The organism is Parashewanella sp. 2304DJ23-3 (assembly GCF_056591695.1).
The window spans coordinates 57,672-115,342 of record NZ_JBWQOH010000013.1 but is presented as its reverse complement, the minus strand read 5'-3'; the positions used below and the strand labels follow the sequence as shown (position 1 = coordinate 115,342).

Annotated in this window: 45 protein-coding genes (1 of these 45 only partly in view); 26 read left to right on the top strand and 19 right to left on the bottom strand. The window is 41.8% G+C overall.

What is annotated here, in order from left to right; translation table 11 throughout:
• Positions 1 to 56: 56 nt before the first annotated feature.
• The 4 genes from AC1EU2_RS17770 to AC1EU2_RS17755 all read right to left on the bottom strand — a co-directional run bounded on the left by AC1EU2_RS17770 (position 57) and on the right by AC1EU2_RS17755 (position 2,017).
• A complete protein-coding gene (locus AC1EU2_RS17770) occupies positions 57 to 392 on the bottom strand; it encodes a DUF1801 domain-containing protein (protein ID WP_480299617.1) in 336 nt (111 codons plus the stop codon).
• Complete coding sequence (locus tag AC1EU2_RS17765) at positions 389 to 940, bottom strand: DUF4199 domain-containing protein (protein ID WP_480299616.1); 552 nt, start codon at positions 938 to 940, stop codon at positions 389 to 391. The genes AC1EU2_RS17770 and AC1EU2_RS17765 overlap by 4 nt, the downstream gene beginning before the upstream one ends.
• 80 nt (positions 941 to 1,020) lie before the next feature.
• The gene (locus AC1EU2_RS17760) at positions 1,021 to 1,449 is read right to left on the bottom strand and encodes a response regulator transcription factor (protein WP_480299615.1); all 429 of its coding nucleotides are present in this window, start codon (positions 1,447 to 1,449) and stop codon (positions 1,021 to 1,023) included.
• Between the two features lie 67 nt (positions 1,450 to 1,516).
• Positions 1,517 to 2,017, bottom strand: coding sequence for a VOC family protein (locus tag AC1EU2_RS17755; protein ID WP_480299614.1), 501 nt, complete (start codon positions 2,015 to 2,017; stop codon positions 1,517 to 1,519).
• A gap of 167 nt (positions 2,018 to 2,184) precedes the next feature.
• Here AC1EU2_RS17755 and AC1EU2_RS17750 point away from each other — a divergent pair, with 167 nt between their 5' ends.
• Entirely contained in the window at positions 2,185 to 2,649 is a 465-nt protein-coding gene (locus tag AC1EU2_RS17750) for a cupin domain-containing protein (RefSeq protein WP_480299613.1), read from the top strand.
• Between the two features lie 9 nt (positions 2,650 to 2,658).
• On the opposite strand, the gene AC1EU2_RS17745 is transcribed toward AC1EU2_RS17750, so the two are convergent.
• The gene (locus AC1EU2_RS17745; RefSeq protein ID WP_480299612.1) at positions 2,659 to 3,240 is read right to left on the bottom strand and encodes a TetR/AcrR family transcriptional regulator; all 582 of its coding nucleotides are present in this window, start codon (positions 3,238 to 3,240) and stop codon (positions 2,659 to 2,661) included.
• A 338-nt stretch (positions 3,241 to 3,578) separates the two neighbouring features.
• On the opposite strand from AC1EU2_RS17745, the gene AC1EU2_RS17740 reads away from it, so the two are divergent.
• Positions 3,579 to 4,622 (top strand): alkene reductase, encoded by a 1,044-nt coding sequence (locus AC1EU2_RS17740; protein WP_480299611.1) that lies wholly within the window; start codon positions 3,579 to 3,581, stop codon positions 4,620 to 4,622.
• Positions 4,623 to 4,702: 80 nt separating this feature from the next.
• On the opposite strand, the gene AC1EU2_RS17735 is transcribed toward AC1EU2_RS17740, so the two are convergent.
• Positions 4,703 to 5,332 (bottom strand): LysE family translocator, encoded by a 630-nt coding sequence (locus AC1EU2_RS17735; protein WP_480299610.1) that lies wholly within the window; start codon positions 5,330 to 5,332, stop codon positions 4,703 to 4,705.
• Positions 5,333 to 5,425: 93 nt separating this feature from the next.
• On the opposite strand from AC1EU2_RS17735, the gene AC1EU2_RS17730 reads away from it, so the two are divergent.
• Positions 5,426 to 5,614 carry a hypothetical protein gene (locus AC1EU2_RS17730; protein ID WP_480299609.1) on the top strand — a complete coding sequence of 63 codons (189 nt, stop codon included), beginning with the start codon at positions 5,426 to 5,428 and terminating at the stop codon, positions 5,612 to 5,614.
• 42 nt (positions 5,615 to 5,656) lie between these two features.
• On the opposite strand, the gene AC1EU2_RS17725 is transcribed toward AC1EU2_RS17730, so the two are convergent.
• Entirely contained in the window at positions 5,657 to 6,499 is an 843-nt protein-coding gene (locus AC1EU2_RS17725; RefSeq protein ID WP_480299608.1) for an alpha/beta hydrolase, read from the bottom strand.
• A gap of 132 nt (positions 6,500 to 6,631) precedes the next feature.
• On the opposite strand from AC1EU2_RS17725, the gene AC1EU2_RS17720 reads away from it, so the two are divergent.
• The 8 genes from AC1EU2_RS17720 (at position 6,632) to AC1EU2_RS17685 (ending at position 21,863) form a co-directional block, all read left to right on the top strand.
• On the top strand, positions 6,632 to 7,999 hold the full coding sequence (locus AC1EU2_RS17720; RefSeq protein ID WP_480299607.1) for a TolC family protein: 1,368 nt from the start codon (positions 6,632 to 6,634) through the stop codon (positions 7,997 to 7,999).
• Positions 7,996 to 9,189, top strand: a complete 1,194-nt coding sequence (locus tag AC1EU2_RS17715) for an efflux RND transporter periplasmic adaptor subunit (protein WP_480299606.1) — start codon at positions 7,996 to 7,998, stop codon at positions 9,187 to 9,189. The genes AC1EU2_RS17720 and AC1EU2_RS17715 overlap by 4 nt, the downstream gene beginning before the upstream one ends.
• A 4-nt stretch (positions 9,190 to 9,193) precedes the next feature.
• Entirely contained in the window at positions 9,194 to 12,340 is a 3,147-nt protein-coding gene (locus tag AC1EU2_RS17710; RefSeq protein WP_480299605.1) for an efflux RND transporter permease subunit, read from the top strand.
• A 12-nt stretch (positions 12,341 to 12,352) separates the two neighbouring features.
• Entirely contained in the window at positions 12,353 to 13,030 is a 678-nt protein-coding gene (locus AC1EU2_RS17705; protein ID WP_480299604.1) for a response regulator transcription factor, read from the top strand.
• Between the two features lie 3 nt (positions 13,031 to 13,033).
• Positions 13,034 to 14,314 (top strand): sensor histidine kinase, encoded by a 1,281-nt coding sequence (locus AC1EU2_RS17700; RefSeq protein WP_480299603.1) that lies wholly within the window; start codon positions 13,034 to 13,036, stop codon positions 14,312 to 14,314.
• A gap of 42 nt (positions 14,315 to 14,356) precedes the next feature.
• Positions 14,357 to 14,650, top strand: coding sequence for a DUF6482 family protein (locus tag AC1EU2_RS17695; RefSeq protein ID WP_480299602.1), 294 nt, complete (start codon positions 14,357 to 14,359; stop codon positions 14,648 to 14,650).
• Positions 14,651 to 14,708: 58 nt separating this feature from the next.
• The gene (locus AC1EU2_RS17690; protein ID WP_480299601.1) at positions 14,709 to 14,963 is read left to right on the top strand and encodes a DUF3081 family protein; all 255 of its coding nucleotides are present in this window, start codon (positions 14,709 to 14,711) and stop codon (positions 14,961 to 14,963) included.
• A gap of 213 nt (positions 14,964 to 15,176) precedes the next feature.
• The gene (locus AC1EU2_RS17685) at positions 15,177 to 21,863 is read left to right on the top strand and encodes a hypothetical protein (RefSeq protein ID WP_480299600.1); all 6,687 of its coding nucleotides are present in this window, start codon (positions 15,177 to 15,179) and stop codon (positions 21,861 to 21,863) included.
• Positions 21,864 to 21,910: 47 nt separating this feature from the next.
• On the opposite strand, the gene AC1EU2_RS17680 is transcribed toward AC1EU2_RS17685, so the two are convergent.
• Both AC1EU2_RS17680 and AC1EU2_RS17675 read right to left on the bottom strand, forming a co-directional pair.
• On the bottom strand, positions 21,911 to 23,140 hold the full coding sequence (locus tag AC1EU2_RS17680) for an aminotransferase class I/II-fold pyridoxal phosphate-dependent enzyme (RefSeq protein ID WP_480299599.1): 1,230 nt from the start codon (positions 23,138 to 23,140) through the stop codon (positions 21,911 to 21,913).
• Complete coding sequence (locus tag AC1EU2_RS17675) at positions 23,137 to 23,916, bottom strand: SDR family NAD(P)-dependent oxidoreductase (protein WP_480299598.1); 780 nt, start codon at positions 23,914 to 23,916, stop codon at positions 23,137 to 23,139. Before AC1EU2_RS17675 ends, AC1EU2_RS17680 begins: the two co-directional genes overlap by 4 nt.
• Before the next feature lie 160 nt (positions 23,917 to 24,076).
• On the opposite strand from AC1EU2_RS17675, the gene rlmF reads away from it, so the two are divergent.
• Both rlmF and AC1EU2_RS17665 read left to right on the top strand, forming a co-directional pair.
• A complete protein-coding gene (gene rlmF / locus AC1EU2_RS17670; RefSeq protein WP_480299597.1) occupies positions 24,077 to 25,045 on the top strand; it encodes a 23S rRNA (adenine(1618)-N(6))-methyltransferase RlmF in 969 nt (322 codons plus the stop codon).
• A gap of 96 nt (positions 25,046 to 25,141) precedes the next feature.
• Positions 25,142 to 27,307, top strand: a complete 2,166-nt coding sequence (locus AC1EU2_RS17665) for a hypothetical protein (protein WP_480299596.1) — start codon at positions 25,142 to 25,144, stop codon at positions 27,305 to 27,307.
• A gap of 261 nt (positions 27,308 to 27,568) precedes the next feature.
• On the opposite strand, the gene AC1EU2_RS17660 is transcribed toward AC1EU2_RS17665, so the two are convergent.
• Positions 27,569 to 29,242, bottom strand: coding sequence for an amidohydrolase (locus tag AC1EU2_RS17660; RefSeq protein ID WP_480299595.1), 1,674 nt, complete (start codon positions 29,240 to 29,242; stop codon positions 27,569 to 27,571).
• Between the two features lie 224 nt (positions 29,243 to 29,466).
• On the opposite strand from AC1EU2_RS17660, the gene AC1EU2_RS17655 reads away from it, so the two are divergent.
• The 6 genes from AC1EU2_RS17655 (at position 29,467) to AC1EU2_RS17630 (ending at position 37,037) form a co-directional block, all read left to right on the top strand.
• Positions 29,467 to 32,550 (top strand): hypothetical protein, encoded by a 3,084-nt coding sequence (locus AC1EU2_RS17655; RefSeq protein ID WP_480299594.1) that lies wholly within the window; start codon positions 29,467 to 29,469, stop codon positions 32,548 to 32,550.
• 37 nt (positions 32,551 to 32,587) lie between these two features.
• Positions 32,588 to 33,610, top strand: coding sequence for an HlyD family secretion protein (locus AC1EU2_RS17650; protein ID WP_480299593.1), 1,023 nt, complete (start codon positions 32,588 to 32,590; stop codon positions 33,608 to 33,610).
• Positions 33,604 to 34,536, top strand: a complete 933-nt coding sequence (locus tag AC1EU2_RS17645; protein ID WP_480299634.1) for an ABC transporter ATP-binding protein — start codon at positions 33,604 to 33,606, stop codon at positions 34,534 to 34,536. Before AC1EU2_RS17650 ends, AC1EU2_RS17645 begins: the two co-directional genes overlap by 7 nt.
• Complete coding sequence (locus tag AC1EU2_RS17640) at positions 34,533 to 35,633, top strand: ABC transporter permease (RefSeq protein WP_480299592.1); 1,101 nt, start codon at positions 34,533 to 34,535, stop codon at positions 35,631 to 35,633. Before AC1EU2_RS17645 ends, AC1EU2_RS17640 begins: the two co-directional genes overlap by 4 nt.
• A 164-nt stretch (positions 35,634 to 35,797) precedes the next feature.
• Entirely contained in the window at positions 35,798 to 36,628 is an 831-nt protein-coding gene (locus AC1EU2_RS17635) for a hypothetical protein (RefSeq protein WP_480299591.1), read from the top strand.
• 73 nt (positions 36,629 to 36,701) lie between these two features.
• Positions 36,702 to 37,037: a hypothetical protein gene (locus AC1EU2_RS17630; protein ID WP_480299590.1), complete on the top strand. Its 336-nt coding sequence runs from the start codon at positions 36,702 to 36,704 to the stop codon at positions 37,035 to 37,037.
• Positions 37,038 to 37,096: 59 nt separating this feature from the next.
• Here the strand turns inward: AC1EU2_RS17630 and gcvT are convergent, their stop codons facing one another.
• The 3 genes from gcvT to AC1EU2_RS17615 all read right to left on the bottom strand — a co-directional run bounded on the left by gcvT (position 37,097) and on the right by AC1EU2_RS17615 (position 41,030).
• Complete coding sequence (gene gcvT, locus AC1EU2_RS17625; protein WP_480299589.1) at positions 37,097 to 38,215, bottom strand: glycine cleavage system aminomethyltransferase GcvT; 1,119 nt, start codon at positions 38,213 to 38,215, stop codon at positions 37,097 to 37,099.
• A 68-nt stretch (positions 38,216 to 38,283) separates the two neighbouring features.
• Positions 38,284 to 39,648, bottom strand: coding sequence for an alanine/glycine:cation symporter family protein (locus tag AC1EU2_RS17620; protein ID WP_480299588.1), 1,365 nt, complete (start codon positions 39,646 to 39,648; stop codon positions 38,284 to 38,286).
• A 725-nt stretch (positions 39,649 to 40,373) separates the two neighbouring features.
• Positions 40,374 to 41,030 carry a helix-turn-helix domain-containing protein gene (locus AC1EU2_RS17615; protein ID WP_480299587.1) on the bottom strand — a complete coding sequence of 219 codons (657 nt, stop codon included), beginning with the start codon at positions 41,028 to 41,030 and terminating at the stop codon, positions 40,374 to 40,376.
• 389 nt (positions 41,031 to 41,419) lie between these two features.
• On the opposite strand from AC1EU2_RS17615, the gene AC1EU2_RS17610 reads away from it, so the two are divergent.
• From AC1EU2_RS17610 to AC1EU2_RS17590, 5 genes are all read left to right on the top strand, one after another.
• Positions 41,420 to 42,727 carry a serine hydroxymethyltransferase gene (locus AC1EU2_RS17610; protein ID WP_480299586.1) on the top strand — a complete coding sequence of 436 codons (1,308 nt, stop codon included), beginning with the start codon at positions 41,420 to 41,422 and terminating at the stop codon, positions 42,725 to 42,727.
• A gap of 73 nt (positions 42,728 to 42,800) precedes the next feature.
• Positions 42,801 to 43,190 carry a glycine cleavage system protein GcvH gene (gcvH, locus tag AC1EU2_RS17605; protein ID WP_198677715.1) on the top strand — a complete coding sequence of 130 codons (390 nt, stop codon included), beginning with the start codon at positions 42,801 to 42,803 and terminating at the stop codon, positions 43,188 to 43,190.
• Positions 43,191 to 43,317: 127 nt separating this feature from the next.
• On the top strand, positions 43,318 to 46,173 hold the full coding sequence (gene gcvP, locus AC1EU2_RS17600) for an aminomethyl-transferring glycine dehydrogenase (RefSeq protein WP_480299585.1): 2,856 nt from the start codon (positions 43,318 to 43,320) through the stop codon (positions 46,171 to 46,173).
• A gap of 219 nt (positions 46,174 to 46,392) precedes the next feature.
• A complete protein-coding gene (locus AC1EU2_RS17595; RefSeq protein WP_480299584.1) occupies positions 46,393 to 47,508 on the top strand; it encodes a porin in 1,116 nt (371 codons plus the stop codon).
• A gap of 257 nt (positions 47,509 to 47,765) precedes the next feature.
• Positions 47,766 to 50,087, top strand: coding sequence for a hypothetical protein (locus tag AC1EU2_RS17590; RefSeq protein WP_480299583.1), 2,322 nt, complete (start codon positions 47,766 to 47,768; stop codon positions 50,085 to 50,087).
• On the opposite strand, the gene trmH is transcribed toward AC1EU2_RS17590, so the two are convergent.
• From trmH to gmk, 5 genes are all read right to left on the bottom strand, one after another.
• A complete protein-coding gene (trmH, locus tag AC1EU2_RS17585; protein ID WP_480299582.1) occupies positions 50,053 to 50,760 on the bottom strand; it encodes a tRNA (guanosine(18)-2'-O)-methyltransferase TrmH in 708 nt (235 codons plus the stop codon). The genes AC1EU2_RS17590 and trmH overlap by 35 nt on opposite strands.
• A gap of 66 nt (positions 50,761 to 50,826) precedes the next feature.
• Positions 50,827 to 51,210, bottom strand: coding sequence for a RidA family protein (locus AC1EU2_RS17580; RefSeq protein ID WP_129944728.1), 384 nt, complete (start codon positions 51,208 to 51,210; stop codon positions 50,827 to 50,829).
• A 229-nt stretch (positions 51,211 to 51,439) separates the two neighbouring features.
• On the bottom strand, positions 51,440 to 53,557 hold the full coding sequence (gene spoT, locus AC1EU2_RS17575) for a bifunctional GTP diphosphokinase/guanosine-3',5'-bis pyrophosphate 3'-pyrophosphohydrolase (protein ID WP_480299581.1): 2,118 nt from the start codon (positions 53,555 to 53,557) through the stop codon (positions 51,440 to 51,442).
• 86 nt (positions 53,558 to 53,643) lie between these two features.
• Positions 53,644 to 53,925, bottom strand: a complete 282-nt coding sequence (gene rpoZ / locus AC1EU2_RS17570; protein WP_129944730.1) for a DNA-directed RNA polymerase subunit omega — start codon at positions 53,923 to 53,925, stop codon at positions 53,644 to 53,646.
• Between the two features lie 64 nt (positions 53,926 to 53,989).
• Positions 53,990 to 54,613 (bottom strand): guanylate kinase, encoded by a 624-nt coding sequence (gmk, locus tag AC1EU2_RS17565; protein WP_480299580.1) that lies wholly within the window; start codon positions 54,611 to 54,613, stop codon positions 53,990 to 53,992.
• Between the two features lie 146 nt (positions 54,614 to 54,759).
• Here gmk and AC1EU2_RS17560 point away from each other — a divergent pair, with 146 nt between their 5' ends.
• On the top strand, positions 54,760 to 55,803 hold the full coding sequence (locus AC1EU2_RS17560) for a hypothetical protein (protein WP_480299579.1): 1,044 nt from the start codon (positions 54,760 to 54,762) through the stop codon (positions 55,801 to 55,803).
• Positions 55,800 to 56,891: an aminoglycoside phosphotransferase family protein gene (locus AC1EU2_RS17555; protein WP_480299578.1), complete on the top strand. Its 1,092-nt coding sequence runs from the start codon at positions 55,800 to 55,802 to the stop codon at positions 56,889 to 56,891. The genes AC1EU2_RS17560 and AC1EU2_RS17555 overlap by 4 nt, the downstream gene beginning before the upstream one ends.
• Positions 56,892 to 56,911: 20 nt before the next feature.
• Here AC1EU2_RS17555 and AC1EU2_RS17550 read toward each other — a convergent pair whose 3' ends face one another.
• Positions 56,912 to 57,671, bottom strand: partial view of a hypothetical protein gene (locus AC1EU2_RS17550; protein WP_480299577.1) — the end only. The gene runs 1,655 nt beyond the window's last position; the window shows 760 of its 2,415 coding nt (coding positions 1,656-2,415); its start codon lies beyond the right edge, outside the window; the stop codon is at positions 56,912 to 56,914.

Genomic DNA, 57,671 nt, shown 5'->3' with positions numbered 1-57,671 from the left:
GAATACTCACAAAGATAAGGCCGATTTTTATTGATCGACCTTTTTAGATATTTGATTTATAAGGCTTGTTTCAACATTTCTGCAATGGGTAGAGCACTGATGTGCTCTAGTGATTTCAATTTAACATGACGCATGCTTTTACCTGTGCCTTCTAAGTGCTCAGCGCCAACGGTTATTTTATCAAAATTGAAGAAGCCAAGGTTCACATGGGCCTTGTTGGGCTGTAGATAGAAGCAATCACCTTCAACACTATAAACAGGACGGCTCCATTTAATGTTTTCAGTCACCTCTGGGGTCACCTCGAAAATCAGAGCTCTGAGCTCATCCATTACTTGCTGAATATGGTCGCTAGAAATGTCTGCAATAAGCTGAGTAACGTCGTTATTTTTCATTTTTTTACCCTTTTAGATTTGCTTAATAATGACAGTAACAGTGTGTATGCCGCACCTGTGATCAGATTGCCTGTAAAAGCAAACTTAGCTTGAAGGCTGGTGGAGTAGTACTTGGTTTGCTCAGCCAGCTTAGACTCTAACGCTTCGCCACTGACGCCGTTGTTTATCATGCTTTGTTTCATGGACGCTATCATATCGTGGGTATAACTTGGATATATCACCTCGTAAAACAGGTAGGTCAATACAACTGACACGAGCGCACAACTGATACTGACTAAGACCCCGCTTTTCATTTTATCGCCGAAAGTGACGATGTCTTTGTGTTTTTGCAGTCCTTTTAGGCTGATAAATACGCCAACAAGTAAATAAAAGTACAAGCTCACAAATAGTACGGTGCCACCGACGACATGGTTATGGCTTTGAATCGCTTTGGGCCCTAATAATCCAAATGCGAGCAGTATTCCCATGGTAATAGAGCCGAGAATGGCGATGCATGTACCAATGATTAGAGGCTGGTAGGTGATTGGTTTTTTTAGAAATGAAAGCATGTATTTCTCCTGTAATTCAGGCAAATAAATTAGCGGAAAGTGGGGTTAAAGACTAGGTGGAGAAAGGGTGGATATTAACTTTATTGCTTAAATTCAGTATGTTGCTTGGCTATGTCTTTAAGTTGTTGGCGATTGCTAATATTCAGTTTTTTATAGATGTTGTTGATGTGAGTCTTAACGGTAGACAGTTCGATAAACATTTTTTGGGCGATTTCTGTGTTTTTGTTGTTCGCTAGAATGAGCTCAACCACAGTGAGTTCTTTATGAGTCAATTGAGCAAATATATTTTCTTCAACAGTAGGAGTATCGTCCTTTTCATGACGAGCGAGCAAGACACCAAGGCTTAACACCAACATGACAAACGGGATCAATAGTAGTGAATTAATATAATTGACTTGTGCGATGCCGTAATAACTTGAGAAGTGAAATACATTAAAAAAAATGGCAGAAAGAACGGTAAGAACCGATAACGTGATCACAATGGCGTTGGGTCGTTTCAGTTTGAACATAAATCAGGTTATCGAAAAGCATCATAGATATTCTTGCTATTTTATACGATAACCTGACGTAAAAGAATCACTTTGGTCGATAGGCGAACTCAATGCGGTTGCCACTTGGCTCTCGAATCATCATATGAATCGTGGGGCCACCATTGTTAGACTCAGGCGCAAATTCAATAACGACATCTTTGGTTCGTAAAAACATATCATGCAGTTGATGTAGATCTTCTAACGAAGCCACCGTTAGCGCTAAATGATGCAAGCCGACATTGTGTTTGCGATCAAAGTTGACCGTTGGTTTATCGGTTTTGGTTTGCCATAAGGTTAAAAATAGCTTGCCGTCAGTAACGAAAGCCGATGGATAGTCAGGGTAACCGCCGACTTTTTTCCAACCTAAGGTATTCACAAAAAAGTGGGTGCTGGCATCAAGATTTTTTACAGTTAACCCTAAGTGGTTAAGACCTTGTGTCATCACCTTATTGGCTTTTACTGGGAATGAAGGTGTCATTGCAAAAGATGTTGATGCAGTCATCAGCGTTAAAGCTGCGAACATCAGTGTGAATTTTGAATTCGGCATTTGATGAGAGACTTATTTTTAAGGGTTTTTAATACGACCTGTTAAGTGAATATTTTTGTTCATCTGTTTTGCGATTATTGGAATAGGTTAGTTAACTTTGTGCTTTGCTTATTACTGACTTATTAGCTAAAAATAAAATATGGCTTCAGTAACTTAATGGTGTATTCATGCTTTCAAAAGCTCAGTTATTATTGCTTAGTGTGTTTTCTCTTGCGTCATTAACTGCATTTGCGAGAGAGTGCCCAGTAAGTGCTCAAGGCAAACTGGTGTCCCCTAAGCCGCCAACAACAGGGCATTTAATATCAACAGAAGAGCTTGCTAGCTTTAGTTTGAAAAATGAAGCCCCACATTTGGATGGTCGCCGATTAAGACTGCGTAATATTATTTTTCAGCCCGGTGGCTATGTACCTGTCCATGACCATGATCACCGCCCAGCCATCGCCCAAGTGACCAAAGGCGAGCTTGTGGAATACCAATTAAATTGCACTAAACCTATCATTCATAAAACTAATGATATTCTTTTAGAAAAGAAGGGCGTTACGCATTGGGTCGTGAATCGAAGTGATAAACCTGCGGTTTTAACTGTGTCAGATATCGTTGACGACAGGATCATGCAGGCTCGCTTTAAGTAATTAGTATTATTATCGAGTGGCGTCATCAAAAAGCTGTTGCGCTAATTCTGTTAACACATCAGATGATGACTCCATTTGTGAATAAGTTCTTAAACCATAAATACCCAGCACGATACAGCGAGCACGCTGTTCAGGTGTACGTTCAGTGCTGATTTCACCATTTTTCAATGCTTGTTCAAATAAATCGACAAAACCTTGTTGCCATTGTTTCATATTATTGAGCAAGGTTGCTTCAATTAAAGGATCTTGCTCTGCAAGCTCATTTAAAGCTTTTTGTGAGAGGCAGAGTTTTTGGCTGCAATCACTGGCACATTGTTTCACAGTGTTATCGAGGTAAGCTTTGATACCGGAGAGAACTGACGATTCATCTTGGAAATACTGTTTAAATTCAGCGTCTTTGTCGAGGCGGTATTGCTCAAGTGCTGCGAGCAATAATCCTTGCTTACTTTCAAACGCGCAATAAATTGATCCAGGATGAAGACCTGTCGCTTTTTTCAAATCTTGCATGCTGGTTTTGGCATAGCCTTTAATTAAAAAAGCTTCAATAGCAGAGCGAAGTACTTGCTCTCGATTAAATTCTGCAATGCGCATTGGTTGTCCTCAATAATCCTAAAAGCATCAGCTGGACGTTAGCTGAGTTAATAATTTCGTCAAAATATCCATCTAATGAATTAAACACTCTACGTCCACAAGCTTGCTAAAACGACTACTAACTGTGTTGTAACTCTTGCAAGTAGAGAAACTGCTTGCTGCAAGCTACGCCTTACTATCAGCCATTTTTTCTACGTATGAAAACGTAGTCAGCTCATGTTTCTAGGATGATGAATATGTGCATTGTAGTTAATTTTGAACATTCATTCAAAAATAATTCTTGAATGATCGTTCAAGTTGCTTTATCTTGAACGCACATTCAAAAAAGAGATTGCCCTATGACGACCAACTTATTTGAAACTTATAAGCTGAATGACAGCATTGAGTTACAAAATCGAATTTTGATGGCTCCGCTCACACGCTGCATGGCTGACGATGACTTAGTGCCGACGCAGCAAATGGTTGATTACTACGCTAAGCGAGCAGAGACGGGTTTAATTATTTCGGAAGCGACGATCATTCGTCCTGATGCTCAAGGCTACCCAAATACCCCGGGTATTTTCACTCAAGCTCAAATTCAAGGTTGGCGTAACGTCACAGATGCTGTGCATCAAGCGGGTGGCAAAATCTTCTTACAACTGTGGCACACAGGTCGTGTTGCACATACGCACTTTTTTGGTGGTGAGCATGTACTTGCTCCTTCAGCAAGACAGTTAGAAGGCAATCTATCAAGAATGCGAGAGCTGACCTATCAATTGCCAAAGGCTGCCTCAAAAGATGAAATCGCACAGTTGGTACTTGATTACACGAAAGCGGCTGAAAATGCGATTGCAGCGGGGTTTGACGGTGTAGAACTCCATGGTGCTAATGGTTACCTCATCGATCAATTTTTACATCATGATTCAAATATACGTGATGACGAGTACGGCGGTAGCCCAGAAAATATGGCTCGGTTCCCATTACAAGTGGTTGATGCCGTAATCGATGCCATTGGCTCAGACCGAACGGGTTTAAGAGTGTCCCCAGCGGCGTACTTTAATATAGCGCCAGATTCACGGGATAAAGCTGTGTTCGAATATTTATTGCCAGAATTAAATGAACGGAACTTAGCTTATCTTCACTTAGGGCTGTTTGACGACAGCATGAGTTTTGATGACTTAGGTGGCAATGCGACTGACTTTGTACGTCAACACTACACAAAAACCTTAGTTGGCGTTGGTGGTTATAGTGCTGAAACAGGCAGTGAAGCTATTGCAAAAGATCGTTTTGATTTATTAGCAATCGGGCGTCCATTAATTGCCAATCCTGATTATGTTGCCCGTGTGAAGCAAGGGCTTGAATTGACTTCATATACTGAGGAGATGCTAACAAGTTTAAATTAACCCTGTTTTCTTTTCATCAATATCTCCCCCCCCCTCTTTCGGCCATCATTTTGATGGTCTTTTTTTTGTCGAATTGAGAGTTAAAAATAATGACTAATAAGATTCGAAAGTAATAGTTCGATACCAAGGAGTCCTACCAGGACTGAACACAGTCTATTAAACCGTTTTCGATTTTTAGGTACGGTAAGTAACTTACGCAATACTGCACCTGTTGATGCGTAAATACTGCAAGCAATGACTTCAAAGCTGACAAAAAAGATCCCTAAAATAACAAACTGTAGCGCAATGTTTTGTTCTGTGTTGATGTACTGGGGGAAAAAAGCAATAAAGATTAATAGAGCTTTGGGGTTACTGACAGCAAGTAAAAACTCTTGACGAGCGCGTTGAGTAAAAGCATTTGTGGTGGTATCTGCTTTTACGATTTTGGTTTCGCTATTCCAGAGCTGAAAGCTAATCCAAAATAAATATAATGCGCCAGCCAGTTTGACTAAGTTGAACAATAGTGGGGACGTATAAATTAAGGCTGAAAGTCCCACTGCAGTTAATATAATTAAAATTGTGAAGCCAAGCACTCGGCCTGCACTTGCTGTCACGGCATACCTTACACCAAATTGATTACCGTTACTCATCGCCAAGAGATTGTTTGCACCCGGCAATAAGTTCAAAGCAAAGCACGCCGGAATAAAGAGCAATAAGGTATGTATATTCATTCGTAAATTAATTATCAAAGATGACTTAATTATTGGGATAAGCAAGGCAAAATTGCAATTGATAACAGGATTAATCTTTATTCATTTCAAGGGATGAAGGAACACAATTTCTTCGCAACGGCCCTCGACTTTAACAGTGAAAATAAGTCGTTAACCACTCATTTGAGTGGCGTTAAAGTTACGATTTCTGCTCAAGGGGCAGTGATATCGAGAGAGGCGCAAGCGAAGAGCTCGGAAAACGAGAAAGCTGAAGCCCCTGAGATAACACTACTGCGTGAGTAAATTAAACGTATTCAAGAGTAAATAGAAAAAGTCTGGTTAATTTCAATTTTTTAGCATCCGATATAAGCCTTGTATCGCTGTTGTTGGAAATGCCGTTTCATGATTGGCTTTGGGGATAATATACAGCGTACTATCGATGTCTGGCGCTTGTTGTAAAACTTCCTTATAGAAACGTTGCGCATCAGTAACCATATTTTCATTTGTATCCATACCTTTCATTTCACGTTCACCTACGGCAATAAAGACGTTTGATTTTATGCGTTTGAGTTGTGATTGTTTAGATTGTGCGAGCTTGAATATTTTGTGATCAGAAAACCAGTAAGATGGGCTCCCAATAACATAACTGGCGAACATCTCAGGTTTGGTCAACAGGATATAACTGCCAAAGAGGCCGCCCAAAGAGTTACCAACAAAAATACGATTATTTTTATTGGTGCGGTATTTTGTGTCGATATAGCCAAACACATCACGTTCAATAAACTCCATGTGTTTGTGAGCTCCACCCGTAAGCTTTCGCCAGCGCTTATTCAACCATGGCGTGTAGTCTCTTACCCGGCTGCGATCGCCTTTCGCTTCTTTTGAATAACCAATACCGACCAAAATGGCCTGCTGCATTTTATTGGCGTTCATTGGGTAACGGGTCGCACCAGAAATGATTTGAAATGCGTAATTTGAATCCGTGATGTAAACCACGGGATAACGTTTGTCTGGGTGTGTTGAGTAATCTTTCGGTAATTTAATGTGGAGTGAGTAATTTAGCCCTTGTTGGGTATCTTTTATCGACGTCACTTCACTTCTGGGTATCGAAAAAGGTTTAGCTACAGCAAATTGCGGCGATAAAACCCAAAAGGACAATAAAGCCCATAGATAGCACTTAATACTCATTCTTAAATCCCTGAATAATAAATCGACAAAATGTGACATTACAGCAATCTTAACATTTTTCTTAACGCAGAATTAACAGCCGGTTTTTTATCCTACGGCAAAATCGCTGACATTCTCATAGGGGGAGGTGATATGTCGATACGGGGTTCAAACAAATTTTCTATTATCGCTATGGTCATTACGCCAATGATCTTGGCTGGTTGTGCGGTGAGTGATACTGAAAAATACAGTATTAAAGCCGCAGAACAACAGCAGCGCATGGAAGCTTGGCAGCAAACACAACAAGATGCACAAAAAGTCAGTTTACTGACCGACATGATTTCTGCACCTGAGCTTACAAACTTGATTGAAACGGGTATTAAGTATAACCCTGATGTGCAACAAGCACAGTTGGCTGTGCAGATCTCACGAAAATCGCAAACGTCAGTTAATTCCGTATTCTGGCCGCAAGCCAATGTTTCTCTGCAAGGCAACAAAGCGGAATCCAGCGATGAACGTTATAACGCCAATTTATCCGTGAGTTGGGAAGCGGATATTTGGGGTAAAAATTGGGACAGTTCGAGTAAAGCAGAGCTAAACACGCAAAATCAAATCTTTGCTGAGCAATATTCAAAAGACTTACTCGCCGCTTCAATCATGCGCAGCTGGCTACAACTGATCCAACAAAACCAGCTGATTGAAATAGAAGCTCACAACGTAAGCATACTTCAGCAAAACGAAGCGACCATTCTTGAACGTTATCGAAAAGGGTTGGGCTCATTAGAAGACTTAGATACGGCACGCAGTTCGACGCAAAGTGCCCAAGCTACATTGGCTCAATATCAAGAAAGCTATCAACAAGTATTGCGTAGTCTGAATAGCACGTTAGGCGGAAAAACAATAACAACCACGCCGACGACCAACTTCCCTGAAGTGTTGATCCCTCTAGCCGCATTACCACAACAAGATCTTGCTCGTCGCCCCGATTTGCGTCAAGCCTTCATTAATGTGCAAACGGCTGAGCTGGATGTTGATATTGCGTATAAGTCTATGTTGCCGTCTTTTTCGTTAGAAGCAAGCTTAGCGGATGCAGGTTCGAGTGTATCAGATGCGTTGTTCAACAGTGACGTTTGGAGTGTGCTTGGTCGATTGAGCGCACCGTTATTTCAAGGTGGCAAGCTAAAAGCACAAGCTGACATCAATGAGCTGGTGGCCGAGCAACAGTATTGGGCTTATCAACAAACCTTATTAACGGCGGTGCAAGAAGTGGAAGATGCGTTAGGGCAAGAAGCCTCGTTAACAAAACAGCAGCAGTATATTGAAGCGTCACTAGCCAGTGCTCGTCGCAGTACGCAATCTTATCAAGAAAAATATCGCCAAGGATTACTGAGCTTCATCGATTTAATGACGGTGCAACGTCAAGAGTTCTCCCTTGAAACTCAACTTACCAATCTTACTTATCAACGTTTGAATAATCGAATCACATTGGGACTGGCATTAGGACTAGGAGTATCAAAATGAAAAAATTATCGTCACAAATTGTGATCACTGGTTCTGCGGCAGTAGTGTTGTTATTGGCGTTTTGGCTGTCTGGCCCCGGTGAGAAAAGCTCTGGGTCATCTAATCAAAATAAAAAGCCCGTTGTCTTGCCCAAAGTGAGTGTTGTTTCAGTTAAGCCGCACGCTTACTCGGCCAGTGTGACCGGTTATGGTGAAGCGCTGCCTACCTACAATTTAGAATTATCAGCCGATGTATCGGGGCGAGTGTTGAGCTTATCACCGAAGTTAAAAACTGGCTTAAAAGTCAAAAAAGGCGAAGTGTTGTTGACGATTGATGATACGAGTTATCAACAATCGGTGGCGAGTGCGGAGTCTGATGTTGCCGCTGCGGAGGTTGAACTTCTGCAACAACAGCTCAATCGTAAACAAGCGATTGCAGAGTGGAAACGCTCAGGACTAACAGGGCAACCAGATTCTGAGTTGGTACTGTATGCCCCGCAAGTCAAAGCAGCTCAGGCAAAGTTAGTATTCAGCAAGCGCAGCTTGGCAAAGGCCAAATTAGATTTATTCCGTACTCAAGTGAAAGCACCATTTGATGCACAGATCATCAGCCGTAATATTGAACTCGGCAGCTATGTACAAGCAGGCAGTCAAGTCGCCACCTTATACAATACCGATGTGATTGAAGTGTCTTTACCGCTTTCAGAAAAACAATGGCGAAATTTACCTGATCTTTCAGCAAGCAAGGGTCATTCAGCGGTTACCTTATACAGCATGGATGGCCGTCAGCAATGGCAAGGCCATGTTGCTCGGGTTGAGCAATTCTTAAATAACGAAAGCCGCCAACGATCGCTGGTGGTTGCCGTTAATCAACCGTTAAAACAAAAGCCTGCCTTGTACTCAGGGACGTTTGTTCGTGCTCAAATTCAAGGAAAAACCCTCGATAATTTGTGGCGAGTACCAGCATCGGCCATCACTGAAGATCAAAGTGTTTGGTATTTATCAGCAAACAACAGCTTGCAGCAAGCGGCAGCGAATGTGCAGTTTTCGATTGGTGATTGGTCTTATGTCACGCCAGTTGCTGGACATAATGCGGTACAGGTCGTGGCGAAACCGTTGAGCAGTTATCTGCCAGACATGCAGGTTGATGCGATTAACATCAACGCAAAAACACAGCTTGCCTCATCTGCGGCCGTGACGACACAGGAGTAAGAGTATGAAACCAGCACATGAACAACGTGGCGTCATCGCTTGGTTTGCTTCTAACCCTGTAGCGGCTAATTTGTTGATGATCAGTGTCATCTTATTGGGTGTTTTTTCTTTAAGTAATTTGCGCAAAGAAGCGTTCCCTGCTCGAGAGTCTGACACGGTTACCGTGAAGATGACCTACAACAGTGGCGATGCGAGTCTGTCCGAGGAAGGCATTGCAGTAAAAATTGAAGAGGCAGTGTCATCGGTTCAAGGCGTTAAACGTATTACTTCAACATCAACGTCCAGTGGCACTACGGTCAGTATTGAAAAGCAAAGTGGCTATGACTTAGATATCCTCCTGCGTGATGTGAAAAACAAAGTGGATGGCATATACAGTTTTCCGGCCGATGCCGAAAAACCGGTTGTCGAAAAACAGCAGCGATTAAATCACGCCTACTCGTTAAAATTGTATGGCGATACTGATAGGCATACATTGCAGTTGTTGGCAGAGCGGATTAAAGCAGATTTGTTGGCTAAACCGGGGATCAGCAATATTACCCTTACCGGTAAACAAGAGCCGTTGCTGTCGATTGAGATTAATGAAGAGAAATTGCAAGCGTTTGGTTTGACCTTAAGTGATGTCGCCACTGCGATTAACAATGAGTCGAACGTGGCGCTATCAACCAGCTTACGAAATGCCAGTAAGACCATTATTCTAAAAGCGTCAGAGCAAGCGCATTACCAGCAAGAGTTTGCTGAAATACCGTTAAAAACGACAGCTCAAGGCGCCATCATCCGCATTGGTGATGTCGCAAAAGTTGAACGCACCTTTTCAGACCAAAATCTTGCACTGACTCGTTTTAATGGTGAGCAAGGAATTGGCATTGAAATGCAAGTTGATGAAACTGGAGATGTCATTAGCATTGTCCGTCAAGCGGATAAAGTGGTTAAGGCATGGCAACAACCGGGAAAGCTGCCACAGAATGTCACCTTAGGTACGTGGGATGATGGCAGCTTGATGATTAAAGACAGGTTATCACTGCTGATCAAAAATGCATTATCGGGGATTGCGCTGGTATTCCTGATGTTAGCGTTATTCTTGAATTTGCGAGTCGCCTTATGGGTCACCGCAGGGTTACCGTTTATTTTCACGGGTACCTTATTTTTCATGAGTGATGGCGTGTTGGGCATGACCATTAATGAGATGACCACTTTTGGTTTCATTTTGGCACTGGGTATTGTGGTCGATGATGCCATTGTGGTGGGCGAGAGTATTTACGATACACGTCGCAAAGAAGGCGATAGCCTTGCAAGCACCATCAAAGGCACATTAAAGGTCGCTACGCCTACGATTTTTGGGGTGTTAACGACCGTTGTGACCTTTTTTGCTTTGAGTAATATCGAAGGCGGTATGGGCCATGTCTACTCTCAGTTTGCAGTAGTGGTAGCGATTTGTCTTGGCTTATCGATTGTGGAATCAAAACTGATTTTGCCTTCACATTTAGCTCACATTAATACTCGTAAGAATGAGAAACCTGGGCGGTTTAGTTGGGCACGATTACAGCAAGGGTGTGATGCGGGATTAACATGGGTCAACCGCAAACTGTATGTACCGTTAATTCAAACGGCAATTCAATTTCGTTATGCGGCCGTACTCATTTTTATTGCGATATTCATAACCGTGATCAATATGCCGTTCAATGGTGCTGTGCGTACGACGTTCTTCCCTCATATTCCAGGCAGTACGATTTATGCGGGCTTGAATATGCAAAATGATGCCAGTTTTGGTCAAACTCGTTCAAATCTCAGCGAGATAGAGCAAGCCGCAATTGAGGCTGATAAGCAATTAATCAAAGAAAAAGGCGATGACGAGTCTGGCATTGGTACGTTAGAAGTGATTGCCAGCAGTGATTTAGCGGGCAGTGTCAAAGTTGAGTTGAATGATGATGCGCCATATAGCGATCTTGAGTTCGAACATAAATGGAAGCAATTAGCGGGATCGCTGGAAGGTGTGCGTAAGCTCGATATCCGTTCTGGTTGGGGCGGTGGTGATAACTTTAGAGTTAACCTGAAGGCGTGGGATAACAAAGCGTTAATCTCAGCGGGTAAAGAGTTTCGCCAAGCATTATCGGAAATCAAAGGTGTTAATGGTATCGATGACAATTTTAACTCAGGCCAATCACAGCTTAAGTTTGAACTCACAGAGCAAGGTTATGCCTTAGGCATGACAACAGCCAGCTTATCACGTCAATTATTACAAGCGTTTGGCGGTGAAATTGTTCAGCGTTATCAGCTGGGCAAAGATGAAGTGAAAGTGCGTGTGCGATACCCGTTAGCGTCTCGTCAAAATGTGGAAGACGTGATGCAGGCTCGAGTTCGCACGCCAAATGGTTCCATTGTCCCGTTATCTGTTGTGGCAAATGTGACAGCGGGTTATCAGCAAAATTCAATCACCCGTATCGACAGTTTGCCCGCAATTTACGTCACGGCTACGGCCGATAAAAGCGTGATCTCTCCCAATGAGCTGGTGGCTAAACTAAAAGCGGAATTAGTACCAACGTTGACGGCCAAGTATCCTGACTTAAACATCCACTTCGCGGGTGAAGCTGAGCAGCAAGAAGAAACCACCAACTCAATGACTAAGTTGTTCATTCTTGCGATGTTAGCGATTTATATTCTATTGGCTGTACCATTGAAATCGTACATTCAGCCGATTATTGTGATGACAGCGATTCCGTTTGGTTTGGTGGGGGCAATACTGGGTCATTGGTGGAATGACATGAGTCTGAGTATTTTGTCTTTTAACGGCATCGTGGCATTAAGTGGCGTCGTGGTAAATGACAGCTTGTTATTGGTGACACGGATCAATGAATTACGATCGCAAGGTATGCAACTTAAGGAAGCGGTGTTTGAGTCGTGTACTGGCCGTTTACGTCCTGTTTTGCTGACATCATTAACCACCTTTGCAGGCTTGCTGCCATTATTGAGCGAAACATCCGGACAGGCGCAATTTATTATCCCAGCCGCTGCTTCGTTAGGTTATGGTATTTTGTTTGCTACAGTGATCACCTTAGTGTTGATCCCATCGTTGATCATCATTCAACAAGACGTCGCAAAATTGCTGTCATCGTTGGTTGGGCGTGTTAAGCCTGCAGAACCCGCACAAGTTTAAGAGGTAGAGGTAATGGCACATGTATTGGTTGTGGAAGATGCTAAAGATTTAGCGGCGACAATCATTGATTATATGGAGTTTGAAGGCCACCAATGTGACTATGCGTCCAATGGTCTTCAAGCGTGTGAATTGATCGAAGCCAACCGCTACCAAGTGATCATTTTAGACATTAACTTGCCCAAAATGGACGGTTTTAGCGTATGCCAGCGCATTCGAAATAACGGCATCGACACACCAGTGCTGATGCTGACGGCGCGAGATACATTAGATGATAAATTACTTGGGTTTCAGTCGGGTACGGATGATTACTTAGTCAAACCGTTTGAACTTGAAGAATTACAGGTACGAGTCTTGTCGCTGGCTGGACGTCGCAGCGGCCAAGTGACTAAGTTAACCTTGGGTGAATTGACGCTGGATTTATCGAATAAACGCTGTGAAATTCGTAACCAAAAAATCAAGCTGACGCCAGTGGCGTTTAAGTTATTTGAAGCGCTCGTGCGGGCATCACCAGAGCCGGTTTCACATCAAGACTTAGTGAAAGCAATTTGGGGTGACGAGCTTAAAGATCCCAACAGCTTAAGAGTGCATGTGTTTAATTTAAGAAAATCATTCGAGCCTTACGCTCAAGAGAGCTTGATTCATACTGTGCCGGGTTTTGGTTTTGCAGCGTTTACTGAAAATAAGAGGTAAAACATGGTAAAGAATATGACTCTGAAGCGCTATTTACTTTGGTCTATGGGCGTTCTAGCTTCGGGAGTTGTATTACTTTTGTCTTACCAAAGCGCTCAAGGTTTTCTATATGGTTTTGATGCTGTACACCATCGCACAATGCGTTATGTGGCATTGAGTGATCACCCAGCTTCAAACGAAGTGCTGGAAGATGCACTTAAATATAAAATTACAACCCGCTACGAGCAGTTACCCGATCAAATGAAACAACGGTTCCCGCAACCCATACAAGACGATAAGTTTTACAAGAAGTTTGAAGATTGGTGGTACTTTGCACCGCCGAAAAGAATATACCTCTTACTGGCACACACCGGTTCTAATGGAAATCGAAAGTTTGTTTATTTGATGGTGGATAACCCAAAAACGGCCGCACAAGGGGAAGATGAGCGGCGATTTTACCATGACCCTATGGCGCAAATCGCTTTACTCGGATTGATTTCGATTGTTATTTTTTTAGTGTTAGCCATTTGGATCATGAAGAAAGTTGCGAGACCTTTTGAGTCTTTGCATACTTGGGCGAGAAGATTAACCTTAAATAATTTACCATCGGCGTCACCAGAATTTAAGTTTAGTGAGCTCACCAATTTAGCTCAAATTATTCATCACAGTTTTTCTGAAGCCAGTGATAGTCTTAAGCGAGAACAATCGTTTTTAAAGTACGCCAGTCATGAGCTTCGAACCCCGATTGCGACCTTACGGGGTAACCTCGAACTCTTGAATAAAGTCAGCCCTGAGATGAATGAGCGCGAAGAAATCATTCGCAGCCGAATGGGAAGAGCTGTATCGGCGATGAAAGGGATCACTGAAACCTTATTATGGCTCAGTCGTGAGAGTGAGCAATTGATCCCTCAGCAACACGTCGATATGGCAGAATTGGTTGATGAAGTTTGTGCTGAGCTTGGATACTTGCTGGTGGATAAACCTGTAAAGTTAACCATCAACACACAGCCTTTCACCCTTGAGCTTCCAGCCGATGCGTTAAGAATCTTATTACAAAACCTGATTCGGAATGCTTACCAACATTGTAATGAGGGGATGATTGAAATTACCCAATCGCAATCAGACATAACCATTCGAAATACGCTTTGTGACGATGGAGAGTCTAATGATGTCAGCTTCGGTCTAGGGCTTAAGTTGTCCAAGCAAATTGTGGAGCGATTTAATTGGCGATTAAACTCTTGCCATATTGATGGTATGCATGAGGTCAATCTAACTCTTAATTCAAAAAATGATCTAATAAAATAGATAACACGTATGCATGGATGTTAACCACCAAAGGAGCCCGCCATGTTAAAAGGAATTACTGAGCAGAGTTTGCAAGCGAGAAGGTTAGTTCCGGCGATAATTTGTACCGCCGATTGCTATCACTACTTGGTTGGAGCGAAAGACGAAACAGGTATGTTTTACAATGTGTTTTCTGAGGATGCGAAGAGGCCATTGTTCCGTACCTCACTCGATCAAGCTAAAAAGGCTCTCAGAGAGCAAGGCATGAAAAAAGTGTTAATTGAAATGCAAACACCATACGATGAAATGGTCGGGCTGCAAGAATCAAATACGGTTGTGACACTTGAGACATTGTAATTTGATTTAAATTAAGGGTATGTTTCTACATACCCATACAATCTTTTAGGTGGACATCGTGGAAAATCAAATTGATGTTAAGCATTGCCTCAATGTATTCAATTTAGTCCGTACTCACGGAGAAAAACTCCAAAGCACATATTCTTTTAAAGGGTTTAAAGCCTGGACTGATTTTGATGGTTACACCTGCTATCTACAATATGGCAATGCAACGCTAACATTGCTTTTTCACGGTAAATATCACTTCGATTATCCTTCACATCATGATTTTGATTTATTTATTAAAAAAGCCAGTCAGCTTGTTAGTCATTAATTACTAGTAAAAAACGATCAACGTTTAGGTCGTTGATTTAGCAGTATGTGTTGAATGTTGCCAATTTGTTACTTAAAATAATGCGTTGAACATAAAACACTTGGATGTGACAGTCACTATTAAGGAAGCTACTGATGTCCTTTCTTTTTATCTTAGGAATAAACTCCTAGTTCATCCTGCCCAAATTTTAAAATAATAAAGGGATTTTACGGAATGAATCGCTTCTTTTCTTTCAAAGCTGTTCTCATACTGTTGTCTTTCTTCATGTTAACGGCCTGCGGTGGCGGCGGTGGAGATAGTAAGCCTAAGCCAGAGCCTGCACCTGTAGTGGAAACGGATACTGATGGTGATGGAATACCTGACTCCTCTGACACCGATGATGATAATGATGGCGTCGCGGATAGTGATGATGCATTTCCATTGGATTCATCAGAATCAGTGGATACTGATGGCGACGGTATCGGAAACAATGCCGATGAAGATGATGATGGAGACGGCGTCGCAGACAGTGATGATGCATTTCCACTCGACGCTTCTGAATCTGTTGATACGGATGGTGACGGTATCGGAAATAATACCGATGACGATGACGATAATGATGGAGTCGTAGACAGCGATGATGCGTTTCCACTTGATGATTCTGAATCAGTTGATACTGACGGCGATGGAATTGGTAACAATGCCGATGAAGATGACGATGGAGATGGTGTTAATGATGACGAAGACTTATTCCCGTTAGATCCGACTGAAACGGCTGATAATGATAACGATGGAGTGGGTAATAACGCAGATTTTTATCCTGAAAATGCTATTTGTTATCTAGAAACAGATGGTAACGGTCAAGATTGTTATTTTACCGTATTTAAGCAAGACACAGCCGAATCACAGTTGATTCGAACCAACCAGAATTCACTCTTAATTTTTTCTCCATTGCAAAGAAAGTTATTGTCCTATGATGCTTCAACGGCTCACTTTTCTGAAATTGTGTCTACTGAAGGCGAAAATGAAATCGTAGATGCAGTTTACTCTGAGTCGCAGCAACGCACTTACTATGCATATAAAGATTTAAATGAAATTCGCTATGTTGATGCTCAAGGAGTCGATCACTTATTTAAAACGTTAGACTCGAACATCACACGTTTAGTGACTCAAAAAAATAACCTACTGGTGCATGACGACTATCGCTTATATCGATATTCAGCATCTGGTGAAGATTTAGGAATGTTCTATTTCTCTGGGGATATCGATCACTATGCTTGGGATTCTAATGAAGATGTTTTGTATATCTCTTTTGAGTCTTATAACCAAAGCCACGTTTACAAGTTGAATTTTGACTTTGAGAATAATAACTTGAATGTTGACTATGGTGAGAATTCAGAAACGAGTTCTTCGCCAATCATTTTATTAGAAAATGGTTTAATGTTAGCAAATGAAAGATTAAGAGCTCAAGCAAGCTTAACACCTGTCTCAGATGACGAAGTTGCTATTTCTAATTATATTGACTCTGAAAATAATGAATTAATTACCTTAAAGTATAATGCTGGAAATACGGAGTTATCTCGCTGGAACTCAGAGCATCAAATTATTGAAAGAAAAACAGTAGATGGTGCACCGGTTGCCATACTTAAAGCAGAAAGCCACTACTTAGTGATCACCAATGCTATTGATTCATTCCAGCTTACTCAATATGAGCTTTTAACTGATGTTGATGGTGACGGAATAGAAAATAATGCAGATAATTTCCCAAATGATATTGCAGCATCCGTTGACTCTGATGGTGATGGCTATCCAGATGCGTGGAATGACGGATACACAGAAACAGACTCTACTTCACAATTAACCCTTGATGCTTTCCCTCAAGATTATGTTTGTTGGAGTGCTGAACATGCAGCTACAGACAGCTCTTGTGATTTCACCGCGACTATGACGGCTTATCTGCCAGAAATGACTTTTGCAGATAGTGATGGGGTTATCTATTTATATTCAAACTTAAACGGAGTCGTTCATCGATGGTCTTCAGTGTCTGAAGAATATATCGCTCCTGTTAAAGTCGGAATGGGCTATTTTGATGTTGATATTAATCCACTTGCCGTAGAAGTATCTTCGAATCACGGGCGCTTATATTTAGGTTATAGCACCGGTGAAATTAACTATCTGCCAACGGATTCCCCTTCTGGAGATGAGCAATTTTTCGTTCAGCTTTCACAATCTGTTGGGAAAATGGCCAATGCTGGAAACTTTGTTGTTGTAAAAGAAGGCAACAATTACAGCCAAAATATGCAAATTGTTGATAGAAACGGGGCAATTGCAGCGACGGAAAGCAATCATCGTTACTTTGAATATAGTGTCTGGGATCAAGTGAGTAATCATTTGTATTATCGAGGAGGTTCAGACAGACCAAGGTATATTCAAATCGATCAAACCAACGGCGCTATTAATGACAGTGGGAGCATGGACAACGCCTATAACCATGAATACAGAGGTGACCTTCGTTTATCTGTAAACGCTCAAAAGTTGCTTGTTGGAAGTGGCATGGTTTATGAGTTAGATGATTACAATATTTCTCAAGAATATGCCGATATTATTGACGGCTTTTGGTTAAGTGAGGGAGAGATAAACTTACTTTCTCAGGAGCAAGATTCAGTAATGTTGAGGCGTTTAGATGCTCTGAATAGACCCCTTGAACAAATCAGTTTTTCGGGTACTTATGTTAATTTCGTCAAAGCAGGAGAACAGCCTGTAATTATCAGTCGAATTGATGATCAAGTTGTTTTCAATAAATATGTCGTCAATAACGATAGTGATGGGGATGGTGTTACAAATATTGAAGATGCTTTTCCAAATGATCCTGCAGCATCAATAGATAGTGATAATGATGGTTATCCTGATGAATGGAATGATGGTTTTACAGAGGAAGATTCAACTTCAGGATTAACTCTTGATGCATTCATTAATGATTCAGCCTGTTGGTTAGCCAGTCATGATGATGGAACAGGACAATGTGATTTTGCAGCTTCAGTGCCTGAGTTTACGCCAGATTTAAGTTTTGGTGATGATGCCGGTATTGTGTATTTATTGAGTCGAGAAAATGGTCGACTTTATCGATGGTCAACTGTAACTCAGAACTATATTAACCCTATTGTTTTGGGCAGCGTTTATGGTTCAGAAGATTTATCGCCTGTAACGGCTTATTTTTCGAGTGCGCATCAGCGAATCTATTTATCTTACGAATCAGGCATGCTCACTCATGTACCAATGGGTGAGACCACGGAGCAGTTTTTTGCTTTAAGAAGCCAAGCAGCCTCGCATCTACTTGATGCCGGAGAGCTTGTCGTTGTCGTTGAAGGTCAGACGTTTAACTTGCTTAATCAGCAAGGTGAGCAGCTCAGTGTTTGGAACGGTTTCACTCCAAGAGAAGTTGTTTGGAATGCTATAAACAATCGACTGTTCTATCTCCAAGATTACGATTATTCGAGATACATTCAATATTTGGATATTGATCTTGATACTGCAACCTTTACTGATTCAGGTAGCTCAAATTATATCGATGGTGATGATGGAATCACTGGGCCAATTAACGTTGTCAATAATGGTCAAGAAGTTGTGCTTGGAATGGGGATAGTTCTGGACGTCAATCGATTGCAACCATTGGGTCAAATCGAAGCATTTACAGAAATAGCTTGGTTAGAAAACAATGAATTGCTCCAATTTAATGCGTCTGTTTCAGATGGCACTTTTTCACTGGAGCGCCGTCGTGAAGACCGTAAATTAATTGAGCAGCGACAATTCACAGGAGAGTTGCTTGATTTAGTTTCGACTCATGAGCATCAAATTTTAGTCAGTCAACATGATGGCCAATTAACGCTAGAAATACTGAATTTTAGTGACGACTCTGATGGAGATGCGGTGAATAACGCATTAGATGCATTTCCGTTAGACAGTTCAGCTTCGATAGATACGGATAATGACGGCTACCCTGATGCGTGGAATGTCGGTGCAAGTGAAGAAGATTCTACATCTGAGTTAATGCTTGATGCATTCATCAATGACTCAGCGTGTTGGTTATCTGAGCACAGCAATGGAAGTGGTGGATGTGATTATGCTGCAACTATGCCGATTTTCACGCCGAACACTGTCACTATCAATACCGATGATCAAGTTTATTTGTTTGATCAAGAGGGTGGCAAAATATACCGTTGGTCTTCAGAGCTAGAAGCTTATTTATCGCCTTTGAATGTCAACTTAACCAAGTGGTTTGGTGATTTCCTACCTGAACATTTTGCTTATTCTAAGCAACAGCAACGAGTGTATCTTGGTTATGCCTCTGGAGAAATTACTTACATCGAGCAAGACTCATTTGATGAGAACCATACATTTGCTGATTTTGGCTATGCGGTCACAGGGCTCGGACAGGCAGGAAACTATTTATTTGCTACAACAAATGCTAGTTACAATAATGAAGCTAAAACCCTAGATAACAATGGGCAGGTCGTGAGTTCTGCTTACTATAGTAGCTCTTCAGTTTTCTTTGAATGGGACGAGAGTAGTAATCGCTTATATTATTATGATTATCTTAGTGAAGGCAGCGTCAAATATTTTGAAATATCGCAAGATGATGGTGAAATTACTTCAAATTATACCTCTCCATATCAATTGTCATCAGCATTAACTGGTGCGATTCGTATTTCAGATGATGGTCGTTCAGTGTTATTTGCAAGCGGGACAATATTAGATCAAGAAGGTTTAAACTGGAAATCATCAGTCGGTGCCTTTGTTGCCGGTGATTTCTTATCGTCAGGCGATGTTGTTGGTTTAAGTGCGAATACAGATAATTTCACCCTTCATCGATACGCAAATCAAAATGGTCAAATTGTTGAGTCGGTCAATTATACAGGAGAACCTTTAGCCTTCTTGCGAGGAGAAAGTGTTAACGTCGTTGTAAATCAGCAACAAGGTGGATTTGGTTTTGAGTTCTATGAGCCAAACGATGATTTAGATAATGATGGCGTTTCAAATATTGAAGATGCTTTCCCGACCGATCCTGCTGCTTCTGTAGATGATGATCGTGATGGTTACCCTGATGCTTGGAATGACGGCTATAGCGCTGAGGATTCAACAACAGGGCTAACGTTAGATGCATTTACTGAAGATGTCGGATGCTGGTTAGCAACTCATGCAACTGAAGGCGGTTTATGTAACTACAGTGCGACAATTCCTGCTTATATTCCGGATGCTTTTGATATTTCGGAATATGGGATGATTTATGCCTTAAGTTCTGAAAACAATCGCATTTATCGATGGAGTACGAGAGGAACACTGGGCCATTGGGATCCTATTGTTGCTCAATTAGCGACATATAATGGATTGGAATCACCAATTACGCTCGCAGTTTCAAACGAACACCAAAGACTCTACCTTGGCTATGCGACAGGGGATGTTACATATATCGATTTAAATACATTGGGCGTTTCTGGTAACCAAGAAGAAGTTCATTTTGCTAAACATCAATTTGCGGTAAACAGTTTAGTCTCAACGGGTAATCATTTGGTGGTTCACGCAGGACAGACGGGTCATAATAATTTAATCATTTATGGTTCGGATGCTTCTGTAAAAGATACTCGTTCGAACTTTAGTATGGCTGAGAGCCCTTCTTGGGATGCGTTTGGAAACCGTTTGTATTATTTGCGAGAAGGTAGTAATCAAAGTTACATCAGACACTTAGGTATCAATGAAACAACCGGGAATATTGATTACACTGGGAATTCTAATTACCTAACAAACTCTTTAGAAAGCCCGATTTCGGTTGCAGGCGTCGTAGGTAAGGTGATGGTTGGCTCAGGCGAAGTCTTTGATATTGAGACCCGATCGCTAGAAACAACGACTGAGAACCAATATCAGTTCTTATCAACGACTAATATTGATTTCATTAACGTAAGGGAAAATGACAGTATTTGGCGACTTGAGTTGTTAAATTCTGATACGTTTGATGTTGACTACTCAGAAGTACTTGATAGTCCTGTTTTAGGGGTTCTTGAGAACTTGAGTGAAACAACAATCGTCCATCGTAATGGTAATGATGTCAGCTATCGTACACTCAACTTATATGACAATGATGGCGATAGAATACCGTATTGGTGGGAGGCTAAGTATGGATTATCAGATGAAGATGCTTCTGATGCTGCCCTCGATAATGATGGTGACCAATTAACCAACTTGGAAGAGTTCTTTGCATCAACAAACCCATTGATGGTGGATACAGATGAAGATGGGCTTAATGATTATGTTGAAATCAATACTCATCAAACAAGTCCTGTTGTGTTTGATACCGACAAAGATGGATTATCTGATGGCGATGAAGTGAATATTCATGGAACTGAACCACTACAACTTGATACCGATGATGATGGCTTCAGTGATGGAGATGAAATCAATAAATACGATACTGATCCGTTAGACATTAACTCTACACCAACACCGCTAACGACTTTTTCAGATTCTTTTGAAGACGATACACTATCTGCTTTTTGGAAGTTAGATGTTGAATCTGATGCTCCATGGTCCGTGAATGATAATTTTGCATCAGATGGAAGCAAAAGCATTCGTTCCGGAGATATTGAAGACTCGCAAATAAGCATCATTCGGTTTGAAGGTCTGCTTGAAGCGGGTACCTTCGGTTTTGATACTTTAGTTTCTGCTGAAAGTTGTTGCGATGTGTTGGATGTTTATATCAACGGGGATAGAGCACTTTCAGCGAGTGATACCAGTAACCTTTGGGAATCGCATTCTATTAGTGTTGAAGCGGGTGAAAATATCATTGAGTTTAGGTACAGAAAAGATGGCAGTGCTTCTAATGGAGAAGATGCTGTGTTTATTGATAACGTTTCATTTTCAAGTAACTAGTTAAGCGCCGTTGTCGTGACTAAAACGCAGTGCAATTACACTGCGTTTTAGTTTTTAGAGGCAAATATATCAAACCGCCTGAGCATTTCATTGACAGTTGGAATGTCCTTAGCAAAACAAATCCGCTGCCTCCCTACTTGATCCGAGTAGTAATCATGCCCACAAGAAAAGTTGATCTTAGATTCTTGAAAAAGTCTTAGATTGAAGGCTTGCTCTTTTTCTAATGAGTCTAAATGAAATCTTTTGCTGAAATCAGCCCATAAAAAAATCCCTGCTTTTGCAGGAAAGAACTCAATGCCTTGTTGATGCATAGCGTGAGTGATTCGCTGTTGAGTTTCCGCTAGTCGTTGATTATTGACTTCAATAAATTGCTGACACCAAGGTAAATCTTGTAACAAGTAGCTGGTGCAGGTTTGAGCAATGGAGCTGACGGAATGGAAAAAAGCAAAAGCCGTCATAGCTTGATTTACAGTAGGATTTTTTGAATGAAAACAACCGAGCTTAAACCCTGAGAGACAAAGATCTTTTGCTATGCCATAGACCATATGAATATGTTCACGATGATCGAGGTGATCAAAGCGTTCATCGAGAAAGCTGATGTACTGACCTTCGGCGTATACCGAGTTTGCATATACTTCATCACTGATGATCGCCAAATCATACTTTTTAGCCAGTTGAATAACTTGTGATATTTCTGACTCATTCATTAAGTAACCAGTAGGATTATGAGGGTGATTAATGAGTAATGCTTTGAGGTTACGACTGTGTTGGATATCCCATTCAAAAGTTTCAAGGTTGATCCCCTGAGCGGTCAGACAATTACTGACGTCTAGGTTTACATCAAATGTAGGGCCAATATCTTTAAAAAAACCACTGTAAGCGGGGACCATCGTGAGCATCGAATCTTGTGGTTCCAACAAGATATGGCTAAGCATATGTAGGATGGTGCCTGCACCAGTACTCAGCGTCAATTGGTTGATGTCCTCTACAATGACATTGTTAAACTTAGCTAAGTAGGCCTTGAGTGCTTCTCGTAACTCTTCAATACCTTGAACGCTTGTGTAGTGTTTGGAAATTGTGTTGGCTTGTTCACTGTGACGCCATTCAGCCAGCTTTTGTTGGATCTTAGCATCCATTAAATAGTTTTCAGCTGTTCCAAAATTGAGATACCCATTAGGGCTGGAATGTGGCTGATATGGGTCACGCATACATTGAAAATGGTGGTTTATAACATTTGAAGGTTCTGAGAGTAGATATTTTGCTCGGTTCGCTATCACGTTATATTTTCCCTCTTGGAGACCAGTTCTGGTGCAACACCTAATCCCATGGAAGCGTCGATTATAGCGCCATGAAGAAGTTGCGATTGTTCACTGGCTAAGAATAAACACAAATTGGCAATTTCCGAGGGTTCAATGAGACGTTTTTTAGCGAGATTTGAAATAAATTGTGCTCTTTCTTCATAAGAGAGAGAAGCCAATGTTGAAGCATTGAACATATCAGTATTGGTCGCTCCAGGGCAAATAGCAAAAATATCGATATTAGAATGGACATGCTCACTGGCTAGCTGCTTCGTCATGAACGTGAGCGCTGCTTTGCTCATTCCATCGGCCAAACGAAAAGACGGAAAATGAGTGATTCCGCCTCCCACTGAGGCAATGTTGATGATTTTTCCACCATGTTCAAGCATGAATGGAATAAGGTCTTGGCAGAGCCAAAGAGGGCCAAGTGCGTTTACATGGAGTAACGCTTGGTCTTGTTCAAACGGATTTTTACTGACTTGCTCAACAGTTTTGCTGCCCAACCCTGCATTATTTATAAGGACATCAATGCGGCGGTTAAGCTGGCCTATCAGTTGTTCGTGAGAGTGTTTATTCCCCTGAAACAGTTGATGAAACTCGAGGCACTCAGAGCCGTATTCGGCCAGCAGCTTTTGTGCGACTTCTTGTTTACGGTAGTAAGTGCCCACCACATAATAACCCTTACTTAAGAAGAGTTTTAAGGTTGATAGACCGATGCCACGAGTAGCACCTGTAATAAGTAGTGTTTTTTTCATATAAGGAGTTATATCAGGTTCATTTGACCTCAGTAATCAATGTTAAGAAGGTTTAATCGTTACCGTGACTGTATAAGAAAGCACAAAGGCTGATAACGGGCATTATCATTGAGATTTTTATATAATCCCCTTCAGACCAGCCATAAATCAAAATTAATCAATGTCTCAGAAACATCCTAAAAAAAGTAATGAGAGAAAAAAATTACACCCAAGAAACCGACATAACCAAGGGTATGATTTTGCAATGTTAGTGGCTTGCTGCCCCAAACTAAAAGCTGAACTGATCACAACGCCAGCAGGCACTGAGTCCATTAATTTTTCTAACCCTAAGTCTGTGTTGCTACTCAATGAAGCGTTATTAAAATCAGAGTATGGTGTGCAATATTGGCAATTAGCGGAAAACTTTCTATGCCCACCTATCCCTGGGCGAGTTGATTATGTGCATTATTTGGCTGACTTACTGGCTGCAACTTATCAAACGAAAGTCAAAAAGCTGGGTGAAAGAAAAGTTCGTGGATTAGACATTGGTTGCGGCGCCAGTCTAATTTATCCTTTACTTGGGCATAAGACCTACGGTTGGCAGTTTGTTGGTTGCGATGTCAATTTGCCCTCAGTAAAAGCGTCACAGCTGTTGGTGGAGGCTAATAAATTATCTGCACATATTGATGTTAGACATCAACCTAACAATAGGCACTTTTTTAAACACATCATCAAAGAGGATGAATTTTACGACTTCACCATGTGTAATCCCCCTTTTCATAAAAGCGCCGCTGAAGCTGAAATTGGCAGTAAACGTAAATTAGATAACTTAGCGAGCAATCAGCGTAAGAGGAGAGGAAGCCAGGCTGATTGCAGCCAAAAGCTAAACTTCTCTGGTCAAAGCAATGAACTTTGGTGTGATGGAGGAGAGTCAGCGTTTATTAGAAATATGATTGAGGAAAGCAAAGCGTTCGGCAAACAATGCTACTGGTTTACTTCATTAGTAGCCAAGAAAGAGAACCTTTCTGCAATTAAGAAAGCGCTGAAGAGTGTAAATGTGGCAGATCATAAAATCATTAATATGACTCAAGGGCAGAAAATCACGAGGGTAGTTTGCTGGACATTTCAAACCCATGAAAGCGCTTTATGATGTTAAACATCTTTAACTAAGGAATCATTTCCCCTTAAGTTTATCTCGCTATTTTTATTATAAAATACTCCTAAAGAAGTCAGTTTCGAGGTAATCATGAGTTGTTCATTAAGGCCAAGTTTTGCTTGCTCAGCTTTTCAGGAACCAAGTGCTATTCATGACCCTAGGAATACAGCAATACAACAAGCGTTTTCTTCCGAAAAGCAAGCCATAGCTGTTAAAAATGCATTAACCCCTTATTTGCCTATCGGAGGCGTCGACGGCAAAGTTGCAAGAAATTATGTTGGCTACTTATTTAATCCTTTAGTTGATCTTGAACAATCTGTTCTGACAATAGATTGTATCATCGGTAAACTTCCTCTAAGTGTCCGAGCTGAAGATGTAAAATTCAGTATTAATTATGAATCCGACCCATCCTGTCTAGAAACTGGAAAGTGTAATGTTCTTATCTCATTAGAATTGAGTAATGGTAAAGCTTATGAGGTAAAGCAGTTTAAAGGTGTACCTGAAGAGCAAGCTGAGCAATTAAGCGATAAATTGGAGCTCTGTTACCTAAAAAGCCGTGAATCCGTTGGACAGAGAACAATGGATAGTGGTGTTTTTATGGAGAGTGCTTCAGAAGCAGGTTCAATGCCTTCAACTCGGCAACATACCCAAAGAGTGAGCGTCCTACCAATAGAAACACGTTCGGTTGGGGCGGAAAATAAAAGCACAATGACTTTACAGAGCTTTCAGGCAAAAGATATGGCTCATAAGCAATGGCAGATGCAACAAGAAAAAAATACTCAGGAAAAAGGAGTCTGCAGTCAACAGGACATTGAAAAATTTGAATTAGATGAAAGCTTGCTACCAACCCCAAAGTCTTTACCTGAAAACCCTGCTGATGCTCATATAAGTTATCGCAAAAATATGCGTTTCGCTAGAAATGAGCAGAAGTATGTTACTCGAGGTGGCCATATTCTGGTTGACCCAGTGAGGCCACAATTGACGGAATGTTTAAGTCGAAATCCTAAGCTTCGTAATCCTATAGAGACCTACCTTTCGAAAGCTGACTTGATGCATTTAATGCGGAGTGATTGTAATCATGCCCCAAGGTTTGCAGAGCTGTTTGAAGGTTTGTGCAGCGATAATGGTGATAGTATCTCTCAAACAGGGAAATATCATTGTATAAGAGAGCTTCCTACACTGTCTGGGGTAGAATTTATAGAAGAAGTGGTGAAAGATGAAGCTGGTAGAGAGTATGTGAAGCACTCGATTAGTTTACATCGCTTTAAATATGTTTTGAATATTGTTCCTTGTGCGTTACAAGAGTCGGAAGCTCCAAAGCTTGATGACTCATTCCTCTCAAAATATGCTGAGCGTTCAAGTAGCAAAGCGCAAGCACAGGCAAGAACTCTCTTGCAGCAGATGCAAACATGGGAAAAAGCCGATACTGCTAATGCAATAGTAAAATACCATCAAAAAAGAACTGTTGCTCCTGAATATCAAGACAAAATACGATTCAGTAAACATTACCCAGAGACACCGTTTCAGGCAATTTACAAGACAGAAGGAGGGTTGTATTTAGTGATTGAAGATAGTGATGCTGAAATACCAACTCCTACATTTGAACTGTCTAGATATAGAGGAGAGTTTATCGATAATTTTTGTGAGAAAGATAATCAGTCAATGTGGATGTATGAACTTAACAAATACTCAGATCTTAGGGTTGCTCAATACAGACTAGATTGTATTAAGAGAAGTGCGATTAAACCTGAATATAGAGATCGTGTAATCATCACAGATACGCCTCCAGTAAAAGACTGTTTAGCAGTATATAAAACTTCAGTAGGGCTTTACCTGACAGTGCTGAATAAGGGTGGGAGTACTACTTCTACAAAACCTGAGTTCGGACAACAAGCTTGGGTAGATAAAGCCATCCGTGAGATGGACTACCCTTTATTAGAGCATAGCTCTGAGGATATTCGTAAGCGTTATTGCAAGCCTGAGAATGAACCAACTGTAGAAGTCTTAGACGCAGGTTTGAAAGAGATTGATGAATGTAAAACAGTTAGATTAGGTAATAAAAAATTAGCAGAAATTAAGTCGAGTATTTTTAAAGATGAATATCAGGAGAATGTTAAACTGACTAAGAGTATACCCGAAGGCAATCTTCAAAGAGCTTACAAGACTTCAGGTGGTTTATATTTGGTATTTAAGACTCGAGTCGATGATGAAAAATATACTCAGTTAACAAACAGCATTCTATCAAAGTATGATTGAGATGAAGCGTTTCCTTTGAAGGCAAAAGAGTATTTCTACGTTGAATTTGTCTAATGCAGTAAACTTGAGGGGAAGCAGGAGTGATGATAACTCAATAAAAAAACGAACTGCAAAGTGCAGTTCGTAAAAACAGGGACAACGATGAAACAAGTAAAAGGAAATTCGTAATGCTTTGGTCATCACGAATGTTTACTCTAGACACCAACCGAAATGGATTGCATGATGCTTAACTAAATTGACCGTGAGTCATTCTGTTTTATTTCACCGTTCAAATACTTTTTTCCCATCAACCCAAGTTTGCAATACTTTGGTTTGCCAAATATCGGCTTGTGGTACTTCAAAAATATCTCTATCGATAATAATTAAATCTGCTTTCATGCCAGGCTTTAATTGGCCGAGCTGTGCTTCTTTATGTGAAGCAAAAGCATTGTTGACCGTAAAACTTGCAAGTGCTTCGGTTATAGTCATTTTTTCTTGTGGATACCAACCTTTAGGTGGTTGATTTTGGTGATCTTGGCGAGAAACAGATGAATATAACCCGTAAAATGGATTAGCTGATTCAATTGGAAAGTCTGAGCCCGCAGCAATGATAGCTCCAGCGTTGATGAGCTTTCTCCAAGCGTAAGCGCCTTTGATTCGTTTTGAGCCAAGTCGATCTTCTGCCATGTTTTTGTCTGATGTGGCGTGAGTTGCCTGCATAGATGCTATGACGCCAAGCTGGTTAAAGCGAGGTATATCGCTTAGTTGTAAAACTTGGGCATGTTCAACTCGATGTCGTAAGGCTTTGCTGTCGGTTTTGGGAATCAAGTTTTCATAGTAATCTAATACTAACTGGTTGGCCTTATCGCCAATCGCATGAGTATTTACTTGGAACCCTGAGGACATTGCATGTTCGATGATATTTTTGAGTTCACTGTCTTTATAAAGTAATAATCCTTTATGACCGTGTTTATCGCTGTAATCCTCAATTAATGCCGCTCCGCGGCTGCCTAGTGCGCCATCGGATAAAATTTTAATACTGGCAATATCGAGTTTGCCTGAGGGATGATGATAAGGGCCTTGTGCCATGAGTTGATCAAATTTGCGGTCACCTGTTGCTATCATGGCGTAAATACGGATTGGAATTTCGTTATTATTTGCCAATGCCTTATAAACATTAAGAGTGTCGCTGCTTACACCCGCATCGTGAACTCCTGTTAAACCGAGCTTCGCTAATGTTAGCATTGATTTTTTAAGGATAATTTTCTTTTCTTCAGCACTTAACTCTGGAATATGCTTGGTCACTAAAGCTTGTGCATTATCAATAAAAACGCCCGTTGGTTCCCCGTTTTTATCACGAATAATTTCACCACCTTCGGGTGATACTGTGTCTTTAGTAATGCCAGCAATTTTTAAGGCAGTAGAATTCGCCCAAGCTGCATGCCCATCGACGCGTCGAAGCCATACTGGCGTATTCGGAAAGGCTTTGTCTAAAGAAGCTTTTGTTGGAAATGCATTACTATTCCACAGTACTTGGTTCCAGCCACGACCTTGAATCCAAGCAAGGCTTGGGTTTTCTTTACGAAATGAAACGGCTTTTTCAACGGCGGCTTGTTCTGATGATACACCGCGGAGATTGATGCGGCTGAGGTTTAGCCCGTAACCCAGTACGTGTCCATGCGCATCTATTAAGCCTGGTAAAACGGTTTTTCCCTGACCATCTATAACCTTAGCTTTGCTATTAGTTGTGCAGGGGAAATCAACGCATAGTTTATCTACTTTGTCATGAGTAAATTGAATGGCATTGAACTTTACCAGTTGGCCATTGTTGATGGTATAACCGTTGATATTTTTAATTAATGTTGTCGCACAAGCAGTTGCGGTGCCTAAACTTAATAGTAAACAACTGATTGTTGGAATTAGGTGATTTTTTGGTAATACGCTTCTTATATTCATGAGATATTGAACAAATCCTTTTTTAATCAATTGTATTAAATTGAATATAACATTGTTCTTCTCTGTATCATTAACGTTATTTATGCATATATCGACAGGAAATGCTTGAGCTTACTCAGTTTTTTATTAATGAACATTAATTAAAATATCATTCTTCATTAACTCCAATAGCCCCAATAGTGGTTACACTTAAAAGTACTATACGCTAAAGGTTAAATTGACTAATGACTGTTGGAGGAGTAGCGCATTATATCGCTAGACAAGGCCCTGAAGAGGTTGCCGTTACCAGTGCAGATTATCAACAGTTTCAGCAAGGCGTTCTAGTGTGTGACTTTGCGTCTGATGCAGAGCATGCCGAATTTGTTAGAACTTCTCAACTCATTGACCGTTACTATCCCGATCGTGCATTTAAAAATGTGGCGATGAAATTTTTGCATCAATTAATTGTAAGCCGAACAAAAGATCAAGCCGAAAGAGCAATACAGGGGTTCAATCAATTAAAAGCGGTTGCTCCACTGAGTGCAGAAATAACGATGACGATTAAACGAAGGCAAGATTTTGATAGACATCAGGAAGAAGCATTTGTTGTTGATATTAAGCATTCAGACTGGCTTGCCCCATATACTATTGAGACAAAGAAGTATCATCCAAAGGCTATCAACCAACCAAGATCTGTATATCAAAGCTATTCACAGGCACAAATTAATGCCAGCATGGAAAGACGACAGGCTGCTTTGATTGACAAAGAGGTCGATGAGAAAAAAAAAGAACCCTTCATAGCAGCTGTTAAATCTCTTGCTAATCAGAGTGATGCTAAAAGCTTTATGCCATATCTTGCATATTTTAATTCTAGGCTTGATTTATCCGATATGCAGAGAGCTTGCAATAATTTACAAAATATTCTGCCAACAGATCTCCGACATTGTATTTATCTAGAGGAGACAGCAGATCCTTCTAATAAACATTATAAAGTTACTCGATTGGTTGTTAAATCCTTGAGTGGTCAAAAATTAACTTTTGGGGCAATCTATGAAGAAGTTAGGGAAGCGGAGAGCGATGTTAAGCCCGAGCATAAAATTGTAGAATGCTCGAGTGACGAGCTTGCACACGAGGCGTTTCTTTTTACTTCGCTCACAGAGCGTGAATTGAAAGATTTAATTAAATCATATAAACCCGTTCAAGACGAGACTGAAGCTGCACAGCTAATGATTAAGTTGGTCAACAAAGAAGAAGGTAGAAACAACGCAGTTCGGTTTTCGGTCGTTAAAGAGCGAAGCGCTCAAAAAGGCCAGCCAGACGATTTTATTTTGGAGTTTCAGGTCGATAATGAACACTTATTAAAATGTAAAGTTGGTCATGAATGTGTTTTTAAGATAGCCGAAGCTTATGATTACAGCACATATAGGAGCGGAGATATCTCACCTGAACTCGCTACTTTATTTCGTGACGAAGCGAATGGTTATGTTATGAATGTCGATCAGTTAATAGAGTTTGAAAAGGTTGAGCAAGGACTAAAGCAAAACAAATTTTTGGCAATGCTCATGAGTAAGATGGAGGATCCATGGGGTTGGCATATCAGTGTTCAAGAGTCCGTTCCTAAGCTTAAAATTGCAAAGCTCATTGGGAGTGAAGATGATGGATTACCCGTCACAAACACCAAAAAACAGGAGCAGAGGGTTTATCTGTTCAAGCTCAATAACGGTCGATATTTAACTTTTTCCACCGCAGGAATTGAATTCGAAAAGCAGCAAGTGGCTCAAGTCGTACTGCCAATTGGCCACAATGAAGTGCCAAGTTCTAGTGCGACAGCGTTAATGTGTAAAACAAAGTCAGGAAAGCCTAGTTATGGTGTTGCTTCTGCTTTTACGGGCGACCAAGAACGAAGCGATAAAGGTATCCATTCATATCAACGTGAAAATCAAAGTCATGGTTATCACTACCCTTCAAGGGAAGGGGGCACTGCATTATCAAGATATCTGCAACCAGAAGCCTCTTATAGAGAAGAGCCCCAACCTCGCTACGCTGAAAACCCTTCATGCACTCCTTCATTTCAAAATGAAAGTCGGAGCCATAATTACCATCAAGCCTTAAGGGGAAGTGTTGCTACTCAATCTGGGTATCCTCAAAGAAGAGACTCTCACAGGGATGATCACCAACCTCGTTACGCTGAAAATCCTTTAGGTACTCATTCAGTTCAAAGTGAAAGTCGGAGTTATGATCATCGTGATTCCCCGGGGAGAGGCATCACTCCACTGCCAATTTCTCCGAGGCCAAGAGACCCCTATAGTAGTGAGCCGCAACCTCGTTATGCTGGCAGTCATTCAATCGCTAGCGGAGTAAGAGCGGTTTCCAGAGCTAGTGAAATTCAATCTAATAGCGCTAAAAATTTACTATCGGATTTAGAAAAGACGGATTTAGAGATTAACCTTCTTATGGGCATGCTCAGGCTCTCAGATAGTGAATATGATTTGAATCAAGCAATGTCGAATTTTGGAGGCATCACACAGATCAACATAGAGAAAAATCATGATAACAATACAATATTGGTTAAAGTGAGAGACCCGCATACAAGTAAATTTCTAGTAGCAGAAGAAATTGAGTTAAATTTTGGACTCAAGGCTTTATCAACTTATCCTTCTGCCTCCCCCCCAACAGCAAGTAGACATGATGATCCTGAAAAAACATTGACAATGGGGCTGAATAAAAGCGACCGTACTCACAGTCAAAAAGGTGTTTGGCGTGAAGGTTATGGCAGCCATCAAGGAATGCCTTCACCTAGTAGAGATTTATATTTTACGCGAGAGCCTTCTGACCCAAGTCGACAACACGCGCATAAAATGCCTCCCGCAAGCGAAAGAGATGTTGTAAGTCGTCCCTCAGTAAGTCGGTCACCAATAAATCAAAGGGCACCTAAGTTAGTTCAAAGTGGGTATGGTTTTAGAAAGAATAACGCTTTCGGTCAGGCCTCTTTAGCTCTTCAGCTTCCGGCTCACGGCAACCCGCAAAAAAAAATAACTGAAGTGACTCTGTCTCAATCAGAGACTATAAGTTGGTTTGAAAAAATAAATTCTTTCAGTGGGGGAATGAGAAGTCGATTTGTCGATCTCTACACACAGGATGATGATACGGCAATCAAGCGTTTTAAGATTATCGCAATGTCGTACAAATCTGTTCTGGAGTTTAAAGCGAAAGATGTTGGTGACGGCTATGTTAAGTTAGGCTTCTATTATTCATCTCAAACGGGAGAGTCTACTTTCTATGTGATGAGAGAGGTTCAAGACTTGTACGGAAGTACACGAGATTTATAGCCTACACTTAAGCTACTGATTATTGTGGGATAAGAGTATGAGAGTTCTTCTACTATTATTGTGTACTACTTTGCTTTTTGGGTGCTTCAATCAACAGGCTAATCAAGCCTTAGGCACGCTTGAGCGTGATCGCATTACGTTTGCTGCTACAGGTAATGAGATTATCCGCCAAGTGCCTTTTAAAGAAGGGGCACAGGTGAAAGTGGGTGATGTGTTGGTCAAGCTTGATGGTACGCACCAGCAATCCGTTGTAGCTCAAGCCAAAGCCAATGTCGCAAAGGCCAACGCAGTATTACGAAAATTGACCAACGGTGAGCGTGAAGAAGACATTGCCGTTGCTAATGCTAATGTTGAAAATGCGAGAGCACAGGATAATGAAACAGAAAAAAACTATCGTCGTATCTCAGAGCTTTACCAGAGAAAATTAGTCAGTCGAGCCCAGCTTGATAGTGCTAAAGCGAGCCGAGATAGCGCACGGGCGAATTTGCGTTCAGCCAATGAAGCTTTCAGAAAGCTTACGGCTGGTGCCAGAATCGAAGATATTGATCAAGCGAAAGCCGAACTCGAAGCAGCAAAAGCCGTGTTTGCTTTAGAAGAGCAACGATTAAAGGATCTTACGGTAACAGCGACCAGAAACGGGGTGCTTGACAGCTTACCTTATAAACTGGGAGAACGTGTACCGATTGGTGGTGTAGTGGCTGTGGTATTGGCTGATAATGCTCCTTATGCAAGAGTGTACGTACCTGCGTCGATGCGTCTTGATTTTGTGATTGGTAAACAAGTGGTGGTACATGTAGATGGTGTAAAAACCTCGTTTGTAGGTCAGGTGAGAAAAATTTCGGATGAACCTGCTTTTAGTCCTTACTATGCATTGACGGAGCAAGAGCGCTCTCATCTGATGTATTTAGCTGAAATTACACTCCCAAAAACGGCAGAGCGACTCCCTTCTGGTATGCCTGTGCAAGCTGATTTCTCACCAATGACCTTACCCCCTCCACCGAGAATTAAAAAGAATAAAGATGAGCCGAAACAAGTCAGTCGTCCAAGGAACTCATTATGACAGAGGAGTTTGCCATCACAGCACAAGGTGTGGTGAAAAAGTTTGGTGAGTTTACCGCCGTTAATGGGCTTGATTTGTTTATCCCCAAAGGGCAAATTTACGGCTTTTTAGGGCCTAATGGATGTGGTAAATCAACCAGTATTCGATTACTAACAGGACTACTCGCACCAACCGCTGGTGATATCGAAGTATTGGGTTTAAAAGTTCCTCAAGAAGCCGAAAAGCTAAAAACAAAAATCGGTTATATGACTCAAAAATTCTCTTTATATGACGACCTGAGTGTTGAAGAAAACTTAGTCTTTATGGGCCGTATATACGGCTTGCCCGAATCAGTATTAAAAGAACGTCTCATTACTCAGCTCGAAACCTATGGACTCAGCCAGCTTAAAGACAATCGTGTTTCAGGTATGAGTGGCGGGCAAAAGCAGCGTTTATCGTTGGCTGCTGCCACTATTCATCAGCCTGAACTGTTATTCCTTGATGAGCCCACGTCTGCCGTAGATCCAGAGAATCGCCGCGAATTTTGGGAGCAATTATTCGATTTGTGCGAGAGCGGCACGACCATTCTTATTTCAACGCACTATATGGATGAAGCTGAGCGCTGTCATAACCTCGCCATTATGGAAGCTGGTGTCATTCGAGCTCATGGTTTACCTGAAACATTAATGGATAACCTCGGGGTTACGGTTGTCGAAGTACTCGCTGATAACTTACGGCAAATTAAAGCGCAATTATTGAAAAGTGAATACATTAACTCTGTAGCTCAGTTAGGCGTTCGTTTAAGAGTTTTAGTCAGCGAGGATATCTCACAACCTTTGACGTGGTTAAAGCAGCAGTATCCTGAATTGAAAAACGCAACGCTTGAAATCTCACGGGCGAGTTTAGAAGATGTATTTGTCTCTGTGACTGGGGAGGGCAGACAATGAAGTCTACTCGCCGAATTGGAGCCATGATTTTTAAAGAGTTTCGCCAATTAATGCGGGATCGTATAACCGTCATGATGGTTGTGATGCTGCCATTACTCGAATTAATGCTTTACGGTTATGCCATTAATATCGAAATTAAAAATATCCCTATTGGAGTCGTAGATCAGAGCAACTCTGTGTTTGGCCGACAGTTAGTAGAGTCAGTTAAAGCGACCCAAATTCCACGAGTCAAACATGTCTATAGCACCGTTAAACAAGCACAAGATGCATTGCGTAAAGGCAGAGTGAGAGCAGTATTAGTGTTACCTCCAGACTTTATGCAACGGGTTGCACAAGGTCGAATTTTAGGACAGTGGCTGGTGGATGGGTCTGACACTTTAGTGAGTGGGGCTTTCAAGGCATTGGAGAGTATGCCCTTAACTGACTTTGATATTCCCGTTCGAAAAGCCGCCCCTGAGCGAACGTTTGAGATAACCATTTTTTATAACCCGAATCAGCGCAGTGCGGTAAATATTGTTCCAGGGTTAGCTGGGGTGATTTTGACCATGACGATGGTTATGTTCACTAGTCTTGCGATTGTGCGAGAAAGGGAGAGAGGTAACATTGAGTTATTGATCACTACGCCGATTCAACCACTTGAATTGATGGTCGCCAAGATCGTGCCTTACATTGTGGTTGGGTTAGTGCAGGTAGCGATCATCCTTGGCGTCGGGCACTTATTGTTCGATGTGCCGATTAATGGCTCTTTGATCCAAGTGTTGCTTGTGACGCTGTCTTTCATTGCTGCCAGTTTAACTTTAGGTTTATTGCTTTCAACGATTGCTCAAACGCAGATGCAAGCAATGCAAATGACAGTATTTATTTTACTGCCATCAATTCTATTATCTGGGTTTGCGTTTTCTTATGATGCGATGCCAGTTGCGGCTCAATGGATTGCGGAAGCACTGCCAGCAACGCACTTTATGAGACTGATACGCGGTGTAGTGTTACGAGACGCAAGCGTCATCGATATGTGGCCGGATACTTTATGGTTACTGGTATTCACGTTCTTAGGAATTTTGATTGCAGCTAAACGCTTCAGCAAGTCGCTGGATTAAGCGTGTTCATTCATCTTATTTCAGCCATTCGATTCGTTTGGATTTGAGAATATCAGGTATTAAAGCGATATTTTATCTCATTGCTTTGATGCTTCTTTTTCAATTATGGAACTTACATTTAATTAACAACTCTATAGTTTCAGTGATGAAACTTGGAGTGAACATTGTTACAGGGATTAAATGCATCATGGAAGTATGATGAAGTTGAGTGCATAGAATGGCAAATGCATGCTGAAGATGGAACTGAGCCAACTGAGCTTTACGTTGATCATTCAACACGTTCCAACAGTCATGAAAGTGCTTCTCAACCGCTTAATACTCAACACAAAGATATCAGTTTGGTGGCGTTGCTTCATGTTGCCTTATTCTGGTTTCTTGCTAGCAACTGGCAAGCACCCAATAAGGTAGAGCAATTACAACTACTGCAAAAACCAATGTTTCCAAAGCTAGAGGCATTTTTATATCAAATGCCGATTACAGCCACAAAAAAAGTGCCTCAAGAAAAGAGTCAACCTGTAACAGTAGTAGAGCCTGAAATTAAAAATATGCCTAAAGTCATTACTGAGGCACCTACCGTTACAGAGGTCGAAGTAAGCAAAAAACAGCAGTCACCAGACAAGCTGGAAGAAGCGCCCAAAAAATTCAATTTTAAAGCTGCAACTCAGTCTTATTTACAGCGGCAGCAACAGCAGCAATTTGAATCTTTACCACTAGGAAACGAACAATATCGCTATGGTTCGATGAGCGAAATGACGCCGCAGATGAAACAAGAGTGGTTGCCAGCGAGAGAAACCTTTGCTGAGAAGAAAACGCTTGATCACCGACTCGATCCTAACCGAATCATTAGAGAGGGTCATGAGTGTTGGCGTGTAGTGAAGATCATTGATCCAATAGCAGGGGACTCTGAAAACTTAGGGTATAAGTTTAAGTGCGGAAAAACCGATCAAGAAAAAGCGTTAGCGGAAAGTTTAGGTAAGTACCTGAAAAAACGGTAAACAGTACAGAGTTTATACAAGATAACTGTGGTAATTTTGCGACTGTTTTATCATTTTAAAGAAGACGTTAGCGATGAAAAAGTATTTAGCCCTCTTGATATTCACATTATTACCCATATCTGCTTTTGCTCAAAGTACGGGTTCTAGAGATATTGGTACCTTATCATTCAATGTGGTCAGTAAATCACCCGCGCTTGAAAAAGATGTATACATTACGACTCGGCAAACAATGATTAACCCAGCGAATTGTAGTCAGACGTCATATTTACTCCCAGACAACGCAAACTACGATCATGAGCTTAATATGTTGCAAGTGGCTTCTGATGTATCCGTGATATTTGAGGTTTCCGACAGCGAATGTTCACATGATCATCCGTTGATCACTCAGCTCACTTTGAAATGGTGGTAGAAAGAATCTTAGATGAGGCTCTGAGAGCAGAGCCTCTATATTGAGCTAATTAAGTGTAATCAGCCACGATAGTAACGTTGAGTTACAAATGGCATTTTAGCAACTTGCATCGGTAGTTTTTTACCACGCACTTCAGCAAAAATTTCAGTATCTAGTGCGGCATACTCAGGTTTGACGTAGCCCATAGCAATAGGGTGACCCACGCTAGGCCCTGCAGTACCGCTAGTAACCACGCCAATTTTTTCTCCATCAGCATTGTACAACTCCGCACCTTCACGCACAGGCGCTTTAGCTAAACCTTTCATACCTACACGTTTGCGAGATACATCCTTAGTGACGATTTCAGTTAAGATTTTATCTGCACCAGGGAAACTGCCAGCACGTTCACCGTCAGTACGACGAACCTTGCTGATTGCCCATAACAAACTGGCTTCAACAGGTGTTGTTGTCGTATCGATATCATGGCCATACAAACATAGGCCAGACTCTAAACGTAATGAGTCACGGGCACCCAATCCAATCCATTCAACTTCATCTTCAGCTAACAGCTTACGTGTGATGCTTTCCGCTTGGTCGGCTGGAATTGAAATTTCAAAACCATCTTCACCGGTATAACCCGCACGACCAATAATGCATTCAGCGCCATCAATGTTCACACGACGGCTGTCCATAAATACCATGGTCGATACTTCAGGTAATAAGCGAGCCATCACCTCAGCAGCCTTTGGACCTTGAAGTGCAAGCAATGCGCGATCAGGCATTTCAGTAAGTTCAACACCGTCGACAAGGTTGGCTTGCATATGAGCGATGTCTTGCTCTTTACAAGCAGCGTTAACCACAACAAATAAGCCATCACCTAAGTTACTGACCATTAGATCATCCATCAAGCCGCCTTGTTCATTAGTGAACAACGCATACTTTTGTTTGCCTTCTGGTAAATCACTGATATCAACAGGCGTTAAGTTTTCAAGCATTTGAGCGGCGTTTGCACCTTTTAGGAACACTTGTCCCATGTGTGAAACATCAAATAGACCTGCGGCATCACGAGTGTGAAGGTGCTCTTTTTTGACGCCTAGTGGATACTGAACTGGCATTTCATAGCCAGCAAACGGCACCATTTTAGCTTCTGCTTCTAGGTGTAAATTGTATAAAGGAGTGCGAAGTAAGTCCTGTGACATAACAATACCACTTATAAGTTAAGTCTAAGCCGTCGAATCGACGGCTTAATTGATGATGAAAGAGAGAATTAGTCGTCTACGTTAACGTTTTTACCAGCGAAGTAATCGCGAGTAAGTTTGAAGACGATAGGGCTAAGCAGTACCAGAGCAATCAAGTTGGGAATTGCCATCATTGCATTCATGGTATCAGCCAGTAACCAGATAAACTCTAGTGAACCTGCAGCACCGATTGGAACAACAAGAATCCAAAGAATACGGAAAGGCTTGACCCCTTTTACGCCGAAGAAATATTGAACACATTTCTCACCGTAAACACTCCAACCTAAAATGGTTGTGAATGCGAATACTGTTAATGCAATAGCAACTAAGTCGTCACCAAATGGAATCGCTGAGCTGAACGCTTTTGCGGTTAGCGCCGCACCTGTTTCACCTGATGTCCATTCGCCTGATACGACAATCGCAAGACCAGTAATGGTACAAACTACTAGCGTATCTAGGAATGTACCTAGCATTGCTACTAGACCTTGTGCAACTGGGTTATGAGTTTGCGCAGCAGCATGAGCAATCGGCGCACTACCAAGACCAGCTTCGTTTGAGAATACACCACGTGCCACACCAAAACGGATTGCAGCCCAAACCGCAGCACCAGCGAAACCACCTTGTGCAGCAGTACCAGTGAATGCAGATTCGATAATAAGAGAGAATGCAGCAGGGATGTCAGCAATATGGTAACCAAGAACAACTACACCAGCAGTGATGTAGAAAATCGCCATCATAGGTACAAGCTTACCAGCCACATCGCCAATACGCTTAATACCGCCCATAAGAACCGCACCTACTAATACCATTAATACGATACCAGTTACGATTGGTGAAACCCCAAACGTTGATTCAAGTGCGTTTGCTACCGAGTTAGCCTGTACCGTGTTACCAATACCAAAGCCTGCGATAGAACCAAACAGTGCGAATGCACCGCCTAACCAAGACCACTTACTCTTAAGGCCGTTTTTGATGTAGTACATTGGGCCACCAATGTGCTCACCGTTTGCGTCAGTTTCACGGTATTTAACCGCAAGTACGGCTTCAGCATACTTGGTTGCCATACCCACTAATGCAGTTACCCACATCCAGAATAGTGCACCCGGGCCACCTAAGAAAATAGCTGTTGCAACACCGGCAATATTACCCGTACCAATAGTTGCGGAGAGAGAGGTCATTAGAGCGTTAAATGGGCTAATTTCACCCTTAACGTCTTTGTCTTTTTCAGGAACTCGACCTTGCCACATCAGTTTGAAACCAGCGCCAAGTTTGAGTACAGGCATCAGCTTTAAGCCGAATGTTAAAAAGAGTCCAACCCCGAGAATGAGAACCAGCATGGGTACACCCCATACAATTCCATTGATGTAGGATAAAAAATTACTTACTAAATCCATAGTAACCTCATTTTGTTGTTATTATCTTCGCAACTTTAGTGTCGCGTTATTGTGCATTTTCTCTTGGCTTTTGATTCTAAGCTTCATTGTGATTGAAACGGCAAGTCACAAAAGCTAAAAGTTAAGACCGCCTATTTTAGTTTTTATTTCCTTGAGCACGATCTTAAGTAACACCCAAACTGACACTTAACCAACATCGTATTCAAGGTAAGTACCTGACCATAAATTTCTTAAGATTTTGCCGTGCCCATATTCAGCACTCTACTTCGTTGCAACTCCTTGCCATAGCTACGGCTATGACTCGTCACTGCGCCTTGTATTGCACTAAACCTGAACACGATAATTATCAAAGAACTTATCATCAGGTACTTAGAAAACTGGTTCCAACTCTGGCTTGCGATAAGCAGAAACACTTCAGTTAATCCGCTCTCACACTGGTCAACTGTGACGACTTAACGCTTACGTCAAAGCTGGAATCCAAGTTTCCTATCGGAAACAAAGTAGACTTTTAAAATATAAAATCAACCTTTTTTTAACAAAAAAGTGCGGCAAATAATCATAATTGATACAAATTGATTTATCTATGTTAATGATTTTTATTGATTATGTGTGAAAGTTGAAGGCGTGTAGATTAAATGGTTAAAGTTGACGCTTTGGTAAACTTTGGCTGCCCTCCATGAGAGGACAGACCAGAAGAACGCCAGAGATATGAGAGTTGTTGCGGGTTATGAGGTGGTGATCCAAAGAATGAGTGCATCTTCTTCGCTGCTGGATACCACAAGATGGCCCATGCTGGCATCGTAATAGGCGCTGTCTCCAGCCTTAAGCGTACGAGGTTGATAAAATTCAGTCAGTAATTGCGCTTCACCTTCTAATACTAAGAGAAACTCCTCACCGTCATGGCGAACCCAATCGCCAAAATCATCAAAACTACGAGCATGAACGCGGCTTTTATACGGCAGCATCTTTTTGCTACTGAGCTGAGTGGCGAGTAGTTCGTGTTCGTAAGTGGTAGTGAGATGCTGCTGACCTTTACCTTGTTCAGTGATATCACGGCGACCAGTGGCCTGTTGCTGCTTAGGCTCCACAAACAGTTGTGGGATCTCAATATCTAGACCTTTTGCTAATTTTTGTAGGATTGCAAAGGTCGGAGAGATCTGCTCATTTTCAATTTTTGAAAGCGTAGATTTCGCTACACCAGTACGTTTGCTGGCATCTTCAAGCGTCAATTGATACTGAGTTCGAATTTTTTTGAGAATTTTTCCTATGTTTACCGGGTCTTCTGCAGTGAAGCTGTCTTCTTGTAGAGCAACAGCTTCTGACGGGTAGACATCAATATTTCCATTGTCTTTCATATCTGATCTGGCGTTGGTATTGAACATTCTGTTCACATTGTTACATATTTTCCCATTCAGCTATATAGGCACCGAATTAGAATTATTACTCAATTGTTGGAAATAAATTCGATCATGTGAGAAAAAGTTTCCAATAAGAAAAATAATTGTTGATCGCTCATTTTTTCCCTGTTATGTTTTAAAAATGTAAAGTTGACGTAAACAGTCATGAGGCTCTCATCACTGGATAAGTAAAGGGATTAACCCTGCTTACATTTTTCGTCAAAAAAGACCCAGCAAATAACGATAATTACAATTGGGCTTCTTTCCCCCGCATTTGTGGATTCTCGTTTATTAAGCACTTTGCTTGCTGGTGTGTGGATTAAGCCAAACGGAGCCAACTTGTCAATCAAGCTCTGTTGAAATGAGGATATATCATGGAAAAGGTAGCAGCAGTAACATACAGTGACCGTGAACTAGAAAGTTTCTTCTCTTCCGACTTAGCTTCAGTAGATGGCGCAGTAATGCAAACCATCAGTCAAGAAAGCACTCGTCAACAAAACCAAATTGAACTTATTGCTTCAGAAAACATCGTTTCTAAAGCGGTAATGGAAGCTCAAGGTTCACTGCTAACCAATAAATACGCTGAAGGATATCCTGGACGCCGTTATTATGGTGGTTGTGAGCATGTTGATGTCGTTGAAAAACTGGCTCAAGACCGTGCAAAGCAATTATTTTCTGCTGAATACGTAAACGTACAACCACATTCAGGCGCGCAAGCCAATGGTGCTGTGAAGTTAGCACTCTTGCAACCAGGTGACACAATTTTAGGTATGTCATTGGATGCCGGAGGTCACTTAACTCATGGTGCTCGTCCTGCTCAATCAGGTAAATGGTTTAAAGCGGTTCAGTATGGTGTGTGTCAAGACACGCTTCATGTTGATTATGACCAAGTTGAAGCCCTAGCTAAAGAACATAAGCCAAAATTGATCATCGCCGGTGGCTCAGCCATTCCTCGTCAGATTGATTTTGCGCGTTTTCGTGCTATCGCCGATGAAGTCGGTGCTTATTTGATGGTAGATATGGCTCATATCGCAGGTTTAATTGCGACGGGTCATCATGCAAATCCACTTCCACATGCGCATGTTGTCACTACCACTACTCATAAAACACTTCGCGGTCCGCGCGGTGGCATGATTTTAACCAACCATGAAGACATTGCTAAGAAGATTAATTCAGCCGTGTTCCCAGGTCTTCAAGGTGGCCCATTAATGCACGTTATCGCGGGTAAAGCAGTTGCCTTTGGTGAAGCACTAGAGCCAGGCTTTGAAAGCTACATTGCTCGTGTATTACAAAACGCAAAAGTATTAGCTGAAACCCTACAAGGCCGTGGTTGCGATATCGTTACTGGCGGTACAGACACTCACCTTATGTTGGTTGACCTTCGCCCTAAAGGTTTGAAAGGTAACGCCGCAGAAGAAAGCCTTGAACGCGCAGGCATCACTTGTAATAAAAATGGCATTCCATTCGATACTGAAAAACCAATGGTGACATCTGGTGTTCGTCTCGGTACGCCAGCAGGTACAACTCGTGGTTTCGGTGTTGAAGAATTTACCTTAATCGGTAATTGGATTGGTGACGTTCTAGATGGACTAGCAGCAAATCCAGAAGGCAACTCTAAGGTTGAAAAAGAAGTGCTTGAAAAAGTAGAAGCGCTTTGTAAAAAGTTCCCTTTATACAACTAATTGGTATTTGTCACACTCGCTGCAGTGGGTGTGATTGCAAAAAATAAAAAACAAGAATTCAAAGCAGGAAAAGATTATGAGTGTTGCAGCAAATTACAAATTCGCAAAAAGCCATGAGTGGGTCAAAGACAATGGTGATGGCACCGTAACAGTAGGTGTTTCTGAGCACGCTCAAGGCCTATTGGGTGACGTGGTATTCGTTGAATTACCTGAAGTGGGTGAAGACACGACGGCAACGGAAGGTTTCTCTCTCGTTGAGTCCGTGAAAGCGGCATCGGATGTTTATGCTCCGGTTTCAGGTGAAATCCTTGAAGTGAATGAAGAGCTTGAAGACAGCCCTGAATTAGTTAATGAATCTCCGTTTAAAGGCGGCTGGATTGCAAAAATTAAGTTAAGTGATGCGTCTGAGCTAGCAAACTTAATGGATGAAGCTACTTATCTAGCAGGCTTAGACAGCGAGTAACCTGCGTGCAGGTTGGTTTAAAAATTGAATTGATATCATCAGGTGATTGTTAAGGCTTATGACGAAAATGATAAGTCTTAGTTAACGTATAACAGTCAGTCATCTGATTTATGTAAAGGCAAGAATTATGAGCAGTATGGATTTATTAACGAGCTTGTCGACCTCAGATGAATTTATTGGTCGTCATATTGGCCCAAATGCCAATGATGTAAACGCAATGCTAAGCCATTTAAAACTGAGCAGTGTTGCAGAGTTAATTTCACAAACCGTCCCTGATGATATTCGTCTTCCGCAAGCTATGGATTTACCTGACGCCAAAAGTGAGCAACAAATGCTGACTGAGCTGAAGGCCATTGCTTCGCAAAATAAAGTGTATAAAAGCTTTATCGGCCAAGGGTATTACAATACTTTTGTGCCAAACGTGATTTTACGAAACGTATTAGAAAACCCAGGTTGGTATACAGCATATACGCCTTATCAGCCTGAAATTGCTCAAGGCCGTCTTGAAGCTTTGTTGAATTATCAACAAATGATCATCGATATAACGGGTCTTGAATTGGCGAATGCATCATTACTTGATGAAGCCACAGCAAGCGCAGAAGCGATGAGCTTCTGTCGTCGTGCGAGTCGCAGTAAGTCGAACGTATTCTTTGTGGCTGACGATGTGCATCCACAAACTCTGAATGTCATTGAAACTCGTGCTCGATATTTTCATTTTGAGCTCGTCGTGGCGCCGGCGTCAGAGCTGAATGATCACGATTTCTTTGGTTGCTTATTGCAGTACCCTGGCACTCAAGGCGGTGTCGTTGAATTGTCTGAGTTGATTACTTCAGCTAAAGCGAAAAAGGCAGCGGTCGTTGTTGCATCTGATTTACTCGCATTAACCTTGCTTAAAACACCGGGCGAAATGGGTGCCGATATGGTTGTCGGTAGTGCTCAACGTTTTGGTGTACCAATGGGTTATGGTGGTCCTCATGCCGCATTTATGGCAACCAGTAATAAGCACAAGCGGAATATTCCTGGCCGTGTGATTGGTGTGTCAAAAGACAGCCGAGACAACATGGCACTGCGTATGGCGATGCAGACTCGTGAGCAGCATATTCGTCGTGAAAAAGCCAATTCAAATATTTGTACTGCACAAGCATTACTTGCCAATATGGCGTCTTTTTATGCTGTATATCATGGCCCAGATGGACTGAAGAAAATCGCTCGTCGTGTGCATCATTTAGCCAGCGTTTTTGCATTAGGTCTTAAGCAGTCAGGTTTTGAACTCGCACATGATCATTTCTTTGATACGGTGACAGTTAACACCAACGGTAAGACTGAAAACTTCTATCAAGCGGGTTTTGTGAGTGAATTAAACTTACGCCGATTTGAAAACCAGTTAGGTGTGAGCTTTGATGAAACCCATACTGCTGAAGATGTTGAAAGCCTATGGAAATTGTTTGGCCTGCAACTTCAGTTTGGTGATGTAGCACCTGCGTTGAGCGAAGAGTTTGCTGCGATTCCAGAAACCTGTCGTCGTGAATCAGAATTCTTAACACATCCTGTGTTTAACTCGCATCACAGCGAAACCCAAATGCTGCGTTATTTGAAGTCATTAGAGAACAAAGATTTTTCATTGACTCATGGCATGATCCCGCTTGGCTCGTGCACCATGAAATTAAATGCTACAGCGCAAATGATCCCAGTATCTTGGCCTGAATTTGGTGGCATTCATCCGTTTGCACCAAAAGATCAATGCCAAGGCTACCAAGAGCTGTCTGATACCCTAAAGCAGATGCTGGTTAAGGTAACGGGCTATGATGATTTTTCATTGCAACCAAACTCTGGTGCTCAAGGTGAGTATGCGGGTCTGATTGCGATTCAGCGTTATCACGAAAGTCGTGGTGAAGGGCATCGTAATATTTGCCTTATCCCAACTTCTGCACACGGTACTAACCCTGCGAGTGCAGCAATGGTATCGATGAAAGTGGTTTTAGTGGAATGTGATGCTGAAGGTAACGTTGATTTGGCTGATTTAGACGCCAAAGTTGAAGCTAATGCTGACAACTTATCATGCATCATGATCACATACCCTTCTACACACGGTGTTTACGAAGCGGGTATTCGCCATATCTGTGACAAGGTGCATTCAGCTGGCGGTCAAGTTTATCTTGATGGTGCCAACATGAATGCACAGGTAGGAATTACTTCTCCGGGCTTTATTGGCTCTGATGTATCACACCTTAATTTACACAAAACCTTCTGCATACCTCATGGTGGTGGTGGTCCGGGTATGGGGCCGATTGGTGTCAAGTCTCACTTAGCACCATTCTTACCTGGAAGCTGCGAAAACAATTCGAGGGGCGCAGTTTCAGCTACAGCCATGGGGTCTGCTTCTATTTTACCTATCTCTTGGGCATACATTGCCTTAATGGGAGGCAAAGGGTTAACAGAAGCAACTGAAGTTGCCATCTTAAGTGCGAACTATGTGATGGAGCGTTTAAGTGAACATTATCCAGTATTGTTCCGCGGCAACGCCGGTCGTGTTGCCCATGAGTGCATCATCGATTTACGTCCACTTAAGGAAGCGACTGGGATCAGCGAAGAAGATATCGCTAAACGTCTCATGGATTATGGTTTCCACGCACCGACCATGTCATTCCCAGTGGCAGGTACTTTGATGATTGAGCCGACAGAAAGTGAATCACTTGAAGAGCTGAATCGTTTTGTTGATGCCATGATTGCGATTCGTGAAGAAGTAGAGCACGTAGCAGCAGGTACATGGTCACTGGAGAACAATCCGTTAGTGAATGCACCGCATACCATGGCTGATTTAAGTGATGAGTCATGGGATCGTCCTTACTCTCGTGAAATCGCTTGTTTCCCAAGCCAACATGCGAAAACCAATAAATTCTGGCCAGCAGTGAACCGAGTCGACAATGTATTTGGCGACCGTAACTTAATCTGCTCTTGCCCAAGTATTGAAAGCTACCGTTAATGCGTTAGCGTTCAACTCCATGTGCCTCAGTTCTTGTGAACAAGAAAAGTGGTCTGAGGCACATAAACTCATTCTGACAAAACGTGAATGGGTCGTTGGAATATCCTACTCAGTCTGTTGTTCACTTCTTCTATTTTTACGGGTCGGGAGTGTGGCTGAAAACTGGAAATAAAAAAGATGCCGAAAACGGCACTGAATAAAAATAAAAAGGAAAAATCCATGTTTAAAAATACAATCAAACTCGCTCTACTCCCTCTTGCTATTAGTGCTTCGTTTGCTCAAGCAGCAGATGTATCTAAAGAAGAACTACAACAACAATTAGATCAAATCCAGCAACGTCTGGCTGAGCTAGAAAAAGAACAAACGGTAGCAAAGAAAGTCATGACGAAAACAGTGGTCAGCAAACCACTGAAAAAGCCAACTCGTCACAAATTAAACTTCTACGGCACATTACGCCCAACGTTTGGTGTTACTGACACTGATGAAGGTTCTAATTGGGATGTGGGTGACGCACTTTCTCGCATCGGTATTGCCACTGAGCACAAATTAAATAACGGTTTAACGGCATTTGCTAAGGGTGAATTTAAAGTAAACATTCAAGCGAATGGTGACTTTGGTGAAGCTCGTAAAGCGTATGTGGGTGTGAAAGGTGATTTTGGTCGCGTTGCTATTGGTAAGCAGGCGTCAACACAATACAACATGATTGCTGATCCGGTTGATATCTTTAACCGTGCATCTACGCCATTAGCTTATGACAGTGCAAGTCCGTTCCGTGTTAATAACTTAGTGACTTATCGTAAGTCTTTCGGTGACTTTAACTTCTCAGTTGATGGTCAATTTGATGGAAGTGATGGTGACTCAGGTGCAGATCTGTTCAACACGGGTCTTGAATATAATGGTGACGCTTTCAGAGCTGCTGTAGCTTACTATAGCCGTGATCGCGGTATTAATACGGAAGATACGATTGGTTTCTCTGTATCAAAAAGCTTCGGTGATTTATACCTAGCGACATCATATCAAGATACCTCTATTGATCTTACTGAAGCCAATGCCTATGGCCAAACGACGACTGACGGTAATACCTTAGATGTGGTTGCTGCATATAAAATTAATAACACCTACAAAGTAAAACTAGGTGTATCTATGTTTGAAGATGGTGTTGATGGTGGTTCAAGCTTCAATTACGACGCTTACAATGCCACGCTTGAGTATCACACAAGCCCAGACTTCTATATGTTTGCTGAAGTTCAACAAAATGATTTTGAGTACCAGCTAGATTCGACTCAATTCAATGTTGGTTTCCGTTATAACTTTGATGTGGGTTTTGATTTTTAATCAACTCCCCTCAATAAAAACTTAGTATGCCTGTGCTGAGCAGGCATCCCAGTCATCTCCCTATCTAATTTTAAGTAAACAACCTTTGTTTACTTCTGCGTTTCGAAGTGAGTATGTTGCACTCATCTTTGGGTGAGCCCCCTGTTTCCGATGGCAGTGGGGCTCTTTTTTATTAATAAATGATAATTATCTGTAAATATTCCAGTTATACATAGTGAGCTAGCATGTAATAACTTATCGTTCTGAGATAAATCATTATGGCTGTATCTGGGACTAGTTCTACATTTCAGGCAATATATCAAGGCACACAAGAGTGTGACGATAGCGGTATTTCAGATCCGGATGATCAATCTTGTGAAGCCTTCAAAGCAACAGTGACCACTTATCTTGAAAAAGCAACCTTGCTTACCCTCACAAAGCGGCAACAAACCAAAGAAAAGCTTGATTTAGCGAATAAAGTTTGGGACACGATTGGAGCTTTTCATGATGGCGTGGTTGACACTTTAGAAAGTATCGGTGTTTTACCTGAAACTGCTCATGGAGAATTGGGAGATACAGCTCCCTGTAACATAGCAAAAATCGAAGATTGTTTGGAAAGGCTAAAATTGTTGAAGCCACAACTAGTGTCACTTAAGCAATTATACCCCTCTAAAAGTGATCAGAATGATTGTGAACGATTTTTGAAGCAAGTTGAGGAAACGATCTCAAAGCTTAGTGACAAACGAGAAGATTTACAGCAAGAAGGGCTTCCCGAAGAAGAAATAGTGACAGACAGAAATGTTTTTACATGCATTAAATTACTTGAGGAGAGACTAAAAGAGATTGAGTCAATGACCCCTCCAGAGGAAGGCTTACAACAGCTCCTAAATTTAAAAAATTATCCTTTAAAAGATATTGAAGCTAGAGAGGCGGTGGCATTGTGCTATTGGAATCTTGCAACCTCATTTTCTGATGAAGTAGATGACTTGTTGGGTGAGGAATGGAAATCTCGACCATGTCGATCGTTCAAACAGAGCGACAGAATGGATCAAGCTGAGTCGAAATTGATTAACGCAACACTTTGCCTAGAGCATGCCAAGGGTCGCTATAGCTCTGATGAGTATAAAGAAGACTGCGCTGAACAATTGAAGCTATTTAATTCAGAGCTGGTTTTGGTAAGAAACAAACAAAGTTCTTTTCATGCAAAACAGCTTAAGCTCCAAGGTAAAACCAAGCCATTAGCACAGGTAAAAAAGGAACCTGAACCGACGTTGGTGGTTAGCGTTCACGTAGAAAAGCCCAAAGTGAGTACCGTTGACTATCCCGTCAAAAAAGGTGTAAAGCGAGAGCTTCAAGATAGGTACACTCAAAAGGCATACAAAAAAAGCAAATCATTATCTCCTGTAGCAGTAAAGCCAGAGGTGGATGGTGAACTCAAAGCTAAATACCCAAGTATGAGTGAGGGACTAAAATTACACGATCTTAAAGATCAACGACTGGTGTTTAGAGAGTTAGAACGACAAAGCTCTACGAGTAGCAGTGTAGTTGAAAGTTTAACAAAAGGGACAATGACAGAAGAGGTGTTTAGAAGTACGCTTCAGAAAATTAGAAGCCAAACGGATAATAGGTCAAAGAGAGTATTAGAAACATTAGAGCGAAAGCTTGAACCGCTCGACGTTTACCATTCAGAAGAAGTATTGGAGGTAGCTTGTCGATTAGTTGATGACATTGTCGAAGATGCACAGGATTTATATCAAAAAATTTCTATTCTGCTTCACGAAAATGCTGAGATGAAAGAGCAAATTGAAGCGTTAGAAAGTGCGCAAAAACCAATTGAAGAGGAACCGGCAAAACAAATACTTAAACTAGAAAAGCAGTGCAAAGCCAAAGAAGGCATTATGAAGCGACATAAAGAAGAAATTGGGAGGCGGCTGGATATCGCACTGATTTGCATTCGTGATTGCGACGATGCTGAACAAGAAACACAAGACTCTGTTGTTCATAGAAAACATCAACAAATCGCAAATATTAGAAAAAACTTTGCTTTTGCGATGGCAAATGATGTCATTGAATTATCAGATTATGACTTTTTTGAACCTCTTGATTTAGCGGAGTGTTACGCTAATTTTGAAAAAGCACAACCTCGCAAGACCCCTTATAGAATAAAAAGAATTGATGCTAAAGAACATAAAACAGAAAAAGAAAGGAAACTTGTTCTTGATTACATCGATAAAGCAACACTAAACGACTTTAATGAACACTTAAAAGTAGAGAGAGAAAAGAGAGCAGTAAATCGAGGTAAGATTAAGTCGTTGTGGGCTGATTCAGAATCAGAGAAGATTATTCCGGACCTTCGATCAGATAAACCGCAAGGTAAAACTGCTGATCTATCTGATCCATTAGAAGAGGTTTTTCAACCGATCCCTTTCGATGAATCCGACTTTTCTCCTAAAGCCAATCGCAAGACCCCACTAGAGACGATCAAGAAACACCAACAACTCAGAGAGAGCTACCAGCAAGAGGTAAATGCTGAAATAGCTCAAGATAAAAGTGAAAGCGAGAAGTCTACAAGGATTGAAATTCTTCGAGGTCGGGTGTAGTCCTTAATCTGTGCCACCAGTCCTCAGAAGCGACAATTTGTCCGTCAGGTCCAATGGCTGGATATTCAATCCCCTTTTTACGGCATGCCTTGGTGTATTGTGGGTGACCTTGTTCAAACAAGAGCTTCTGACAATATTCATCGCTCAATTTACATTGGCCATACATCCCTGCGTCTTGGCGTTGACGCTGCGCTTCAAATAATACCAAAGCAGTGGCGACAGATACGTTTAACGATTGCACCATGCCCACCATCGGAATAATCACTTCTTGATCTGCGGCATCAATCATGGCTTGACTGACTCCGGTTCTTTCATTGCCCATGACCAACGCTGTTGGCTTAGTGTAATCAATCTCACGGAAGTCTTTAGCATTAGGACTGAAGTTGGTCACCAAAATTTGCATACCCTGTGCTTTCAGTGCAGTGATGGCTTCGTCTGAGGTGTAATGCTTTTTGACTTGTACCCACTGCTGGCTACCAGATGCAGTGTTACCAGAAACACGCATATCGGCATCAGGCCAAATAGCATGAATTTGATTAATTCCCACTGCGTCGGCAGTGCGAACAACAGCTGAAATATTATTTGGCTTATGCACTGTATCCAAGCACACCGTTAAATCTGGTTGGCGATTATTGAGCAATTCAGTGATGCGAGCAAAGCGTTCTGGAGTCATGGCGATTAACTGTGATTGTGTGACAATAAAAAAGGCGCATAATGCGCCTTTGTTCAATAACGCTAATTATAGCGCCATAATGGCGTCCATTTCTACTTGAGAGCCTTTTGGCAGCTCTTTCACACCAATGGCTGCACGTGCAGGGTATGGTTGAGTAAAGTAGCGGCTCATGATCTCGTTTACGGTAGCAAAGTGGGATAAATCAATTAAGAAGATATTGAGTTTAGCGATATCAGCCAAGCTTCCGCCAGCGGCCTCACAAACGGCTTTCATGTTTTCGAATACTTGAACCGTTTGCTCTGCAAAGTCATCACTCACCATTTCCATGGTTTCAGGCACTAATGGGATTTGGCCTGATAGATATACCGTATCACCTACTTTTACAGCTTGAGAATAGGTACCAATCGCTGCTGGTGCTTTTTCAGTCGCAATAATGTGTTTTTCTGCCATGATGTCATCTCGTCTTGTTATTATGTAACCTGAACTTTGGATAAGCAAACCTCTATAGCACCGCTATTTTCGCCTATTCCGGCGTTGCAATTTGCTGAAATAGACTTGCTATTACAACAAATTGCGCCTTGTACTCGACGCAACTATCAGCACTGTAGGTGAGTTTTAATCATAATATGTACAAACAAAAGTTTATAGATTTCATTATCCAAAACTCAGGTTAGCTAGTCTATTTATTTCTAGAGGTACGCAGTACTTCCGGCAAAACCCTAATTCGGCGCATTACATTCGCAAGGTGAATACGATCGGTCACCGAAATTCTAAGGTTAATCAAATAGACTCTGCCGTCACGTTCCTCGGTACTTAGATTATGAATATTCGATTTTTCTACGGATACAATATTAGTGATTTTCGCTAATGCACCTTGATGATTCACAATTTCAATTCGTAGGTTTGCTTGGAACTCCGCACCTTCAGCGTTATCCCATTGCACTGGAATATACTTATCTGGTTCAGAATCGTAACCACGAATATTTTTGCAGTTTTCCATGTGCACCACTAAGCCTTTACCTGGGCTGACATGAGCGATAACGATATCACCTGGAATCGGGCGGCAGCAGTTAGCAAAGGTGACTAACATACCTTCTGCACCACGAATCGGCATTAAGTGTGAATCGCGGTTATCATCGGTTTCTGTTGGTGCTTGATCGCCCAGTAGCCGCTGTGCAATCACAATGCTCATTGCATTACCTAAACCAATGTCGGCCAGTAATGAATCTAACGAGTCATGCTTAGTATCTTCTAGTACTTTATCAATTTGTGTTTGTGCAATACTTTCTAAGTGATGTGTCTCACCGAGTGCATGATTGAGTAAACGTCTGCCCAGCGCAATAGCATCACGGCCTTTAACGGTCTTGAGAACTTGGCGAATCTTAGAGCGTGCTTTGCCTGTCACCACGAAGTTGAGCCAAGCCGCATTTGGTCGTGCACCATTAGCAGTGATGATTTCTACGGTCTGACCGGACTCAAGCGGCAAACTGAGTGGATAAGCTTGACGGTTCACTTTGGCGCCCACACAAGTATTACCGATATCGGTATGCACTTCATAAGCAAAGTCTACCGCTGTGGCGCCAACAGGAAGTTCTAAGATACGGCCATCAGGCGTGAATACGTAAATTTCGTCTGGGAACAGATCGGTTTTCACGTTTTCAACAAATTCAAAAGAGGAACTGGCACTTTGCTGTAGCTCTAATAAGCTTTGCATCCATTTACGAGCACGTACTTGACTGGTTGTGCCTGTGGTCGCACCTTTTTCATCGGCTTTATAAGCCCAATGCGCAGCAACGCCTTTGTCCGCCATTTGATCCATATCTTCAGTACGGATTTGAATTTCAACGGGCACACCGTGAGGCCCCAGCAAAGAGGTGTGCAAAGATTGATAGCCGTTAGCTTTCGGCATTGCAATATAATCTTTGAAACGACCAGGGCGTGGTTTATAAAGCCCATGCATTGCGCCTAATACACGGTAACAGCAATCGATGGTTTTTACGGTAATGCGGAAGGCATAGATATCCATGACTTCCTGAAACTGCAATTCTTTGTTTACCATCTTGTTGTAGATGGAAAATAAATTCTTTTCGCGGCCTTTTACACCACCTGGCAGTTGCGTATCTTCAAGTCGAGTATTAATCGCCGCTTCAATGCTTTGAATGATCTCTTTACGATTGCCTCGTGCGGCTTTTACTACCATCTTTAATACGCGATAGCGCATTGGGTAATAAGCTTGGAAACCCAAATCTTCTAATTCAGTTTTGATATTGTGGATGCCCAAACGGTTAGCGATTGGTGCATAAATATCGAGAGTTTCACGGGCAATACGACGGCGTTTATCGGGTCTTAACGAGCCCAATGTACGCATATTGTGGGTACGGTCAGCCAGTTTTATAAGGATAACTCGGATATCTTGAGTCATCGCCAACATCATTTTGCGAAAGTTTTCTGCCTGCGCTTCTTTTTTGTCTCTGAACTTTAATTTGTCGAGTTTTGACACGCCTTCGACGAGTTCTGCAACATCATTGCCAAATAACTCACTGAGTTCTTCTTTGGTTATTGGAGTATCTTCAATGGTGTCGTGGAGGAGAGCTGCCATGAGTGATTCATGGTCAAGGCGCATTTCGGCAAGGATAGTGGCAACAGCAACAGGGTGAGTAATATAGGGTTCGCCGCTGGATCGCATTTGGCCTTCATGGGCGTCTTTGGCGACGACAAAAGCCTGTTTGAGTAGGGCGACCTGCTCCTCGGTAAGATAACTGGAAGCGACTTCTTTTAGACCTTCAAACAGATACAAGTATCAGTACTCCTATAAACTTTCCTTATAACTAGAGACCAGCCGAGGCCAGTCTCTATACATTATATCTGCATAAAAAGCAGTGATTAAAGTGCTGTACGCCCTTCAGCGATAGCAGCAACTGCAGCAATTTCAGCGGCTTCACGCTCACGTACTGATTGACGCTCTGCAGCATCAAGAGTACCAGCGTTAACTAAACCAAGTTCGATTTCGCGCAGTGCGATAACCGTTGGCTTATCGTTTTCTTCTTCGACCATTGGGTCTTTGCCCTGTACTGCAATTTGGCGAGCACGACGGGCTGCAACCAAGATCATGTCAAAACGGTTGCCGATTTGTTCAACGGCATCTTCTACAGTTACACGAGCCATGTAATAGAACTCCAATTATCGATTTAAATAGTTAAAAATGACGCAAAATTGTACACGAAGACAATTATTCTGCCAAGAGACTCTTTAGCATATCATTATGTGTATGGGTCTGACTAGTTTGAGTCAAACGCTGTGAGCGAATGATCGTAGTTAAATCACCCAGTGCTGTGGCAAAATTGTCATTCACAATGATGTACTCATACTCATTGTAGTGTGACATTTCGGAAACCGCTTGTGCCATACGGCCTGCAATCACTTCTTCGCTGTCCTGACCTCGGCCAGTTAATCGGCGCTCTAATTCTACTTTTGAAGGTGGTAGGATAAACACCCCAACAGCTTGTGGCATGATCTGCTTCACTTGCTGAGCACCTTGCCAGTCGATATCTAAAAATACATCGATGCCTTTAGCCAGTGTTTCTTCAATCACGACTTTAGACGTGCCGTAGTAGTTGCCAAACACTTCAGCCCACTCAACAAAGTTATCTTGCGTGATCAGTGTCTTGAATTCTGCTTGGCTAACAAAATGATAGTGTTTACCGTTTTCTTCACCTGGGCGTGGCGCACGGGTGGTGTGAGAAACTGAAAGTTGCATGTCACTTGGCTGGTCTTGTAGTAAAGCAGAGATCAACGATGACTTTCCTGCTCCACTTGGAGCCGAAATAATATAAAGAGTTCCTTGGGCGCTCATAGGATCATAATCCGGTGTTTTATGTTTGGGAGATGAAATCGAACTGTTAATTTAATTGATGATACGATTTCTAAATTATAACGAGTATTATACTCTGTATATTAGCTAGAGTGCCACCAAGGTTTGAGTAAGTGGGGTTTAATTAAGTGTTGCTACATTCACTGATTTGTTTGAAAGGTCGAGATACAGGTTCAAGAACCATGGCGATAACAGTATGCAGTTATCTGTTCATGCTGTTATGGATTGGATTATTTGGCAGTAATGCCAGTGTCTTAATCGCTGCGCTTGTTGGTGCACCGATTTTGTTTTTCACGAGTCAGCGTCGTTGTCGTGATGCGAACAAACCGCAATGGATGGGGCTATTAACTCAGATACCATGGTGGTTAACCGCTCTACTGACCAGTTTTTCAGGTTCTTTGAGTTGGTGGCTCGCAACGATGTTATTGGGTGTGATTGGCAGCATGCTGCTTGCTGTTTTCCCAAGTCGTAGTGTGGGGCGTTTTGAATTGGGTTATCAAGGTCCAGCGATTCATCAAATGGCAAAAGCCAATGCAACTCGACGAGTTGAGCCATCTTTAAACAGTGACGTTGAGCATGTTGAGCCGGAAAGCTTTTCAGCGACCGAAGATCACTCAAGCATTGGCTCGCAAATTCAAGAAGTTATCGAAGAGGCCCCTTTGAATCAAAAGCAGTGGCTAATGGCAGGTGTAGGTGTTCTTGGGTTAGCTGTGATTGGTATTTTGATGAGCAGTTTGATGTCGACAGATGGTAATGCAGATGAAGAGCCGACTGCCATGCAACCAGAGATAACCGAGAATACTCAACCAAGAGAAACTGTATCACTCAGAGACGGTTTCGAGCTTTCATTGCAAGGTGATAAGTTATTTATGAGTTGGCTAGGTTCTGACGGTGGTGTGGAAACTTTGTGGCAACTTGATAATGCTAAGGGTGACAGGAGCTGTCGTCATTTACGTTTTAATAATGGGACGACTTATCGCCCGATGACCGTTGAGCGTTTGGCTGACAGAAATAACAGCTCTCAAGCTGACTTTTCACCACTGGATACTAAGGCCATTATTAAAGACGTAGCTCGTCGAGGCAAAGTGAGTTTATGTGGTTATACGTTTAGCTTAAAGGGCTCACAATCTGATTTATCTAAAAATGCGATCTTTAGAGCTTATATAGAATGATCCAAGTCATTCGTAACCAGATACTGCCTCACTATCTTGATGAGACAGCGAGTCAAGCTGCAAAAATCTCAGCGATTGGCAGCGGTCATATCAATCAAACCTGGCTTGTCGAGACGGCTGAAAAGCAATTTGTACTGCAAAAAATTAATACGCATGTATTTCCTATCTCTTCGGCGTTGATGAATAATTTTCAGTTGCTGCATCGAACGTTATCTCAGTGTGCTGAGGCTGGCGAGTATCGATTTCAAAGTATTGGTTGCTATAACACATTATCTGGCTCTGAAAAGGTGGATGATGAAGCTTTAGGCGTTTGGCGAGCCATTGATTTTGTTAAAAATAGCTACAGCATTGATGTGGTAACAACAGCAAAACAAGCCTTCAAAGCTGCTCAAGCTTTTGGTCATTTCACATTGAACGCTTCTGCGATTAAACCGAGTAAATTCCAAGAGGTGATCCCCGGTTTTCACAACCTTGAGCAACGCTTTACTCAATTAAAACTGGCGATTGCCAAAGATGAGTTTCGTCGGGTGAGTGATGTACAACCATTTGTCGAGCAGGTGTTGGCACAGCAATGGCTCATCAACGAAGTGAATGAAATTGAAGCCGTTCTTCCGATTCGAGTTTGTCATAATGATACCAAAATCAACAATTTACTTTTTGATGCTAAGAGTCATCAAGTGAAAGCCGTCATTGACTTAGACACGACAATGGCAGGCTATTTAATGTATGACTTTGGCGATATGGTACGCACTTTTTGTTCTCCTGAGGAGGAAGATAGCACCAATTATCAACAGGTCGTTGCAAGGGCTGATGTATTTGAAGCGATCGTAGAGGGTTACCTTTTCGAATGGGGTAACACTATTACGACGGAGGAGCGGAAAAGCTTATGGTTAGGCGCACTTTCAATGTCTCTGATGTTAGCGGTGCGTTTCTTGACGGACTTTTTGAGTGGTGATGTGTATTTTAATGTGTCGCATAAAGAACATAATTTTCAACGCGCGTTAAACCAGTTTGCGCTATTTAAAAGTTTAGTGAATCAAGCAGATCATTTAGAAGCTGTTACATTAAGAGACAGTGATAAGGACTAGCCTTATCACTGCTTGCTGAGTTACTCAGATGTTTCTGCAGGGCAAGCTTCTGTTCCTGTTAGCTTAAAAATATTATCGCCAACAAAATTCTTTGTCCCATCCAGATGTAGAGACCAGTTATCATCTTCAGTGACGGTTTTTATGTAGAGCTTACAATTTTCAAATTTGTACGATCTCATGCTCCAACGTTGAGTAATATCGTTGTTGGTGTCTGTGATCACGCCTGAAATATGACTTTCGCTGATGGTTGCTGGTTGACAGTTTGTCCTTGGCTGGCCAAAACCATAGAAGGTCTGGCAATACTCGCCTTGGTCATCTAAGAAAATTTCAGTTAGCTTCTTATCATCAAAGGTAAAGCTAGTGAGCGTCGTGTTGGGCACAAATATTTCTGTAAGATCAGGAATGTTCGTGCTTTCAACACAATTATTCATCATGGTGTCGACTTCTGCGTTTGTCTTAAGTGTTGCTTGCTCAGGTATAAATCGACCAATTGAAACTGTGTTGCCTTGGCGACAGGTAAAATCACTCTCCAAAAAGTGCGGAGGAGTAAGGCTCTGCCATTTCTCTGTGTTAACATTTGCCAATAATGTATCTAATGCAATCTTATTTAAAGCAATCAGTCCGTCATGTTCGCTTGTTCCTTCGGCTTTAAAAAATCCAGAGCGAACAAAGCCCTCATGCACAGTAAATAAAAGTTTTTTGTGAGAAAGAGACTTAAAGTCAAAGCTTCTGACTGATTCAGGCAGCCCGATAATAATAACGGCTTTGTCGTTAACTTGC

Coding starts and splice junctions, on each gene's coding strand:
- AC1EU2_RS17770 (WP_480299617.1), bottom strand. CDS start 392: ATGAAAAATAACGACGTTACTCAGCTTATTGCAGACATTTCTAGCGAC.
- AC1EU2_RS17765 (WP_480299616.1), bottom strand. CDS start 940: ATGCTTTCATTTCTAAAAAAACCAATCACCTACCAGCCTCTAATCATT.
- AC1EU2_RS17760 (WP_480299615.1), bottom strand. CDS start 1,449: ATGTTCAAACTGAAACGACCCAACGCCATTGTGATCACGTTATCGGTT.
- AC1EU2_RS17755 (WP_480299614.1), bottom strand. CDS start 2,017: ATGCCGAATTCAAAATTCACACTGATGTTCGCAGCTTTAACGCTGATG.
- AC1EU2_RS17750 (WP_480299613.1), top strand. CDS start 2,185: ATGCTTTCAAAAGCTCAGTTATTATTGCTTAGTGTGTTTTCTCTTGCG.
- AC1EU2_RS17745 (WP_480299612.1), bottom strand. CDS start 3,240: ATGCGCATTGCAGAATTTAATCGAGAGCAAGTACTTCGCTCTGCTATT.
- AC1EU2_RS17740 (WP_480299611.1), top strand. CDS start 3,579: ATGACGACCAACTTATTTGAAACTTATAAGCTGAATGACAGCATTGAG.
- AC1EU2_RS17735 (WP_480299610.1), bottom strand. CDS start 5,332: ATGAATATACATACCTTATTGCTCTTTATTCCGGCGTGCTTTGCTTTG.
- AC1EU2_RS17730 (WP_480299609.1), top strand. CDS start 5,426: ATGAAGGAACACAATTTCTTCGCAACGGCCCTCGACTTTAACAGTGAA.
- AC1EU2_RS17725 (WP_480299608.1), bottom strand. CDS start 6,499: ATGAGTATTAAGTGCTATCTATGGGCTTTATTGTCCTTTTGGGTTTTA.
- AC1EU2_RS17720 (WP_480299607.1), top strand. CDS start 6,632: ATGTCGATACGGGGTTCAAACAAATTTTCTATTATCGCTATGGTCATT.
- AC1EU2_RS17715 (WP_480299606.1), top strand. CDS start 7,996: ATGAAAAAATTATCGTCACAAATTGTGATCACTGGTTCTGCGGCAGTA.
- AC1EU2_RS17710 (WP_480299605.1), top strand. CDS start 9,194: ATGAAACCAGCACATGAACAACGTGGCGTCATCGCTTGGTTTGCTTCT.
- AC1EU2_RS17705 (WP_480299604.1), top strand. CDS start 12,353: ATGGCACATGTATTGGTTGTGGAAGATGCTAAAGATTTAGCGGCGACA.
- AC1EU2_RS17700 (WP_480299603.1), top strand. CDS start 13,034: ATGGTAAAGAATATGACTCTGAAGCGCTATTTACTTTGGTCTATGGGC.
- AC1EU2_RS17695 (WP_480299602.1), top strand. CDS start 14,357: ATGTTAAAAGGAATTACTGAGCAGAGTTTGCAAGCGAGAAGGTTAGTT.
- AC1EU2_RS17685 (WP_480299600.1), top strand. CDS start 15,177: ATGAATCGCTTCTTTTCTTTCAAAGCTGTTCTCATACTGTTGTCTTTC.
- AC1EU2_RS17675 (WP_480299598.1), bottom strand. CDS start 23,916: ATGAAAAAAACACTACTTATTACAGGTGCTACTCGTGGCATCGGTCTA.
- rlmF (WP_480299597.1), top strand. CDS start 24,077: ATGTCTCAGAAACATCCTAAAAAAAGTAATGAGAGAAAAAAATTACAC.
- AC1EU2_RS17665 (WP_480299596.1), top strand. CDS start 25,142: ATGAGTTGTTCATTAAGGCCAAGTTTTGCTTGCTCAGCTTTTCAGGAA.
- AC1EU2_RS17660 (WP_480299595.1), bottom strand. CDS start 29,242: ATGAATATAAGAAGCGTATTACCAAAAAATCACCTAATTCCAACAATC.
- AC1EU2_RS17655 (WP_480299594.1), top strand. CDS start 29,467: ATGACTGTTGGAGGAGTAGCGCATTATATCGCTAGACAAGGCCCTGAA.
- AC1EU2_RS17650 (WP_480299593.1), top strand. CDS start 32,588: ATGAGAGTTCTTCTACTATTATTGTGTACTACTTTGCTTTTTGGGTGC.
- AC1EU2_RS17640 (WP_480299592.1), top strand. CDS start 34,533: ATGAAGTCTACTCGCCGAATTGGAGCCATGATTTTTAAAGAGTTTCGC.
- AC1EU2_RS17630 (WP_480299590.1), top strand. CDS start 36,702: ATGAAAAAGTATTTAGCCCTCTTGATATTCACATTATTACCCATATCT.
- gcvT (WP_480299589.1), bottom strand. CDS start 38,215: ATGTCACAGGACTTACTTCGCACTCCTTTATACAATTTACACCTAGAA.
- AC1EU2_RS17620 (WP_480299588.1), bottom strand. CDS start 39,648: ATGGATTTAGTAAGTAATTTTTTATCCTACATCAATGGAATTGTATGG.
- AC1EU2_RS17615 (WP_480299587.1), bottom strand. CDS start 41,030: ATGTTCAATACCAACGCCAGATCAGATATGAAAGACAATGGAAATATT.
- AC1EU2_RS17610 (WP_480299586.1), top strand. CDS start 41,420: ATGGAAAAGGTAGCAGCAGTAACATACAGTGACCGTGAACTAGAAAGT.
- gcvP (WP_480299585.1), top strand. CDS start 43,318: ATGAGCAGTATGGATTTATTAACGAGCTTGTCGACCTCAGATGAATTT.
- AC1EU2_RS17595 (WP_480299584.1), top strand. CDS start 46,393: ATGTTTAAAAATACAATCAAACTCGCTCTACTCCCTCTTGCTATTAGT.
- AC1EU2_RS17590 (WP_480299583.1), top strand. CDS start 47,766: ATGGCTGTATCTGGGACTAGTTCTACATTTCAGGCAATATATCAAGGC.
- trmH (WP_480299582.1), bottom strand. CDS start 50,760: ATGACTCCAGAACGCTTTGCTCGCATCACTGAATTGCTCAATAATCGC.
- AC1EU2_RS17580 (WP_129944728.1), bottom strand. CDS start 51,210: ATGGCAGAAAAACACATTATTGCGACTGAAAAAGCACCAGCAGCGATT.
- rpoZ (WP_129944730.1), bottom strand. CDS start 53,925: ATGGCTCGTGTAACTGTAGAAGATGCCGTTGAACAAATCGGCAACCGT.
- gmk (WP_480299580.1), bottom strand. CDS start 54,613: ATGAGCGCCCAAGGAACTCTTTATATTATTTCGGCTCCAAGTGGAGCA.
- AC1EU2_RS17555 (WP_480299578.1), top strand. CDS start 55,800: ATGATCCAAGTCATTCGTAACCAGATACTGCCTCACTATCTTGATGAG.